This is a genomic window from Paenibacillus sp. PL91 (assembly GCF_012935325.2).
Lineage (GTDB): Bacteria > Bacillota > Bacilli > Paenibacillales > Paenibacillaceae > Pristimantibacillus.
In genome coordinates, this window is sequence record NZ_JABBYG020000031.1 from 1 (window position 1) to 44,928 (window position 44,928).

44 protein-coding genes and 14 tRNA genes are annotated in these 44,928 nt (G+C 48.6%); 48 read left to right on the plus strand and 10 right to left on the minus strand.

What is annotated here, in order from left to right:
* The first annotated feature begins 2 nt into the window (after window positions 1-2).
* From HI950_RS33270 to HI950_RS33420, 31 genes are all read left to right on the plus strand, one after another.
* Window positions 3-77: transfer RNA gene (locus HI950_RS33270), tRNA-Glu, on the plus strand.
* 67 nt (window positions 78-144) lie between these two features.
* Window positions 145-220: transfer RNA gene (locus tag HI950_RS33275), tRNA-Val, on the plus strand.
* Window positions 221-235: 15 nt separating this feature from the next.
* Window positions 236-312: transfer RNA gene (locus HI950_RS33280), tRNA-Met, on the plus strand.
* A gap of 40 nt (window positions 313-352) precedes the next feature.
* Window positions 353-429 (plus strand) — tRNA-Asp (locus HI950_RS33285).
* 14 nt (window positions 430-443) lie between these two features.
* Window positions 444-519: transfer RNA gene (locus HI950_RS33290), tRNA-Phe, on the plus strand.
* A 29-nt stretch (window positions 520-548) separates the two neighbouring features.
* Window positions 549-624: transfer RNA gene (locus HI950_RS33295), tRNA-Thr, on the plus strand.
* Between the two features lie 3 nt (window positions 625-627).
* Window positions 628-712, plus strand: a tRNA-Tyr gene (locus HI950_RS33300).
* A gap of 9 nt (window positions 713-721) precedes the next feature.
* Window positions 722-795, plus strand: a tRNA-Trp gene (locus HI950_RS33305).
* A gap of 20 nt (window positions 796-815) precedes the next feature.
* A tRNA-His gene (locus HI950_RS33310) sits at window positions 816-891 on the plus strand.
* Between the two features lie 31 nt (window positions 892-922).
* Window positions 923-997, plus strand: a tRNA-Gln gene (locus HI950_RS33315).
* Window positions 998-1,004: 7 nt separating this feature from the next.
* Window positions 1,005-1,079 (plus strand) — tRNA-Gly (locus tag HI950_RS33320).
* 7 nt (window positions 1,080-1,086) lie between these two features.
* A tRNA-Cys gene (locus HI950_RS33325) sits at window positions 1,087-1,160 on the plus strand.
* 29 nt (window positions 1,161-1,189) lie between these two features.
* Window positions 1,190-1,266, plus strand: a tRNA-Arg gene (locus HI950_RS33330).
* Between the two features lie 13 nt (window positions 1,267-1,279).
* Window positions 1,280-1,361 (plus strand) — tRNA-Leu (locus HI950_RS33335).
* Between the two features lie 148 nt (window positions 1,362-1,509).
* A complete protein-coding gene (locus HI950_RS33340; RefSeq protein WP_169091228.1) occupies window positions 1,510-2,463 on the plus strand; it encodes an ABC transporter ATP-binding protein in 954 nt (317 codons plus the stop codon).
* Window positions 2,456-3,211 carry an ABC transporter permease gene (locus HI950_RS33345; protein ID WP_169091226.1) on the plus strand — a complete coding sequence of 252 codons (756 nt, stop codon included), beginning with the start codon at window positions 2,456-2,458 and terminating at the stop codon, window positions 3,209-3,211. The genes HI950_RS33340 and HI950_RS33345 overlap by 8 nt, the downstream gene beginning before the upstream one ends.
* A gap of 46 nt (window positions 3,212-3,257) precedes the next feature.
* Window positions 3,258-3,632: a GntR family transcriptional regulator gene (locus HI950_RS33350; protein ID WP_169091224.1), complete on the plus strand. Its 375-nt coding sequence runs from the start codon at window positions 3,258-3,260 to the stop codon at window positions 3,630-3,632.
* A 13-nt stretch (window positions 3,633-3,645) separates the two neighbouring features.
* A complete protein-coding gene (locus HI950_RS33355) occupies window positions 3,646-4,344 on the plus strand; it encodes an ABC transporter ATP-binding protein (protein ID WP_169091222.1) in 699 nt (232 codons plus the stop codon).
* Complete coding sequence (locus HI950_RS33360) at window positions 4,341-5,093, plus strand: hypothetical protein (protein WP_169091220.1); 753 nt, start codon at window positions 4,341-4,343, stop codon at window positions 5,091-5,093. The genes HI950_RS33355 and HI950_RS33360 overlap by 4 nt, the downstream gene beginning before the upstream one ends.
* A gap of 199 nt (window positions 5,094-5,292) precedes the next feature.
* Window positions 5,293-7,044, plus strand: a complete 1,752-nt coding sequence (locus HI950_RS33365; RefSeq protein ID WP_169091218.1) for a sensor histidine kinase — start codon at window positions 5,293-5,295, stop codon at window positions 7,042-7,044.
* Window positions 7,037-8,650 carry a helix-turn-helix domain-containing protein gene (locus tag HI950_RS33370; protein WP_169091216.1) on the plus strand — a complete coding sequence of 538 codons (1,614 nt, stop codon included), beginning with the start codon at window positions 7,037-7,039 and terminating at the stop codon, window positions 8,648-8,650. Before HI950_RS33365 ends, HI950_RS33370 begins: the two co-directional genes overlap by 8 nt.
* A gap of 118 nt (window positions 8,651-8,768) precedes the next feature.
* Window positions 8,769-9,746: an ABC transporter permease gene (locus tag HI950_RS33375; protein WP_169091215.1), complete on the plus strand. Its 978-nt coding sequence runs from the start codon at window positions 8,769-8,771 to the stop codon at window positions 9,744-9,746.
* Between the two features lie 50 nt (window positions 9,747-9,796).
* Entirely contained in the window at window positions 9,797-10,729 is a 933-nt protein-coding gene (locus tag HI950_RS33380) for a carbohydrate ABC transporter permease (RefSeq protein ID WP_169091213.1), read from the plus strand.
* Between the two features lie 78 nt (window positions 10,730-10,807).
* Window positions 10,808-12,361 carry an ABC transporter substrate-binding protein gene (locus HI950_RS33385; RefSeq protein ID WP_169091211.1) on the plus strand — a complete coding sequence of 518 codons (1,554 nt, stop codon included), beginning with the start codon at window positions 10,808-10,810 and terminating at the stop codon, window positions 12,359-12,361.
* A 143-nt stretch (window positions 12,362-12,504) separates the two neighbouring features.
* Window positions 12,505-14,055 carry an ABC transporter substrate-binding protein gene (locus HI950_RS33390; RefSeq protein WP_169091209.1) on the plus strand — a complete coding sequence of 517 codons (1,551 nt, stop codon included), beginning with the start codon at window positions 12,505-12,507 and terminating at the stop codon, window positions 14,053-14,055.
* Between the two features lie 308 nt (window positions 14,056-14,363).
* Window positions 14,364-14,660, plus strand: a complete 297-nt coding sequence (locus HI950_RS33395) for a LiaF transmembrane domain-containing protein (RefSeq protein WP_169091207.1) — start codon at window positions 14,364-14,366, stop codon at window positions 14,658-14,660.
* A gap of 75 nt (window positions 14,661-14,735) precedes the next feature.
* Window positions 14,736-15,422, plus strand: coding sequence for a PspA/IM30 family protein (locus HI950_RS33400; RefSeq protein WP_169091205.1), 687 nt, complete (start codon window positions 14,736-14,738; stop codon window positions 15,420-15,422).
* Window positions 15,419-15,880 (plus strand): PspC domain-containing protein, encoded by a 462-nt coding sequence (locus HI950_RS33405; RefSeq protein WP_169091203.1) that lies wholly within the window; start codon window positions 15,419-15,421, stop codon window positions 15,878-15,880. The genes HI950_RS33400 and HI950_RS33405 overlap by 4 nt, the downstream gene beginning before the upstream one ends.
* Window position 15,881: 1 nt before the next feature.
* Complete coding sequence (locus HI950_RS33410; protein ID WP_169091201.1) at window positions 15,882-16,589, plus strand: PspA/IM30 family protein; 708 nt, start codon at window positions 15,882-15,884, stop codon at window positions 16,587-16,589.
* Window positions 16,590-16,707: 118 nt separating this feature from the next.
* A complete protein-coding gene (locus HI950_RS33415) occupies window positions 16,708-17,709 on the plus strand; it encodes a sensor histidine kinase (RefSeq protein WP_169091199.1) in 1,002 nt (333 codons plus the stop codon).
* A 66-nt stretch (window positions 17,710-17,775) separates the two neighbouring features.
* A complete protein-coding gene (locus HI950_RS33420; RefSeq protein WP_169091197.1) occupies window positions 17,776-18,426 on the plus strand; it encodes a response regulator transcription factor in 651 nt (216 codons plus the stop codon).
* A gap of 19 nt (window positions 18,427-18,445) precedes the next feature.
* Here HI950_RS33420 and mobB read toward each other — a convergent pair whose 3' ends face one another.
* Window positions 18,446-18,964, minus strand: coding sequence for a molybdopterin-guanine dinucleotide biosynthesis protein B (gene mobB / locus HI950_RS33425; RefSeq protein WP_169091195.1), 519 nt, complete (start codon window positions 18,962-18,964; stop codon window positions 18,446-18,448).
* 122 nt (window positions 18,965-19,086) lie between these two features.
* Between mobB and HI950_RS33430 the strand changes: the two genes are divergently transcribed.
* On the plus strand, window positions 19,087-20,679 hold the full coding sequence (locus HI950_RS33430) for a molybdopterin molybdotransferase MoeA (RefSeq protein WP_223285661.1): 1,593 nt from the start codon (window positions 19,087-19,089) through the stop codon (window positions 20,677-20,679).
* 147 nt (window positions 20,680-20,826) lie between these two features.
* Here the strand turns inward: HI950_RS33430 and HI950_RS33435 are convergent, their stop codons facing one another.
* Window positions 20,827-21,504, minus strand: coding sequence for a hypothetical protein (locus tag HI950_RS33435; RefSeq protein ID WP_169091193.1), 678 nt, complete (start codon window positions 21,502-21,504; stop codon window positions 20,827-20,829).
* Between HI950_RS33435 and HI950_RS33440 the strand changes: the two genes are divergently transcribed.
* Window positions 21,497-21,634, plus strand: coding sequence for a hypothetical protein (locus HI950_RS33440; RefSeq protein ID WP_169091190.1), 138 nt, complete (start codon window positions 21,497-21,499; stop codon window positions 21,632-21,634). The two genes, HI950_RS33435 and HI950_RS33440, sit on opposite strands and share 8 nt — an antisense overlap.
* A gap of 14 nt (window positions 21,635-21,648) precedes the next feature.
* On the opposite strand, the gene HI950_RS33445 is transcribed toward HI950_RS33440, so the two are convergent.
* Window positions 21,649-22,020, minus strand: coding sequence for a hypothetical protein (locus HI950_RS33445; RefSeq protein ID WP_169091188.1), 372 nt, complete (start codon window positions 22,018-22,020; stop codon window positions 21,649-21,651).
* Window positions 22,021-22,135: 115 nt separating this feature from the next.
* On the opposite strand from HI950_RS33445, the gene HI950_RS33450 reads away from it, so the two are divergent.
* The 8 genes from HI950_RS33450 to HI950_RS33485 all read left to right on the plus strand — a co-directional run bounded on the left by HI950_RS33450 (window position 22,136) and on the right by HI950_RS33485 (window position 31,948).
* Window positions 22,136-22,969, plus strand: coding sequence for a YwmB family TATA-box binding protein (locus tag HI950_RS33450; protein WP_169091186.1), 834 nt, complete (start codon window positions 22,136-22,138; stop codon window positions 22,967-22,969).
* Between the two features lie 139 nt (window positions 22,970-23,108).
* Entirely contained in the window at window positions 23,109-24,665 is a 1,557-nt protein-coding gene (gene zwf / locus HI950_RS33455) for a glucose-6-phosphate dehydrogenase (protein WP_169091184.1), read from the plus strand.
* Between the two features lie 39 nt (window positions 24,666-24,704).
* Entirely contained in the window at window positions 24,705-26,291 is a 1,587-nt protein-coding gene (locus tag HI950_RS33460) for a peptide chain release factor 3 (RefSeq protein ID WP_169091182.1), read from the plus strand.
* A gap of 158 nt (window positions 26,292-26,449) precedes the next feature.
* Window positions 26,450-27,517: an undecaprenyldiphospho-muramoylpentapeptide beta-N-acetylglucosaminyltransferase gene (locus HI950_RS33465; protein WP_169091180.1), complete on the plus strand. Its 1,068-nt coding sequence runs from the start codon at window positions 26,450-26,452 to the stop codon at window positions 27,515-27,517.
* Between the two features lie 209 nt (window positions 27,518-27,726).
* On the plus strand, window positions 27,727-28,761 hold the full coding sequence (locus HI950_RS33470) for a LacI family DNA-binding transcriptional regulator (RefSeq protein ID WP_169091234.1): 1,035 nt from the start codon (window positions 27,727-27,729) through the stop codon (window positions 28,759-28,761).
* Between the two features lie 100 nt (window positions 28,762-28,861).
* The gene (locus tag HI950_RS33475; RefSeq protein ID WP_169091178.1) at window positions 28,862-30,025 is read left to right on the plus strand and encodes a Gfo/Idh/MocA family protein; all 1,164 of its coding nucleotides are present in this window, start codon (window positions 28,862-28,864) and stop codon (window positions 30,023-30,025) included.
* A 52-nt stretch (window positions 30,026-30,077) separates the two neighbouring features.
* Entirely contained in the window at window positions 30,078-30,800 is a 723-nt protein-coding gene (locus HI950_RS33480) for a ThuA domain-containing protein (RefSeq protein WP_169091176.1), read from the plus strand.
* Between the two features lie 47 nt (window positions 30,801-30,847).
* Entirely contained in the window at window positions 30,848-31,948 is a 1,101-nt protein-coding gene (locus HI950_RS33485; protein ID WP_169091175.1) for a Gfo/Idh/MocA family protein, read from the plus strand.
* A gap of 442 nt (window positions 31,949-32,390) precedes the next feature.
* On the opposite strand, the gene HI950_RS36255 is transcribed toward HI950_RS33485, so the two are convergent.
* From HI950_RS36255 to HI950_RS33495, 3 genes are all read right to left on the minus strand, one after another.
* Window positions 32,391-33,260 (minus strand): glycine betaine ABC transporter substrate-binding protein, encoded by an 870-nt coding sequence (locus HI950_RS36255; RefSeq protein ID WP_317618498.1) that lies wholly within the window; start codon window positions 33,258-33,260, stop codon window positions 32,391-32,393.
* A gap of 87 nt (window positions 33,261-33,347) precedes the next feature.
* Window positions 33,348-34,184 (minus strand): ABC transporter permease, encoded by an 837-nt coding sequence (locus HI950_RS36260; protein ID WP_169091173.1) that lies wholly within the window; start codon window positions 34,182-34,184, stop codon window positions 33,348-33,350.
* Complete coding sequence (locus HI950_RS33495; protein WP_169091171.1) at window positions 34,171-35,379, minus strand: quaternary amine ABC transporter ATP-binding protein; 1,209 nt, start codon at window positions 35,377-35,379, stop codon at window positions 34,171-34,173. The genes HI950_RS36260 and HI950_RS33495 overlap by 14 nt, the downstream gene beginning before the upstream one ends.
* A gap of 240 nt (window positions 35,380-35,619) precedes the next feature.
* On the opposite strand from HI950_RS33495, the gene HI950_RS33500 reads away from it, so the two are divergent.
* The 3 genes from HI950_RS33500 (at window position 35,620) to HI950_RS33510 (ending at window position 38,761) form a co-directional block, all read left to right on the plus strand.
* On the plus strand, window positions 35,620-36,177 hold the full coding sequence (locus HI950_RS33500; protein ID WP_169091169.1) for a GbsR/MarR family transcriptional regulator: 558 nt from the start codon (window positions 35,620-35,622) through the stop codon (window positions 36,175-36,177).
* A gap of 315 nt (window positions 36,178-36,492) precedes the next feature.
* Window positions 36,493-37,491 (plus strand): phosphotransferase enzyme family protein, encoded by a 999-nt coding sequence (locus HI950_RS33505; RefSeq protein ID WP_169091167.1) that lies wholly within the window; start codon window positions 36,493-36,495, stop codon window positions 37,489-37,491.
* A 64-nt stretch (window positions 37,492-37,555) separates the two neighbouring features.
* Complete coding sequence (locus tag HI950_RS33510) at window positions 37,556-38,761, plus strand: alpha-D-ribose 1-methylphosphonate 5-triphosphate diphosphatase (RefSeq protein WP_169091165.1); 1,206 nt, start codon at window positions 37,556-37,558, stop codon at window positions 38,759-38,761.
* On the opposite strand, the gene sspI is transcribed toward HI950_RS33510, so the two are convergent.
* Window positions 38,755-38,988: a small acid-soluble spore protein SspI gene (gene sspI / locus HI950_RS33515; protein ID WP_169091163.1), complete on the minus strand. Its 234-nt coding sequence runs from the start codon at window positions 38,986-38,988 to the stop codon at window positions 38,755-38,757. The genes HI950_RS33510 and sspI overlap by 7 nt on opposite strands.
* Before the next feature lie 91 nt (window positions 38,989-39,079).
* Here sspI and HI950_RS33520 point away from each other — a divergent pair, with 91 nt between their 5' ends.
* Both HI950_RS33520 and HI950_RS33525 read left to right on the plus strand, forming a co-directional pair.
* A complete protein-coding gene (locus HI950_RS33520) occupies window positions 39,080-39,790 on the plus strand; it encodes a potassium channel family protein (RefSeq protein WP_262985754.1) in 711 nt (236 codons plus the stop codon).
* 8 nt (window positions 39,791-39,798) lie between these two features.
* Window positions 39,799-40,620, plus strand: a complete 822-nt coding sequence (locus HI950_RS33525; protein ID WP_169091159.1) for a TrmH family RNA methyltransferase — start codon at window positions 39,799-39,801, stop codon at window positions 40,618-40,620.
* A gap of 379 nt (window positions 40,621-40,999) precedes the next feature.
* On the opposite strand, the gene HI950_RS33530 is transcribed toward HI950_RS33525, so the two are convergent.
* From HI950_RS33530 to HI950_RS33540, 3 genes are all read right to left on the minus strand, one after another.
* Window positions 41,000-41,458 (minus strand): permease, encoded by a 459-nt coding sequence (locus tag HI950_RS33530; RefSeq protein ID WP_169091230.1) that lies wholly within the window; start codon window positions 41,456-41,458, stop codon window positions 41,000-41,002.
* A gap of 198 nt (window positions 41,459-41,656) precedes the next feature.
* Window positions 41,657-42,166, minus strand: coding sequence for a dihydrofolate reductase family protein (locus HI950_RS33535; protein WP_169091157.1), 510 nt, complete (start codon window positions 42,164-42,166; stop codon window positions 41,657-41,659).
* 75 nt (window positions 42,167-42,241) lie between these two features.
* Window positions 42,242-43,138: an alpha/beta fold hydrolase gene (locus HI950_RS33540; protein ID WP_169091155.1), complete on the minus strand. Its 897-nt coding sequence runs from the start codon at window positions 43,136-43,138 to the stop codon at window positions 42,242-42,244.
* A gap of 257 nt (window positions 43,139-43,395) precedes the next feature.
* On the opposite strand from HI950_RS33540, the gene HI950_RS33545 reads away from it, so the two are divergent.
* Together HI950_RS33545 and HI950_RS33550 are read left to right on the plus strand one after the other, a co-directional pair.
* On the plus strand, window positions 43,396-43,737 hold the full coding sequence (locus HI950_RS33545; protein ID WP_169091153.1) for a winged helix-turn-helix transcriptional regulator: 342 nt from the start codon (window positions 43,396-43,398) through the stop codon (window positions 43,735-43,737).
* A 322-nt stretch (window positions 43,738-44,059) separates the two neighbouring features.
* The coding region (locus tag HI950_RS33550) for an OmpL47-type beta-barrel domain-containing protein (protein ID WP_411268186.1) at window positions 44,060-44,928 on the plus strand (869 nt) is incomplete at its 3' end.

Genomic DNA, 44,928 nt, shown 5'->3' on the forward strand with positions numbered 1-44,928 from the left:
AAGGCCCGTTGGTCAAGTGGTTAAGACACCTCCCTTTCACGGAGGTAACAGGGGTTCGAGTCCCCTACGGGTCACCAACAAATCTTCAAAAAAAGATTGACACAGAATAATGGCCTATGATAAGATATAAAGGTCGCTCAACATGGAGGCTTAGCTCAGCTGGGAGAGCATCTGCCTTACAAGCAGAGGGTCGGCGGTTCGATCCCGTCAGCCTCCACCATATAATTAATAACGACGCGGGGTGGAGCAGCCCGGTAGCTCGTCGGGCTCATAACCCGAAGGCCGCAGGTTCAAATCCTGCCCCCGCAACCAAACCAAGGTTTCACCTTCGGATTTATCCGAGCTTACATATGGAGCTGTGGTGTAGTGGCCCAACATGCCTGCCTGTCACGCAGGAGACCGCGGGTTCGAATCCCGTCAGCTCCGCCACTTAAACAACATCAGGCTCGGTAGCTCAGTCGGTAGAGCAGAGGACTGAAAATCCTCGTGTCGGCGGTTCGATTCCGTCCCGAGCCACCATTAGATGTACATGCTTGACAAGTGAATATGCCGTTGTAGCTCAACTGGTAGAGCAACTGACTTGTAATCAGTAGGTTGGGGGTTCAAGTCCTCTCGACGGCACCACATGGAGGATTAGTGAAGTGGCTAAACACGGCAGACTGTAAATCTGCTCTCTCTGAGTTCGGTGGTTCGAATCCATCATCCTCCACCAGTTTACCTTAGGGGCATAGTTTAAAGGTAGAACAAAGGTCTCCAAAACCTTTGGTGTGGGTTCAATTCCTGCTGCCCCTGCCAATTGAATATTTTTGAACGTGGCGGTCGTGGCGAAGTGGTTAACGCATCGGTTTGTGGATCCGACATTCGGGGGTTCAATTCCCCTCGATCGCCCCATTAATTCAAAAATAAGTAATGCATATTTTGTTGGGGATTAGCCAAGCGGTAAGGCAACGGACTTTGACTCCGTCATTCTCAGGTTCGATCCCTGAATCCCCAGCCATTTATATGCGGAAGTGGCTCAGCGGTAGAGCATCGCCTTGCCAAGGCGAGGGTCGCGGGTTCGATTCCCGTCTTCCGCTCCAATTATTTGGCGCCATAGCCAAGTGGTAAGGCAGAGCTCTGCAAAAGCTCTACCCCCAGTTCGAGTCTGGGTGGCGCCTCCACAGATTTTTCAAAGAAAGAAACAAAATATGTGCCCTTAGCTCAGCTGGATAGAGCGTTTGACTACGAATCAAAAGGTCAGGAGTTCGAATCTCTTAGGGCACGCCATATTTACCTAAATGCCGATGTGGCGGAATGGCAGACGCGCGCGACTCAAAATCGTGAGGGAAACCGTGGAGGTTCGAGTCCTCTCATCGGCACCATAATTACTTACATAAACTCTTGAGATCCAATGGATCTTAAGAGTTTTTTTTGTATTTTCCTCTTTTAATTTATTTTCAAACGCCTCTTTACAATCGCTTTTTCCTAGTGTACTATTTAACTAATACACAAGGACACTGGAGGCAAACGATGAAAGCATCTAATAAGTTAAATGAAGCATCGGCCGTTCTCTCGTTAAAGAATGTAACTAAGCGAATCGCAGGCAAAACAATCGTAGACCGGATGTCATTTGATATTCATAAAGGCGAGATTGTTGGTTTGCTTGGCCCGAATGGAGCAGGGAAAACAACGACGATCCGAATGATTGTTGGTCTTATTCAAATGTCGGAGGGGGATGTGATCATCCAGGGACATAGTGTCCGCAACGACTTCACAAAAGCAATCCGCCATATCGGTGCAATTATTGAAAATCCGGAGTTCTATCCGTATATGACCGGCTACGATAATCTCAAGCAGTATCAGCGGATGTCAGACGGTATTACAGATGAGCGGATAAAGGATGTCGTCGAGCTTGTTGGTTTGGAGGCTGCCATGAATAAGAAGGTGAAGGCATATTCTCTTGGCATGAGACAACGACTGGGTATTGCGCAAGCGCTTCTTGATCGTCCTTCACTACTCATTCTGGATGAACCGACGAACGGTCTTGATCCAGCCGGTATTCGAGAGATGAGACAGTATTTGAAGCAAATTGCTGACAAAGAAGGGATATCCATTCTTGTTTCCAGCCATCTGCTATCGGAGATGGAGCTGACTTGCAGCCGTGTGGTCGTTATCCAGGAAGGGAAGTATGTGACTCATCGTTCCTTAAACGATACAGCTGAGGCAGCGCAGCAAGTCACGGTTGCTATCCGAGTGGATGATCTGGAACGCGCTCGAAAGCTTGCAGCGGCGGTTAAAGGGGTCGAGGTCGCGCCACATTCGCCAGATGGGAATGAGCTTCTGCTCGTTTTAGATAACGAGCTTATTCCCGATGTAGTAGCCAAACTAGGAAGTGAGCAAATAAAGATTTATAGAATTACCGAAACGAAGCTCTCGCTAGAGGATGAGTTTTTGAAATGGACGGGAGGTAGTCGCATTGCTTAAATTCAACAAACTAGTACTGAACGAGTGGTTGAAAATGTCAAAGAAGCGCAGCTTCTTTATCGCCTACGCGGTTATGCTGATTACAATTGCCGGCTTCACGTATTTAATCAAGGAATTATCCAATGAGCAATTGCCTTCAATGCTTGAATTTGCAGCATCGATTATGTCAACGAATGGAGTCGGACAGATCGTAACGTTTGTAGCGATCATATTTACAGCTGGAATCGTTGCGAAGGAGCATCAATTAGGAACGGTCAAATTTCTGCTAATCAGAGCGCATAGGAGAAGCACCATTTTAGCCTCAAAATATGTGGCTGCCATCCTGTTCGTTTTCTCTCTCATTATTTTTACAATAGCAGCAGCTCTTGCAGCAAGCGGAATAGCGTTTGGCTTTGATGCAGCAGCAGGTGAAGTGACATGGCTGGACGTTGCTAAGTCGATGCTCTTCCAAACTATTTATACGGTGATTTATGTTACTTTAACATTTATGTTCGGCATCTTAACGCGTTCCTCAGGTGCAACTATTGGAATCGGGATGACAGCTGTTTTACTGGAGGGCTTGCTCAGAATGCTGTTATCAAGCTATGACTTCTCTAAGTATCTCCTGTTTATGAACGCGGATTTGTCACTCTTTAAAGGAAGTGAATCTTCGGGAGGAATAGCGTTTCCTAGTATCGTTTGTGCTGCGTATGTAGCTTTGTTTCTAGCGGTAAGCTTTATAACTTTCAAAAAACGGGATATTGCCTAACAATCGATTTTTTTGTTAAGTGCAGCAGAAGGGAGAAGGACAAATTGTGAGCATTGAATTCGACAATAATTTGCCGATCTACTTGCAAATCATGAATTACATCAAAAAAGAAATTGTCATCGGGAAGCTTAAGGCAGGGGATAAAATACCGGCTGTACGGGAGCTAGCGTTAGAGCTGCAAATTAATCCGAATACGATTCAACGAACCTTTCAGGAGCTTGAACGCGAACAAATCGTAGAAACGAAGCGCGGGCTTGGGCGATATGTGACGAGCGAGGAGACGAAGATTATGGAGATCAAAAAAGAGATGGCTGGCGATTTGCTCGGTCGTTTCATACAGGGGATGCAGGAGCTTGGTTTTGCAAGCAATGATATTGTGACGATCGTTGCACAAGCAGTAGAAGAAAAGGAAACTGAATAGGAGTGAAGAAACTGTGGAAAGCGTATTGCAATTAACGGATGTGTCGAAATCTTATGCTGGAAAAAATGCTTTAAATCATGTTTCGCTTACAGTTGCACCCGGCAAAATCATTGGTTTGCTAGGCAGCAACGGCAGCGGTAAGAGCACACTGATGAAAATTGCGGCTGGTCTTGTTCATCCTGCTTCAGGAACTGTACATGTGGGCGGGCAGCTAGTCGGCAAGGAGACAAGGGCGTATACCTCTTTTATGCCGGATCAGCCGCTTACGGAAAGTTGGATGCGTGTGGAGCATGCGATCGACTTTTATAAAGATTTTTATGCCGACTTTGATCTGGCGAAAGCAAATGAAATGCTAGCTTTTATGAAGCTAAACAAAAAGGATCGCGTCAGCGCCCTATCCAAGGGAATGAATGAACGGCTGCAGCTGACCCTTACGTTATCCCGAAAAGCGAAGCTATATTTGCTTGATGAGCCTATTGGCGGGGTAGATCCTGTTGCAAGAGCTAAGATTTTGGATGCAATCGTTAACTACTATAACGAGGAGAGCAGTCTGCTCGTATCGACCCATCTAGTTCGCGATATTGAACGGATTTTCGATGAAGTTATTTTTATACGCGAGGGGAAGATAGTGCTGCAGGACGAAGTGGAAAATATTCGGCTCGCGCACGGGAAAAGTGTGGATGAGATGTTCAAGGAGGTGTTCGGAGAATGATCAAGCTGTTGAAATATGATTGGAAGCGGAACAGCGATGGAATTCTCAGTACGCTTGCCATATTGGCTGTCCTTGAAGCTGCGCTAACGATTACTGGATTAACGCAAAATTGGAATGAATCGGTGGTTATACCGTTCAGCATATTCGGCTACGTGCTTGCCCTGTCGCTGTTGTTCATTCACTGCTGCCGAACGTTTGATCAAAATTTAAAGTCATACAGCCGCAGGCTCCTGCCTATTCATCCGATTAACGGGGTAGGCTCAACCATTTTGCTAAGCTGGATTTGCGTGATTTTGATCGCTGTAATTGCTGCTATTCATATTCCGATTTATTTCGCTTTTTCGGATATAGATACCAGCTTTATAAAAGAGAATGTTCAATTTGAAAAAGGATCGATACTTTGGATTATTTTAGGCTCCGCATGGACGTTTACATCTTTGCTTATTTCTATTCTTGCTTCCATTACGGTTGCACGCAGCTTTAGGTTCAAGCGATCTGCTTGGATTGGAATTCTGTTTTTCTTCGGGGCGCAAAGCATTATCGCTTGGATTTCAGATGTAATATTTAATTATGGCCAGGATTCCTTGGGCTTTGTCGAAATTAATAGTACGCAAACGGGGAATGCGATGTCCTTCCAATCCTCATTTAATCTAAACACATTTACAGGACCGTTTCTGTTAGAGCTGGTATTTACGGCTGGTTTCTTATATTTGATGTTATATTTATTAAACAAAAAAGTTGAGATTTAATGCTGCAAACAGAAAAGGCGCGTGAGGGTACATATTACCCTCAAGCGTCTTTTTTGCCGTGTTAGGGTTTGCCGCGCAATTTAAGGATGGCCCTCAACGCTTCTGCACAGATGAATAGCTCGATTTATATGATTTTAAGAAAGCGCTTTAAATGATAGTATTAGAGAGGATACATTTTATGATAGGGGGAAAGCGGAGCGTGAGGTTCGGTAAATCGATAAGAACTCGTCTTATTATCGGATTTATGGCAGTGATGCTGCCGGTTGTCATTTACATGCTAATCAACAACAGCTATTCGCGCGATATCGTTCGAGAGAAGGTATCGGAAACCTATCGAAACACGCTTGATATTTATGTCGGTCAGACGGATCATAACCTCGAGCAAATCAACGACTATCTTTATAAAATGTCCGTGCTTGATTCGGATGTTGGACTGCTCATGTCCTTCCCGATGGACAGCGACGGCTACACCTTAACGAAAATACGGATCGATTCCAAGCTGAACCGTGACGTCGGCGTCTATAATCTGATCGATGCCGTGTTTCTATATCACAAAAACGATATCATTTTTGGAACCGACAGCGTATATAACGACACGAAAAAAATAATCAAATCACACATGGATACGATGACAACGGAAGAAAATTTGCTTCAAAATGATCAGCAAACGTGGGAGGTTAGAGCCGACGAGCGGATGCCGGGCAAATTTTTTCTAATTAACTTCATTAAAGTATCAGAGGGGCTGTATGTCGGCGCCATGATCAAAGTACAGGACATTAACAAAATGCTGTCCATACAATGGAGCGACGGGGATATCGGACATAACGGCATTTACTTGCGGAATGGGGATCGCCTTGTACAATCGTTAACGGAGAACACCGCGCCCTTTGAGCTGAGCTCTAAAATATCGAACAAGCCTTACGAGTCGCTGACGGATCGGGGAACAGGCGCAGCCTACCTCGTGATGAATCGGATGAGCGATATGGTCAATATTGCTTACCGGGTCGTTATTCCAGAGGAAACACTGCTTCGCAACCTGTTGTTTTTCAGAAATGCAACGCTGTTTGCCCCGATCGGATTTTTGGCCATCCTGCTTATTTACTTATTTTTTATGCGCAACATGCTGTTTAAACCGCTGCATGAGCTCATTTTGGCGATGAAGAAAATATCGCTAGGCATGCTGGACGTAAGGCTGCGAAAAAACAAGACGCTAGAATTTGAATTTCTCGGCAACACATTCAACGTCATGGCAGAGCAAATTAAGACGCTGAAAATCGATGTGTACGAGGAGCAGCTTCGGGTGAAGCAGGGGGAGCTGAAGCAGCTTCAAGCGCAAATCAACCCGCATTTTTATATGAATAGCTTGAATATCATTTATAACTTGGCTGCCCTGAACGATACGGAATCGGTCAAAAAGATGTCGCTGCATCTTGCGGATTACTTCCGCTTTATTATGAAAGCTAATCGGGATACCATTACGCTCAAAGAAGAGCTGATGCATATCGAGAACTACATGACGATTCAAAAAATCCGTTTCCCCGACAAGTTGCAATGTACGTTCGAGGGGATGGATGACATCATGAATTATCCGATAGCAGCATTGACTGTACAGCCGTTTGTCGAAAATTCGATCATTCATGGATTCAAAAACAGGAGACAGCAGTTCCAAATTAAAATTGCGGCGGAAATAGAAGATGACAATGGATTCACGCTTACGATCAGTGACAATGGCGTCGGCTTTAGCTCTGAGGTGCTGGAGAAGCTGCATAATAAGGAGCCGCTGCAGCAGGAAGAAACGAGCAGCCTAGGCATTATGAACGTTATTCATCGTCTGCAGCTGCTTTATGGTGAGCGGACGTCGATTACATTTTGCAATCAAGCGGAGGGCTCAGGCGCGATAGTTGTTATCGTATTTCCTAAGCGAGTGGAAGGGGTAAAGGCGGTTGTATAATTTATTAGTCGTTGATGATGAAGAAATTGCGATTCGCGGCATCGTAGAAGGAATTGATTGGTCGACCCTGCCTATTGCCAACATCTATACAGCCATTGATGCAGAGGAAGCGCAGTCCTTGCTGACTGCACATACGATCCATATTATGCTGTCAGACATCGATATGCCGAATCAAAGCGGCATTGACCTGCTGGAGTGGACGAATGAGCATTCGCCTTCCACTGTGACAATCTTCCTTACCGGGCATGCTGATTTTAAGTATGCGCAGCAGGCGGTACAGCTTGATTGCTTCGATTATTTGCTTAAGCCTATCGACCACAACGCATTGAAAGCATGCGTGAAGGAGGCGCTGGACAAGGCTCGCGATCTGGAGCAGCTTGCAAATATTCGCGGGACTTACAGCTTGTTTTATGAGCAGTGGAGTAAGCAGCGTCCGATTCTAATCGAGCGCTTCTGGCAGGATATCATCCATTATAGGCTTTCTGCTGCGCCGCAGCAGCTTGATTCCGCGCTGCAAAACTATGCTTTGCCGCTTCAAGCGGGCAGCATAATTCGCGTCGTCCTCATAAGCATCGAGCAGTGGCGAGAGGAATGGTCGGCCCGCGACGAAGAGATTATGACCTATGGCGTTAAAAACGCGGCCGAGGAGCTTGTGCTTCAGAGCGATCCGGGGCTTATTGTTCAGGATGGAAGCGGTATATTATATGCGCTATTGTATAACTCGCCTGATGGAGATGAGCCATCCATTGCCGTACTTAACGAGCGCTGCAAAACGTTTATTAATCAGTGCAAAAGCATGCTTCATTGCCATCTTTCCTGCTATATCGGAGAGAACGTCGAGGTAAAGCAGCTCCGCGCCTCCGTGCAGACGCTGCTATCCCTGGAGCGCAGCAACGTTAGCAGTACATGCGCCATCATTATGGAGCGAGACATTAAGCAGAAGCAAGCACACAGCATCCCGCAGCAAGCTCCCTTCTCCGATTGGGCGCTGCTGCTCGAATCAGGCAAGCGGACGGAATTAGCGCTGCGGATCGATGAGTGCTTCGACCAGATGCAGCAAAGCAGTGTTGATTACACGCATATGGCTTCGTTTTATTACGGCTTTATGAATATGCTGATCCAATGGTTAAATAAAAAATCAGTGCAATTGACCGATGTTTTCTCGAATAGGGAATGGGAGGTTGGCGAGAATGTCCTGAAATCGTTAGCCCGAATGCGGATTTGGGCACAGCAATTATGCGCTCAGGTAACGGAATACGCCAATCAGAACGGAAAGGACGTATCGCAGGTTGTAGATAAGGTTCAGCGCTATATGGAGGAGCATCTTGGCGAAGAATTCAGCCGCGAGCAGGCTGCTGAGTCGGTTTATTTGAATCCTGCTTATCTATCTCGACTGTTCCGCAGGGAAACCGGCAGTTCGTTAACGGATTACTTGGTAAGATTAAGAATAGCGAAGGCGCGCAGCTTGCTGGAGCAGACGAATAACCGGGTCAGCGACGTCGCACTTCATGTAGGCTATGCTAATTTCTCGCATTTCTCCAAGCTATTTAAGAAGATGACCGGCATGACGCCGCAGGAGTATCGCAAAAAGTACCAGGATGTATGAGTAAGAAGTCACTGCACCGTTAATATGGTCACGGCGCCGACAGATGTCGGCGTCTTTTTTTTATACAATTTAATCAAGAGAAATGACTCAAAGCCTTAGAAAGAGGAGGAGGAAGACGATGGCGGATCAGACGTCGAAAGCTGCGGCAACGGCCTATATTCCACAAATCAAAGCTAGGAAGACATCGCATTTACTCATATTCCGCAAATACTGGATGTTTTATGTGATGATGCTCCCGGCCATCGTTCTGCTTGTATTCAACAACTATATTCCGATGTTCGGCATCATTATCGCGTTTAAAAGCATTAACTACGCGGATGGCATACTCGGAAGCGCCTGGAGCGGGTTAACGAACTTCGAGTATTTGTTCAAGACCTCCGATGCGTGGATTATTACGCGAAACACACTGCTGTACAACTCCGGTTTCATTATACTCAATCTGATCATTCCGCTGGCGTTTGCGCTAATGCTTAATGAGATTCGCAATCGCTTCGTCGCCAAGCTCCATCAAACGGTTATGTTTCTTCCTTATTTTCTATCCATGGTCGTAATCAGCTATCTCGTCTTCGGCTTCATGAGCGATGAGCACGGCTACTTGAACAGCTCGCTGCTACCGGCACTAGGGCTTGAGAAGGTGAGCTGGTATTTTACCCAGGAGGTATGGCCTTACGTCCTGCCGATCGTGAATACGTGGAAGAGCATGGGTTACTTTACCGTCATTTATATGGCTGCCATCATCGGCATTGACGATGAGTATTACGAGGCTGCAACGATCGACGGGGCGAGCAAGTGGAAGCAAATGACCCGCATTACGATCCCGCTCATTATGCCGGTCATTACGATTATGACGCTGCTTCAGATCGGCAAAATATTTAATGCGGATTTTGGCCTGTTCTTCCAAGTGCCGAGAGAATCGGGCGTGCTGTTCCCCGTTACGAACGTAATCGATACTTACGTCTATCGAACGTTTCTGACTGTAGGCGACATTGGCTTATCATCCGCAGCGGGTCTGCTTCAGTCAGTTGTCGGCTTTACGCTGGTTTTTCTGTCGAACTGGGTTGTGCGCCGCATCAACAAGGATAACGCACTGTTTTAGCAGATGTTTCATTAAGCTTTTTTCTATGAAAATATTATGGAGGTGAACCTATGGAAGCAGTCGAGAAAATGTCGTCCGGGTCCAATCCAAAAAACCAATTGTCGATTCCGGCTTCTCTAGGCATCAATGTTTTCTTCATTGTTTATTCGCTGCTCTGCATCATACCGCTCGTGCTGATCGTGATGGTCTCGATTTCGGATGAGGCGACGGTCGTTCGGGAGGGCTATCAATTCATCCCTTCTAAGCTTGATCTTGCGGCCTATCAGTTTTTGTTCAAGGATGCGACCCAAATTATTCGGTCCTACAGCATCTCGATCCTCGTCACCATCGTTGGCACAACGCTCAGTTTAATTATTATGGCGCTGTATGCGTATCCGATCTCAAGAGGGGACTTCCCGCATGCCAAGTTTTTTACCTTCTTCGTTTTCTTTACGATGCTGTTCTCAGGCGGACTCGTGCCATGGTACTTGGTGTATGTACGCGTTCTTGATTTAAAGGATACGCTGCTTGCCCTCATTATGCCGCTTCTCGTCGCAGCCTTCTTCGTGCTCATCATTCGGACGTTCTTTCAGACGACGATTCCGGCAGCTGTGCTGGAGTCCGCTAAGATTGACGGTGCGGGAGAGCTCACTATTTTCGCCAAAATCGTCCTTCCCTTATCGCTTCCGGTGCTGGCGACGGTCGCACTCTTCCAGACGCTCACCTATTGGAATGACTGGTTTCTCAGCTTGGTGTTCATTACGAAGGATGGGAATATTACTGTGCAATATTTGATGTATAAGACGATGCTGAACATTCAATTTCTTGCGAATAACAGCACGGCGGCAGCGGCTATTACGGCAGCGGGCGGAACGTTCAAATTTCCGAGCGAGACGGTCCGTATGGCGATGGTTGTCGTCGGCATCGGCCCTATTATTTTCGCTTACCCGTTCTTTCAAAAGTATTTTGTCAAAGGTCTAACCGTAGGCGCTGTGAAGGGATGATTGTCCGTTGCCAAAATGGCTGTAGCCGGCATTGCCGGTTTAGCATACAACTTAATTCTTAAGGGAGGTCCACCCGCTATGAAGCAAGTTAAACAAAAAACATCGATGCTTCTCCTGATGATGCTGACCATCGTACTCGTCGTGTCGGCATGCTCAGGAAACAACAGTAAAACCAATAACAACGCAGAGCCTACGAAGGATACCGCTGCCGAGACGGACAAACCAGCGAGTACAGAAGAGGAGCCGCCTGCATCCGAACTGAAGCCTTACAAAATATCGCTCGTCTATCCAGGCACCCCTCAGACGGATGAGAAAAAGGTGGAAGAGGCGCTTAATAAGCTGCTGACCGAAAAAATTAACGCAACAATCGATCTAATGCCAATAGACTGGGGCGCATGGGATGATAAAATCAATCTCATGATTGCTTCCCGCGAAGAAGTTGACATTATATTTACCGCACAGTGGAACGGCCATGCCAACAACGTTTCCAAGGGCGCATTCCTCGAGCTTGGCGACTTGATCGACCAATATGGCAAGGGCATCGTCGAATCCCTTGACCCTGCTTTCCTCGAAGGCGCTAAGATCAATGGCAAAAACTACGGCGTTCCAACGAATAAGGAGCTTGCAGCCGCAGGAGGCATCGTATATCGCAAAGACGTTACCGACGAGCTTGGCATCGATATGAGCAATGTGAAAACACCTCAGGATCTAGATGCGGTCTACGCCGCCGTAAAAGCAAAAAGACCGGATTTGACACCGCTTTACACAACGGCAGGAGCCTTTAACTCACATTTCTTCGCCAATTATGACTTTCTCGGCGATTCGACGATTCCGGGAGCTATCCTGAAAGATCAGGACGGCACGACCGTGACGCCAATGGAGAAAATCGACCGCTACAAGGAATATTTGAACCTCACTCGCGATTATTTCAAAAAAGGCTACATCAACGCAGATGCCGCGACAACGCAGGTCGCTTCCGCAGATGCTTGGAAGGCAGGCACCGTATTCTCCACAGTCGAGCCGATGAAGCCGGGCAAGGACGCAGAAATTGCAAGCGCTGCAGGGCTGACAGGCAAGCTTGCCCAAATAATAATGACGGAAAAAACGGTCGCGACGTCTGAAACGGCTGGTTCAATGCTCGGCATCTCTTCTACCTCAAAGGACCCTGCCCGCGCTATGATGCTGATCAATCTGCTGCATACAGATAAAGAAATCAACAATTTGCTGAACTTCGGCATCGAAGGCGACCACTACACACGCAGCGGTGAAATCATTACCGCAACAGGTAACACAGCGAACTATAACCCTGGCTCCGCTTGGATGTTCGGCAGCCAATTCCTTAACTATGTTTGGGATACGGAGGACCCAGATAAGTGGGCCAAATTCAAAGAATTCAACCAAAACGCAAAAGTTTCTCCTGCGCTTGGCTTCGTATTTAACAGCGAGCCAGTGAAGGCTGAAGTAGGAGCGCTCGCAAACGTTATTCGTCAGTATCAAAGAGCGCTTGAAACCGGCTCCGTCGACGTTGATAAAATTTTAGCCGAGTATGAGGCAAAGCTGAAGGATGCTGGCGTTGACAAGGTCGTAGCCGAAAAGCAAAAGCAATTCGACGAATTTCTGGCAAGCAAATAAGCGTTTAGCGAAGCATAGTGGCAAATAATGAAAACCCGCGTCCAGCAAAGGCGCGGGTTTTTCTTGCTTGCATTTTTGGGACTAATATTTACAATTAAACTATTGAACGTAATTTAATCATCCCATTAGGGGGCAATTCGACAATGACCCGAACGACGAGCCTTTTGATTCGTGCAAGGATGCTCCTATGGGCTAGCTTATTTCTAATAAGCGCCTGCTCTAATCAGATTGGCGAGAATAGCCCGCTCAGCAGCGACAATGAAAGCGCTTCATCCGAAGTAATGAAAAGCAGCGGATCACAGCAGAACCGAACATTGGAGCCATACACATTAAAATTTGTATATATTGGATCGCCGCAGAAGGATGAGGAAGAAGTCGAGGCGGCGATGAATACGTATTTAATAGATAAAATCAACGCAAAAATTGATCTCATGCCGATTGATTGGGGGCCTTGGGACGACAAAATCAACCTGATGGTCGCATCGCGCGAGAAGATTGATCTATTATTTACAGCTCAGTGGAACAAGCATGCGGTAAATGTGTCTAAAGGGGCATTTTTAGAAATCGATGAGCTGCTGGAGCAGTATGGACAAGGCATTTTGCAATCGCTAGACCCGATATTTCTAGCCGGTGCCAAAATCGATGGGAAAAACTATGCGGTTCCGACGAACAAGGAGTTAGCTGCGCAAGGCGGGATCGTCTACCGCTCGGATATTGCCGAGGAGCTAGGCATTGACATGTCCAAGATGAAAAAAATGGAGGATTTGGACGCGGTGTATCAAATTATTCTTGATAAAAAGCCGGGTATGACGCCTCTCTATATGAAGATGGGCGAGACATTTAACTCGCACTACGTCGGTAATTTTGATGCGCTTGGCGATACTTCGATTCCCGGCATTATCCTTAAGGATGGGGAAAGCACAAAGGTCGTGCCGGCCTACGAGGTTGACCGCTATGTGGATACGCTGCGCATTACGCGGCAGTTTTTTCAAAAGGGATACATTAATAAAGATGCGGCAACAAATCAGACGATGAACAACGACGCTTTAAAATCTGGAGACGTCTTCTCCATTACTTCCGCATTGAAGCCCGGAAAGGATGAGGAGCTGGCTATTCAGACTGGCCTTATCGGCAAGCTGGCCCAGCTGCCATTAAATGAAAAGACGATTGCAACGTCTGAGACGGCAGGCTCTATGCTGGCGATCTCCTCTACCTCACAGGACCCTGCGCGCGCCATGATGTTTATCAATTTGCTCCATACGGACTCATACTTGAACAATCTGCTGAATTACGGCATAGAAGGCAAGCATTATACGAAGGTTAACGAAAATATGATCATGCCGACCGAGCATACACAGCTTTATAATCCAGGGTCCAATTGGATGTTCGGCAATCAGTTTCTGAACTATGTATGGGACTCTGAAGATCCTGACAAATGGAATCATTTCAAAGAATTCAATCAAAACGCAAAGCTCTCTCCTGGTCTTGGCTTCGTATTTGACGGTGATGCGGTTAGAGCTGAGGTGGCTGCTGTCGTCAATGTAAACAGGCAATATCAAACCGCTCTGGAAACCGGATCTGTCGATATCGATAAAGTGTTGCCGGAGTACACAGAGAGGCTTCGAGCGGCCGGCATCGAGAAGATTGTTGCAGAGAAGCAAGCGCAATTCGATCAATTCCTGGCTAACAAATAAAAGTATGGTTTATATAAAGTGCCGGGCAATCGATAGCTGCGATGCCGGTACTTTTGGTTCGGTGAGCGAGATAGATCATTTTGGCTTGATACATGGAAAAGTGCGGATTTGGCAGCGATATAGAGCCAAAAGCCGAATTTTTCCCCTGAAGGCGGGCGGCTGACTCGACCTAAGTCCAGTTCGAAAACCGCCGAAGGTCCGTTTTATAAAGGCGTAAATTGCTCTAAACTAAGTACATAAGCAAGAGCAACACACACACGGCAATAAACGAACTGAAAAAAAGAAAAGTTGAAAGGAGATGAAACGGGATGAATGGAAAAAGCGCGTTAGGCGTACTGCTCGTGATCGTCGGGGTTATCGCGGTACTTAATTTTGTGGGTATCCACTTCGGTGCCATATTCGGATTCTTGCTCCCGTTCATACTAATCGGACTGGGTATCGTCGGTTGGATGAACAGCAAGAAATGGATTGGCGGCATACTTATCGTAATCGGCGGTATGATGGTTCTCGGCAAGCTCGGCGGCGTCGTTTTGCTGCTTCTGGCAATCGGCTTGATCGTAGCTGGTGTGAGCCTCTTCAAGAAAGATAAACGCAGAGCTTACTAAGCGCTGCGAGAGATAAAAGAAAGCAAGGTTTAACGAAGCAGAGTATGCATCGCAAAACGTTAAGGAGGACATGGAATGAGTATTATGAAGCGAGTGCGCGACATTACGGTTGCTACACTTAATGAACGTCTTGAGAAATCAGAAGATCCGGTTCGGATGATTGATCAGTTTCTCTGGTCTACCAGAGAAGATATTATTCAAGCAGAGAAGCTGTACCAGCAATATGCGGGTCATAGCAATCACTTAAAGGCACAATGGCTGCAAGCTGAGGAGCAGAAGGAACGGCGCGAGAATCAAGCGTTGACGGCTCTAAAGGCTGGCGAGGAGCAGCTCGCAAGAATCGCCCTTCACGAGAAAGCAAGCTGTGAAGAACGCTCTGTTCAATACCGTGAGCTATTCGAGCAAAGCAGGCAAAATACGCTGGACCTAGAAGAACAGCTTCGCGAGATGCGCAGCGAGTATCAATCGGTATACGATAAACGCGAATATTATGCGGCTCGGATGGAATCGCTAAGACTTCAACAGCGGATGAACAGTCGCTATACCAGCGGTTTTGGCGAGCAAGGCATTCAGTCCGGCTCTGTATTCAGAAGGCTGGAGGATCGCATTAGCGGCATGGAGCACGAAGCGAAAAGCTTGCGCGACATTCGCAGAATGGGACAAGAATTCGTAACGGAAGCGGGCAACACCGTACAATCCGTTATAGAACGTGAGCTTGAGCAGTTGAAGCGAAAGCTTGAGAAAGAGGGCTGGTCGTCTTGAAGAAACTTTATCGTTCCTCACGCGACAAAAAAATATTAGGTCTTTGCGGCGGATTAGCGGAGATGTTGAACGTTGATGCAACACTGCTGCGGATCTTGTTAATAATTGTAACCATCATTACAGGTGGAGGAGTAATCCTGATTTATCTTTTGGCTGGCTTGGTTGTGCCGAAAGAACCGCCGATCTACTCGAACTTTGGTCCAAATGCCGGGTTCGGCAACGGTTATGGCGGCGGCTATAATCCAGGATTTGGCCAACAAGCGAATTCGCAATTTGGCGGTCCATACAAAAATCCGCCACAAGCACCAGGCTCTTGGAATACGCAAGGACCGGCACCACAGCCAGCGGCATCGACACAGTTCGATAGCATGATGGATGATTTGGAGAAAAAAGCACTTCGTCGTGAAATTGAAGAATTGAAAGCCAAAATTGCTAAATACGAGAAGGGAGATTTTTAATATGGGAATTTTCAAACGCATGAAGGATATGACTAAGGCATCGGTAAATGAGGCATTGGACAAAATTGAAGATCCAATTATTATGTTGAATCAATACCTGCGTGACATGGAGTCCGAAATTCATCAAGCTGAGGTTACAGTAGCTAAACAAATGGCAAACGAGCGCCGCATGAAGCAGCGCCTTGAGGAAACTGTACGCAGCGCGGCTGATCGTGAATCGAAAGCAGAAGCGGCTCTAAGAGCCGGCCAAGAGGAGCTTGCTCGCAAGCTGCTGGAAGAAAAGCTTTATTTTGACCAAAAAGTGACCGAGTACGTTGATCTGCATGCACAGTCGAAGGCACAAGCAGAGGAATTGCTGCAGCAATTGCACACGATGAAGGATGAGTTCTACCAACTGCGCAACAAGCGCAATGAGCTTGCTTCCCGTGCACAAGTAGCTAAAGCTCAAAAACAAATGGCGCAATTGACTGCGAACCACACGATCGACAGCGGTTCTGCATCACGCGGCTTCTACCGTATGGAAGAGAAAATTATGCAGCTGGAAGCTGAAGCGGACGTTCTACGCACGCCTTACTCATACAGCGGTGCAACAAACAGCTTTAATGCAGCAGATGCTGAGAAACAACTTAAAGTGGATGAGCAGCTGCAAGCGCTCAAGAACAAGCTTAATCCGACTGCTTCTTTAACAAAAGCACCTTCTGAAGAATAGGATCAAGGCACCCGAAAGAAGCGGACCGTATAACGGTCTGCTCTTTCATGCGTTTGCATGAATAATGACATAAGCAGGCATTAAGAGTTAAAATAGTACATAGAAGGAAGTGAGCCGTATGGAACAAGGCAATAAGGGCGACCAGCCGAATCATGCGGCCCGCAGGCGCAATGCTACGGAAACGATATTGTGGCTGCTTATAATTATCAGCTTGGTTGTTATTGTGCTGCAGGGGATCGGTTACGTGGAGCTGTTCACGCTTCAAGGCAAATGGGCGGTAATAGGTCTAACCATCGTGGGAGCAGGCTTGGCAGCTGCCGCATTGAACGGGTATTTGCAAAACTCGAGGCTGAAGGAATCGTTAAAACGGCTGACTGAGCAGCAGGTGAAACGTAGATTTACCGTTACGCTAAGCAACGGCGAGAAGACGGAAAATGAAATTTCCGAGCAGGAGCAGGTCGACCCGAATTGGACCGAAAAGGTCAAATTTACGGCCGTGATCGAAGAGCGCCAGCGCCTTGCGCGCGAGCTGCATGACGCAGTGAGCCAGCAGCTGTTCGCGATCTCCATGACGGCAACGGCCGTCAGTCGGACAATTGAGCGAGACTGGGAGCGGGCACGGCGCCAAGTACAGCTCATAGAAGAAATGGCTGCCGTTGCGCAATCGGAAATGCGCGCACTGCTGCTTCATCTTCGGCCCGTCCACTTGGACGGAAAAAGCTTGGGACAGGCACTTACTGTTCTAGTGGATGAGCTGAAGCAGAAAGTACCGATGACGATATCGCTTGAAGTGGATGAGACGATTGTGCTTCCGCCAAATGCCGAGGACCATTTGTTCCGAATCGCGCAGGAGGCTTTATCGAATACGCTAAGGCATTCCAAAGCGGACAGAATGGAAATCAAGCTGATTCGCTCGGGCAATCAAGTGCATATGAGTCTTCTTGACAGCGGCATCGGGTTTGATCTTGAGTCGAAAAAGCAGACGTCTTATGGGCTGCTTACGATGGAGGAGCGGGTGCTTGAGCTAGGCGGATCGCTGCAGATGATCTCGAAGCCAGGTGAAGGAACCGTGATTCATATTTGGGTTCCGGCAGATGGACAGCGAGACACGAAGTCATAAGCATGAAGTTTGAAATCAATTAAGGATAAAAGAGGGACGGTGTTAGGTGTGGAGGCAATTGAGCAATTGAGTCAGCCGATAAAGGTGCTGCTTGTCGATGATCACGAGATGGTGAGGATCGGGCTTGCGGCAGTGCTGGATACCGAGGATGGAATCGAGGTTGTCGGTGAAGCCAGCAACGGCATGGACGGCATTCGATTAGCACAGGCGTACAGACCTGACGTTGTATTGATGGATTTGGTGATGGATGGCATGGATGGCGTAGAAACGACAGCCAAACTGCTTGAGCTGTACCCGGAATGTAAAGTTATCGTATTAACGAGCTATTTGGATGACAGCAAGCTGTATCCGGTCATTGAAGCGGGAGCGTTCAGCTATTTGCTGAAAACATCGCGTGCTACGGAAATCGCCGATGCGATACGAGCCGCAGCGCGAGGACAATCCGTGCTTGAATCACAAGTCGCGGCTAAAATGATGAACCGCTTCCGCCAGCCGAAGCAGCAGGAGCAAGCTCCGCTGCATGATGATCTGACCGATCGCGAGATGGATGTGCTCAAGCGAGTAGCGCAGGGGCTGTCCAATCAGGAAATCGCAGATGAGCTGTTCATAGGCGTAAAAACGGTAAAATTCCATATTACGAACATTTTTAACAAGTTGGATGTCGATGACCGTACTCAAGCAGCTATTTATGCACATAAGCAAGGAATTGCAGAATAAAGGATATCTATCATAACGACTAGCTTTGATGCTGCTTGAAGAATACCATTATGAATTGGAAAAGCTCATCGATCTGATCAATAGCGATTGTTTGGACGGAAGAAGAGGCAAGGGAGCTTGCTTCAGGCCAAAGTGCGGCAGCAATCGGATTTTTTGTTGATAGTAAGAGCTCATGATCTGCTTCCGTACGGATCATAACGACTTTTGGATAGGCTGCATCCTTGAAGCCTTCAATGAGTATGGCATCCGCTTCGGGCATTTGCGCAATGAGCTGCTCAAGCGATTCAGAGTAAGCCTTCATGATCGCTGTGCGCTGTGAGGATGTAATAGCTGTTATATCTGCTCCGGCTGCTTGGTGCTTCCATGTATCGGTGCCGGGCTTATCGATTTGAAAATCATGCGCATCGCGCTTAATGGTTCCAACTTTATAGCCCGCTTGTTTAAAGCGTTCCGTTAGCCGGCAGACCAATGTGGTTTTGCCGGTGTTTTTGTATCCAACGACTTGGATAATAACCGGTTTGTTTGCTGATGATGGCATGATGGCGTCTCCTTTGCGGCGTTCATTGACGTTGATTGCCAATAGTTTAACATACATTGTAAAATGGATGCTGAATAAGCTGCTGGATGAAAAACCTAGCGGCGATAGGAGCGGGTGATGGGATGGAGAAGGGCAGCGGTGTCGGGAAGACGGGCGAAAACAGACTGGACGCTGACAGGGGAGCGGAAGGGACGGAGAAGGACGACCGAACCGGACGGAATGAAGGCGGGATCGGGAGCGGAGCAGAAGGGACGGAGAAGGACGACCGAATCGGACGGAATGAAGGCGTGATCGGAAGCGGTGCGGAAGGGACGAAGAAGGACGACCGAATCGGACGGAATGAAGGCGGGATCGGGAGCGGAGCGGAAGTGCTGGAGCGGGACGGCCGATTTAATCGGAAGGCCGTGAAGGTTGGAGAAGCGCAGCAGCGTGTCCTTGCTGCTGCGGAGAGGCTACAGCTCGGCAGCGAGCTTGTGCCGCTGCGGGCTAGCGGCGGCCGCAGGCTTGCGCAGACGATAGTGGCGTCAAGCGATTGGCCGCCCTTCGCGCGCTCGGGCCTAGACGGCTATGCCGTGCGCGCAGCAGATATCGCGTCAGCGTCGCCGGAGCAGCCGGCGACGCTGCGCATCGTTGACTCGGTCGCGGCGGGCGGGCTCGCCCTGGCGGCCGTGCAGCAGGGCACTGCCGTGCGCATCATGACAGGCGCGGCTGTGCCCGAAGGGGCAGACGCGGTCGTGATGCTCGAGCAGACCGCGGAAGCCATGCTGGCCGATGGCTCGCCGGCGGTGCTGATCAAGCACGCCGGCTTGGCCGGCCAGCACATCGCGCCCCGGGGCGAGGAATTCCGCCGCGGGAGCGTGCTTGCAGAGCCCGGCACGCTTGTGCGGCCGGGCCATGTTGCGCTGCTCGGCACCTTCGGCTATGCCGAGGTGGCGGTGCAAAGGCGGCCGCGGGTAGCGGTGTTCGCGACGGGCAGCGAATTGCTGCCCGTGGAGGCGTCGCTTGCGCCCGGACGAATCCGCGACAGCAACAGCTTTATGGTTGCGGCTATGTTGGAGCAGAGCGGCGCAGAGCCGATTCTGTGCGGCTCGCTGCCCGATAAGCTTCACGCGGTTGAAGCCGCTCTCGCAAGCGTATGTGAACGCGCAGATCTGATCGTCACGACCGGCGGCGTCTCGGTAGGAGACTTTGATGTGATGTCAGAGCTTTTCCGAGCTCTGAAAAATGACCGTTTGGCAGGCGAAAGACATAAACCTGCAAGTGAACTCTTCGACTCGACGGCTTCCCTATCAAACGACACGCCAAATGAAATCCTTTTTGACCGAGTAGCGATGAGACCGGGCAGCCCAACATCCGCTGCTGTCGTAGGTGGAATGCTTCTGTTCGCTTTATCAGGCAATCCGGGAGCTTGTTTTGTTGGCTTTGAATTATTCGTGCGGCCAGCGATGCTGCGAATGCAAGGCGTAGAAGCGGCACTGCCTAGACGAGTGAGAGCACAACTGCTAACGGCGGTAGACAAGCCTAGTCCGCATGATCGCTTTGTCCGCACTCGTCTGATCAATCATTCGGATGGTCGATTGCTTGCAGACCCGCTTGCCTTCACCAAATCGAGCATGATGGCCTCCATTGCAGATGCTGAAGGATTAGCTGTCATTCCCTCTGGCTCAAAGGGTGCTGAAGCGGGAGAGATGATTGACGTTATCCTCATTCCCTAACACGAGATTTGCAATTGCTAGTTGGGAAATATGATTTTATTTGGCAGGATATACATGCGATTGGGCCGAATATAACACTAACGCAGCATTCACTCAACTTGAAAAGCAACGACTGTTGCTACTCCAAAGCTTTTTATTAACTTGAAATTATAAATAACGATTTAAAATCAATCCGACGTAAGGAAGCGGCCAGTAGGATTGCGTAGACCCGTAATAAGCGGCATATGGCAGGGTGGCGCCAAATTGCGGCTGAAGAAGATCGATGGGCTTCTGCTGCTCAGCGTATGTGAGTGCATGCTTCAAGTCACTCAGCATCCCGCCTGAACCGAGCAATAGCCGTTTCATTCGCTTGGCCTCATCGGAAGCTAGTGTCTTCTGCCAACCGAAATAAGCTTCATCGGCCTGTCGTGTGCTTTCCCGCAGACCAAGCTCCCTAGCTGCGGGAGTGCGCAAGGCCATTTCGATGCTATCCCAAACCTCGGGCTTTAAATCGTTGGCATGCTGCTTGTAATGCGATTCCAAATGTTGGACTATTTTCGCGAGGCTGTTTAGGCTATCGGCAATGGGGCTGCCGTTATTTAACTGGCGGCTAAGCTGCCATGTTAGTTGATCGATGCTGTTTTGGGCTTGCTTAGTCATGCGCAACCAGTCTGATGCGCTGTTTGCAGCTCGCTGGTAGATGCGTTGCCATTCATTTTCCTGCTCGAGAGGCTGCTGTGGCTCGCCATCGCGATAGGGGTAATAAGCATATGGACTTAAGGCTTGTACCGGCGTGAACGCATTTATTCGTTCAATGCTCCGAGTAGAGCGTATGTATGTGACCAAAATAAATCTCCTTTCCGGCTTTGAGGATGAGTACAGCGAGAGCATACTACATGGTGGTCAAAAAGACTGGCGAAAGCTGTCAGCGATCGCATCAAATAATCAAAACAAGCGGCTGCCTGCGCTCAGCTAGCCGCTTCGCTCGAATTACAGCAGCAGAAATAGGAATGCGATTAGCGCTAAATCAAGAGCCAACGCTCCGCCCCAAGGATAATAAGGCTGCGGTCCATAGTAATAGGGATCATAAGGATAGGATTGCGTCTGCGCGGCGGACTGTCCAGATGATTTATGAGCGCCTTCTGTTTTACCTTTAACACCTTTTTTCTTTTTTGAAACCTGTGGCAGTGCTTGTGTCACGCTCGCTTCTGTGCCTCCTGCACCTGCGTTAAGCTGCACTTTACCGCCCCCACAGGAGCTAAGTATGCCTACATGACGAGTGCCGTCATTCATAACCACGCAAACCGGATATCCGCAAAACTGATTAACGACTTCCTCATTCAGCGGAAAAATACGTTCCATTCGCTTGAAACACCTCCAGAAAAGTACGAAGATCAATCCTGCAACCAGTGTATTCACCTACAGGCAAACGTGTATGGATGTTTACCCAATCGGAAGATGACAGGAGCGAAAAATCATGTACATTCCGGCAAAACCGACCCCCAAAAAGCATCGGCTGTCTGCAAAACAGCGTGCGAAGCAAACGAAGGCTGGCATCATGCTTGCCCTGCTCGTCCTATTGGTAAGCGCGTCATGGGCGATGTGGCAAGCGGACCGGGCACCAAGGGAGAAAACCTCTGCGGAACAAATTCTTCAGCATGATTTGCAGTCGCTTTGGGAGTGGAGCGACGGTCAGCTTAGAAGCGGCTCAGAAGGAGCGGTCTGGAGCATCAGATGGAATGTGACGGGTAAAGCAGGCTCGATGAAGGAGCTTGTACAGAAGCTTTTTGTAGATGAGAAAGGGAATGCGAGCAGTAGAGTTGAGCATAATGAAGGAAAAACGGTCACGGGCGCCTTTTCAGCATTCGGAGGCAATCTATCTATTAGTCTCGTCAAGGCTGACAGCCGCAGCGAGGAGCTTATGGTTTTGCTTGATACAAGCGGTTCACAACCGATGGAACAACAATTGCTGCTTCAAGCGACGGCTGACATTTCGGAGCGGCTTGCGCTTCTCTCTCCCGCATTTACAAGCAGTATGAAGGTTCAAGGACATGCGCTGCATGAGCAGACGATCCCGCGGATAACGAGGCTAACAGACGCAAGGTCGGTGGACCGTTATGAGGATGGTGGAACGATCAGCGAAACCTTTTATACCCGTATGCTTCGCTCTGCAATTGCTGTCGAAAACGGGAAATCTGCGAATTTTCAAGTCGCTTTGCATAAGGATACAAATTCCAATAATACCGAATTAACGATCGGAATACCTGTCATTACAGGAGAATACAGCGTTTTCAAGGCGGAAAGCCCATAGGGATGCGATCCGAATTAGAATAAGTAACGTATCTTATCAGTATTTTTTATGACATGTTGAATAGCGAATTAAAGAACTATATGCTAAACTACATATCATGTGAAACTGTATAAAAATACATATGGAAAGAATGAGGCAAATGACATATACGAATAATCTAGATTCCGTCTCCGCAGAAGGCGCAGTTTATTATCTGTTCGGAGCAACGGGCGATTTGGCTCGGCGCAAGCTGTTCCCAGCCCTGTTCAGTTTATATAAAGAAGGTAAGCTATCCGAAAACTTTGCCGTGGTGGGTCTAGCGAGACGCCCGCGGACAAATGAGCAATTCCGTGCGGACTTGTATGAATCCATCGTAGAATTTTGTCGTTACAAAGCGGACGATGCCGAGCTTTGGAATCGTTTTGCAGAGCATTTCGTCTACATGTCGCTTGATATCAACGATGTGGAAGGCTTCCGCGAGCTTAGCAAATTGTCCGCGCAGCTGGATGTGAAGTTTAACATCCCAGGCAATCGCCTATTCTATTTGGCCCTTGCGCCATCGCTTTTTGGCCCGGTTTCCTTCAACCTTCGCGACGGCGGCTTGCTGGAGTCAAGCGGCTGGCACCGCGTCGTAATCGAGAAGCCTTTCGGTTACGATCTGCCATCTGCACAGAAGCTGAATGAGCAAATTAATCAAGTTTTCAGAGAAGAAGAGATTTATCGCATCGACCATTACCTTGGCAAAGAAATGGTTCAAAATATTCAAGTTATTCGTTTTGCTAATGCATTTTTTGAGCCATTGTGGAATAATAACCATATTGCGAACGTTCAAATTACGCTATCCGAAACCGTTGGCGTAGAGGATCGCGGTGGCTATTATGACAAATCGGGAGCGCTTCGCGACATGGGCCAAAACCACATGCTGCAAATGCTTACGATGATTGCCATGGAGCCGCCTAGCCGCCTGCACGGCGAAGATATTCGCGATGAGAAGGTTAAGGTGCTTCGCTCGCTGCGCAACTATCGCTCGAGTGAAGAAGTGCGCTCGAACGTTGTCCGCGGTCAATATAGCGAAGGCAGCCATCACGGCAAGGAGCTTCCCGGCTATCGCCAAGAGGATTCAGTTGGCGAGGATTCCACAACGGAAACCTATTTTGCTGCTAAAGTATTTGTCGATAATTTCCGCTGGGCAGGCGTGCCTTTCTATATTAGAACAGGCAAGCGTCTTCCGGTAAAAACGACTGAAATCGTAATCGAATTCAAATCGATGCCGCAAAATGTATTGTTCGCTCAGCGTCATGATTTGGCGCCGAATCTGCTCGTCATTCGCGTAAACCCGCTTGAGGGCATATATATTAAAGTAAACGCAAAAACGCCGGGCGAGAACAATTCGGTACAACCGGTAGCGATGGAGTTTTGCCAAAGCTGCCAAATTGGCTTGAATACGCCGGAAGCGTACGAGCGTCTCATTCATGATGCAGCACGCGGCGATTCAACATACTTTACGCGTTGGGACGAGGTTTCTCAAGCCTGGGCTTTCGTGGATCGCATCGCGCAGGCTTGGCGCGAAGAGAAAAGTGATTTGAAGCTATATCCAGCTGGATCTTGGGGTCCAGACGCAGCGAATCAGCTGCTTGGAGAAGATGGCTTTCATTGGTGGCCGGTTAACGGCCAAGAGGAAGATAACGTCATTTGGGTGTCGAACAGCGGAAAATAACCGCTGCCGTATACCTTACGTAATGAAGGGAAGGCAAGCATGAGCCAATCGTTAAGCGAAGAAATTAGACAGGAAGTAGATAAACGCCGCACGTTCGCGATTATATCTCACCCTGATGCAGGGAAAACAACCCTCACTGAGAAGCTCCTCCTATTCGGAGGAGCCATTCGGCTTGCAGGGTCAGTCAAGGCGCGCAAAGCGAGCCGTCACGCCACATCCGACTGGATGGAAATTGAGAAGCAGCGGGGAATCTCGGTAACGTCCAGCGTTATGCAGTTCGATTATTTGGGTCACCGCGTCAACATTCTCGATACGCCTGGTCACCAAGATTTCAGTGAGGACACTTACCGTACGCTTACCGCAGCCGACAGCGCCGTCATGCTTATCGACGTCGCCAAAGGTGTGGAGGCACAGACGATCAAGCTGTTCCAGGTTTGCCGCAAGCGCGGCATTCCTATCTTTACATTCATCAACAAGCTGGACCGCGAAGGGCAAAGCCCATTCGAATTAATGGAGGAGCTGGAGCGGGTGCTTGGCATTCGCGCAGTGCCTATGAACTGGCCGATCGGCATGGGGCGCGAGCTTTGCGGCGTTTATGACCGGATGAAAACGCAGGTTGAGCTGTTCCAAGGCAATGACCATTCAACGATTGAAGTTCGTCCCGTGAGCGACTATAACGATCCGGTGATCCGTGAGATGGCAGGCGATTATTTGACCGATCAGCTTATCGGAGATCTGGAGCTGCTTGACGTCGCAGGCGACCAATTCGACTTCGAGAAGGTGCAAGCCGGCGAGCTGACGCCTCTCTTCTTCGGAAGCGCGGTGAACAACTTCGGCGTGCAGACGTTTCTTGAGAACTTCCTGCAGCTGGCTCCTAAGCCGACTCCGCGCAATAGCACGACGGGCCAAGTTGAACCGACGAATGAGAAATTCACCGGTTATGTGTTCAAAATTCAAGCCAATATGAATCCGGCGCATCGCGACCGTATTGCTTTCCTCCGTATTTGCTCCGGCAAATTCGAGAGAGGCATGAGCGTTCGTCATGTTCGTAACGGCAAAGATATCAAGCTGGCGCAGCCGCAGCAATTTCTAGCGCAGGACCGCGACATTGTGGATACGGCTTATCCAGGGGACATTATCGGATTGTTTGATCCAGGCATTTTCCGAATCGGCGATTCCTTGTCCCAGGGCGGAGAAGTCGTGTTCGATGAGCTGCCAACGTTCTCGCCGGAAATTTTCGCTAAAGTGACCGTCAAAAACGCACTGAAGCATAAGCAATACCAGAAGGGCATCGATCAGCTTACAGAGGAAGGCACCATTCAGGTGTTTCATTCCACGGGCAACTTCGACGAGACGATTCTCGGCGTTGTCGGTCATTTGCAATTCGAGGTATTCGAGCATCGGATGAAGGCGGAGTACGGCGTAGATATTCAGCTGCATCGCATGCAGTTCCAATTTGCGCGTTGGATCGTGGACGATAACATCGACCCAAGCAAATTCCGTATCAACACAACGCTCGTGAAAGACAAGAAGGGCAATTACGTCGTCTTGTTTGAGAACGAATATGCGATGCGTACGGCAATTGACAAAAACCCGACATCTAAGTTTCTGGAAACCGCGCCTTAAGGATAAGGATATAGGAAAGAAGAACGCATCCTCAGCCAATGGCGCAGCAGCGCTTGCAGCTGGGGATGCTTTTGTTTCCAATGGCATGATTTACAGTGCTAAAACAAATCTTTACCCGTATAATAAATGGATAAAAAATGATAGGTGGCTAGTCATTCATGAAAACAATCATGTTCACCGGGGGAGGCTCAGCCGGACACGTTACCGTTAATTTGGCCTTGATCCCGCGATTTTTGGAAGAGGGCTGGTCAGTCCAATATATAGGATCGGAAAACGGTATCGAGCGGCAGCTTATCGCTACGATTCCGCAGGTCAAATATTTTCCGATATCGACCGGCAAGCTGAGAAGGTACATGGACATTCAGAACGTCAAGGACCCTTTTAAGGTGGTAAAAGGTCTTTATCAGGCTTATCGAATCATTAAGAGAAATAAACCGAATGTCATTTTCTCCAAAGGCGGCTTTGTATCGGTTCCGGTCGTAATCGGCGCGTGGTTAAATAAGGTTCCGCTGCTTATTCATGAATCGGATTTAACGCCAGGGCTCGCCAATCGGCTGTCGATTCCGTTTGCTACCGGCGTGTGCACAACCTTTCCCGAGACGGGAAGCATGCTAAAGGCTGACAAGAGCCGGCATGTAGGAGCGGTCATACGCGAGGAAGTGAAGCAGGGCAATGCCGATCGCGGCAGAGCTTTCTGCGGATTTACGAGGAGCAAGCCGGTTATTCTGATCATGGGCGGAAGTTTGGGCGCGCGTAAAATCAACCAGGCCGTAAGGCAATCGTTAACCGCGCTTACAAAGCAATTCCAAGTCGTACACCTATGCGGCAAAAATCAAGTTGATCCCGCTATCGATATGCCTGGCTACAAGCAATTCGAATATGTGAATGAGCAATTGCCGGATGTAATTGCGATGACGGATCTTGTCATTTCCCGTGCAGGCTCTAACTCCATTTTTGAGTTTCTGTCCCTGAGGAAGCCGATGCTGCTCATTCCTCTTACGAAGGAGCAGAGCAGGGGCGACCAAATTTTAAATGCGCAATCTTTTGAAAAATCAGGTTATGCCGACGTTTTGTATGAAGAGAAGCTGACAGCGACCACGTTGACGGAGAATGTTGAACGTCTGTACGACAATCGCAAGGCGTTTATCGATAGAATGAACATGAGTGAGGAAGCGAATGCTTTAGCAGCCGTTTTCGAGTGGATTAATGAGATTGCCAAGCGGTAATCTAACTTATAAGCGAATAGAATGCCATAATAAGGCGATCCCGAGCGCGGCTTCAAGCGTTCTGGATCGTTTTTTTATTTGCTTACATGTTTCTGGAAAAAACGATCAATAAGTTTATTGACGATGAAACGTTTTCATGACATAATGTACGCGTGTACATTAATTGAATTTCAACTTAGCATACGAACTAGCCACTCGGGAGGAAAACGATTATTAGCAGGAAAGAAGTAGCGAAGCTGGCAGGCGTCTCGGAGGCGACTGTATCCAGAGTGTTGAACAATGTTGGCCCTATGAAAGAGGATACGCGCGAGCGGGTGCTGCAGGCTGCTGCTGAGCTCGGGTACGTCCCGAATGCGCTCGCGCAGCAATTTGCCAGGAGGAAGAGCGGGAATATCGGCGTTGTGCTTCCGTTCGTGCCGAAGGTTCACTTATTTTCCACTTACTATTTCTCGGAAATTTTAAGCGGAATCGGCGAGACGGCAAAGCAATGCGGCTATGACCTGCTGCTAATCTTCCGGGAGCCGGATGGGGCGAGGGATTACGCAAAGCTTTTTCGGACGCAAAAGATCGATGCTTGTATCGTGTTGGGCTCCCAAGACGTACCCGAAGAACGAGCAGCGCTGGCGGAGCTGAAGGCAGGATGCTTTCCCTTCTGTCTTGTGAACCAGCGGTATGACGAGGAGCCGTACAGAACCGTTGATGCCGATCATGTAGCGGGCAGTAAAGCAGCTGTGAAGCATTTGATCGAGCAAGGCAGCCGCAGCATTGCGTTCGTAAACGGCCCGAAGCAGTATTCTAATAGTGCCGATAGGCTGGAAGGCTATAAGGAAGCACTGGAGGAGGCAGCTATTGCGTATGTGCCGGAGCGTGTCTATGTTGGCAACTACAGCCGCAAGAGCGGCTATGAGCTTGCGGGGCAGCTGGCGGAGCAGATTCGATCCGGCAGCATCGATGCGGTATTTGGCGCCAATGATCGGATGGCTATCGGGCTAATGCAGGGCTTGCGGGAGCATGAGCTAGAGGCAGGCCGGCATTACGCACTAGTCGGGTATGACGATTCAGACGGCTCGCGTATCATTAGTCCGCGTCTGTCGACGGTGTCCGTTCCTTTTTATGAAATGGGCAAGCTTGCAGCCGCAAGGCTGCTTGATCCGAAGCAAAGCAGCGAAGAAGCGGAAGCGGGATGTGATGTGCTTCCTGTCAGCTTGATTCAAAGGGAAACCTCTCACATCAAAAATAATTAAACAATAATTCGCATTGCAGAATGATAATCCTAACGCGAAACGCTAGCTTAAAGCCAGCTTGTGGCGCTAGCCGTTTACGCATACCGAGAGGCGGGTTTCAATGGATAAAGTAAGAGTTGGTATGGTCGGCTATAAATTTATGGGCAAAGCGCACAGCAATGCTTATCGCGCGCTTCCGATGTTTTTTCCAAATTCGATAAAACCGGAGATGACGGCAATTTGCGGCCGTGATCCAGAAGGACTTGAGCAAGCACGGACGCAGTTCGGCTGGGAGAGCTCGGAAACCGATTGGAAGGAGCTCGTTAAGCGCGATGACATCGACTTGATCGATATTAATGCGCCAAGCGACGCACATAAGGCAATTGCGCTCGCCGCGGCAGCTGCAGGAAAGCATCTGTTCTGTGAGAAGCCGCTGGCGCTGACGCTTGAGGATTCGCGCGAAATGCTTGAAGCGGCGGAGAAGGCTGGCGTGAAGCATATGGTTGGCTTTAACTACCGCTTCGCACCTGCCATTCAGCTAGCGAAGAACCTGGTTTCGGATGGACGTATCGGTGAAATATATCATTTCCGCGCCGTTTTCCTTCAAGATTGGATCATTGATCCGAGCTTCCCGCTCGTGTGGCGCCTTCAGAAGGAAATTGCAGGCTCAGGCTCCCATGGCGACTTAGGGGCACATTTGATTGATATGGCACGCTTCCTTGTTGGTGAATTTGACGAAGTTATTGGTATGAACGAGACGTTCATTAAGGAGCGGCCGATCGCTTCTGCCATGACAGGCCTAAGCGCCAAAGGGAGCGAAGACGGTCCTCGCGGCCCGGTTACAGTTGATGATGCGACATTGTTCATGACTCGTTTTGCGAATGGGGCGCTCGGCAGCTTCGAGGCTACTCGCTTCGCGGCTGGCCATCGCTGCACGAACGCTTTTGAAATTAACGGCAGCAAGGGGAGCATCAAGTTTGATTTTGAGCGGATGAATGAGCTTCAGGTTTATTTTGCCGATGATGCCGAGGATGTTCAGGGCTTCCGCCGCGTGCTTGCTACTGATCCAGCGCATGCTTACATGGATGCCTGGTGGCCTGCGGGACATACAATCGGCTACGAGCATACGTTCACGCACGAGGTGCATGAGCTGATGCAAGCGTTCGCCGAGGATCGCCAGCCGGTGCCAAACTTTGTAGACGGCGTGAAATGCCAAGAGGTGCTCGAGGCGGTTGATCGCTCCATTGCGGAGCGCCGCTGGGTTGCTATAAGCGAATTATCATAAGTTAAGTAAAAGTAATGAATCGAGATGAGCATGGGAGAGGCAGGGAGCGTTAATGAAAAAAGCTTTGATCGTATGGGGCGGCTGGGATGGGCATCAGCCTAAGGAAGTAGCTGAAATATTCCGCGAGGTGCTCGCTGCGGATGACTTTGAAGTTGAGGTGTCTGATACGCTTGAGGCGTTTGCGGACGCGGAGAAGCTGCTAGGTCTCGATCTAATCGTTCCGGTATGGACGATGGCTCGTATCGAGCAGCAGCTCGTTAATAACGTATCAGCGGCTGTTCAAAGCGGTGTAGGCCTCGCTGGCTGCCACGGCGGCATGTGCGATGCGTTTCGCGAGAACGTGGACTGGCAGTTTATGACCGGAGGCCAATGGGTTGCGCATCCGGGCAATGACGGCGTTGAATATACGGTAAATATAAATAATTCATCAAGTCCGCTTACGGAGGGCATCGACGATTTTGTCGTTAGCTCCGAGCAATATTATTTGCATGTGGACCCTGCAGTCGAAGTGCTCGCCACTACTCGTTTTCCGCTAACGCCGGGCCCTCACTCGCTCAATAAGGCGGTGGATATGCCGGTCGTATGGACGAAGCGCTGGGGAGTAGGACGTGTTTATTATAACTCGCTTGGGCATCAAGCGAATATTATGGATATTCCAACCGTTAAGGAGCTTATGAGACGCGGTTTTCTATGGTGCGCGGAAGGCAAGGCTAAAGCATTGGCGGCGGGTACTGGAGCTTCGACATATAGCGGAATGGCAGATAATCAGCTTTAATAGGCAATGATAAAATTTATAAGATATGGGACGAGGGATGGGCGAAAATGGACAAAATTAAAGCAGGCATTATTGGAACGGGTAATATTAGCGGCATTTATTTTGAAAATGGCAATCGCTTCGATGCGCTTCAGGTAGTCGCTTGCGCGGATTTGGACGTTGAACGGGCGAGAGCGAAGGGCGAGGAGTTTGGCGTTCGCGGCTGTTCGGTGGAGGAGCTTCTGGCTGATCCGGATATTCAAATGATTATTAATCTGACCATTCCTCAGGCGCATGCATCGGTTTGCTTGCAGGCACTAGAGGCAGGCAAGCATGTATATGTAGAGAAGCCCTTTGCCGTAACCCGTGAAGAAGCGCAGCAAGTACTCGAGCTTGCAGCTAGAAAAGGGCTTTATGTCGGAAGCGCGCCGGATACGTTCCTTGGCGGCGGCATTCAGACGAGCATCAAGCTGCTGGAGGATGGCTGGATTGGCACTCCTATCGGCGCAACAGCGTTCATGGTTGGCGGCGGACACGAATCCTGGCATCCGGCTCCCGAATTCTATTACCAAAAGGGCGGCGGCCCGATGTTTGATATGGGCCCTTATTATTTAACCGCGCTAGTTGCGCTGCTTGGGCCAATTACCCGCGTAACCGGCTCGGCACGCATCTCCTATCCGGAGAGAACGATAACAAGCAAGCCGAAATACGGACAGCAAGTAAAGGTAGAAGTGCCGACTCATATCGCAGGCGTAATGGATTTTGCATCCGGCCCGATCGGAACGCTGCTGACAAGCTTTGACGTGAAGGGCGGCTCTACGCTGCCACGTATCGAAGTATACGGCAGTGCAGGCACGCTGCTCGTTCCAGACCCGAACGGCTTCGGCGGCCAAATCAAAATTTGGCGGGCAGGCTCGAACGAATGGTCGGATATTCCGCTTGCTTATGGCTTTACAGAAAATGCTCGCGGCGTTGGCGCTGCCGATATGGCCAAAGCGATTCAAACCGGACGCAAGCACCGCGCGAACGGCGAGCTTGCCTATCATGTGCTTGAAGCGATGCATGGCTTCCATGACGCTTCGGAGCAAGGCGTACATTATGTGATGAAGAGCACCTGTGAGCGTCCGGCGCCGCTGCCGCTTGGCTTGCAGCCGTATTGTTTAGATTAAAGGATTTTGTGGGGCTGGCTTGGAAGGTCTATAATGGCCATTCGAGTCAGCCTCATCTTTTTATGGTCGTAAGAGTAGAACATAGATCTAGCAAGTAGATCTATTTTTATCGAATGAACCCGATATACGGAATAAGTCTAGAAAATAGACGTAAGGAAGTTCATTCCTCCCCGAAGTGGCATCGTAAGGAGCATCCCGGCAAAAATAGATCTACAAAATAGATCTATTTTCCTCAAATCAGAACAATTCGTAGAAATAAGTCTAGAAAGTAGACCTAAGCTAATTCATCCTCTGTATCATATCTCCGTAAAAGACAGAATGCCCTCCACTACTAAAAAGAAAGCATTTTCGAATAAGGCTTCAGTTGATAAAAACAGTATGGTAACATGCGGCTGCAAAAAAAAAGCAGAGCGGGGTCCGCTCCGCTCTGCTTTCATTTACATTATGCTTTAATCCAAGCCTCTACTTTATCTGCATTTTGCTCAACCCATGCTTTGGCTGCTGCTTCAGGCGATTCGCCTTCTTGAATTTTAATCATGACAGCTGCCATATCGTCTGGCGTCCAGTTGAACTGATCAAGGAAGGTGAATGCTTCCGGCTGATCTTCCTTAAGGCCTTTACGCGCAATCGTGTGAATTTGCTCGTCTCCGCCGTATACATTTTTAGGATCCGCCAAATATTTGAGATCCATCTTGGCGAACATCCAGTGCGGGGTCCAGCCTGTAACCACAATCGGCTCCTTGTTCGCATAAGCCTTCTCAAGCTGCTGCGTCATCGCTGCGGAGGAGCTTTCGAGCAGCTTCCATTTATCACGCAGCTTATATTCATCCATTACTTTCTCTGTCGACATCATAAGACCAGCACCCGGCTCAATGCCGATAATCGTATGGTCTACCGTTTCGCCAACCACATCGGTCAGCTCCTCAATGCTGTTAACGTCCATATATTGCGGAACGACCAGACCGATTTTGGTTCCTTCTAGGTTTGGTCCAAGATCCTCATATTTGCCGTTATATTTCGAAACGTAAGATGCATGCGTCGTTGGCAGCCAAGCTGCTACCATAGCATCCGCGCTGCCATCGGAAATACCGGCCCACATTGGACCCGCATCTACCTGCATCAGCTCAACGTCGTAGTTAAGCTTTTGCTCAAGCACTTCTTTAACGACATAGGTGCTTGCAATTTCGGAATCCCAAGCGACATAGGCAAGCGTCACTTTTTTGTTGCTGTTTCCGCTTGAAGCGGAACACCCTGCTACCAGTGCAAATGCCATAACAGCTGCTGCAATAATACTCATTTTTTTGAATTTCAAAAAATCACTCCTTAAAGTTTGCGCAGCAAGCGAGCTGTGAATCCGTAAACTCACACTGTTGCTGCGTGTTTTATTTATTAAAACAATTTAGGTCGTTTTGCTTTTGCGAATGACCTGCTGCGTCAAGCGATCCAAAATGATCGCTAATATGACGATGGCAAGGCCCGCCTCAAAGCCTACACCGGTATTACCCTGCGTAACCGCGCGATAGACGTAAGCACCCACGCCTTGTGCTCCGATCATGGAGGCGATTACGACCATCGAGAGTGAAAGCATGATCGTCTGATTGATCCCAGCCATAATGGTCGGCATAGCGATGGGAAGCTGAAGCTTAAACAGCTTCTGCGTTGGCGTTGAGCCAAAGGCATCGGCAGCTTCCACTAATTCTTCCGGCACTTGGCGTATGCCGAGATTCGTTAAACGAATCGTTGGCGGAATCGCGAAAATGATCGATGAGATGACGCCTGGAACGACCCCAAGTGAGAAGAAGGTTACAGCTGGCAGCAAGTAAACGAAGGCTGGCATCGTCTGCATGAAATCGAGCACCGGCGTAACGATTTTTTGAATGGTGGCGTTGCGAGCGCACAGTATGCCTACTGGAACGCCGATCAACACCGATATGAAGGCGGCTGTCAAAACGAGCGCAAGCGTCTGCATCGTTTGGCTCCATAAGCCGAGATTTTCGATAATGAGCAGCCCAACAAGTGTAAATAATGCCATTTTCCACTTGCCAATATACCAAGCTACAAGAGTGAATATAATAATAAGGACTAGTGCTGGAAACCAGTTGAGCGCAGTATCCAGCCCGTTTACGGTTTCCCCAACTACGGTACGGATTAGTTGAAAAAATGGATCCAAGTGAGCTTCAAGCCATGACTCGAACCATTCGATCCAATCGGCTAGCGGAATTTTAGGCAGATTCATTGCGATCACCAGCCTCTAATACGGAATTTCCGGCTAATGCGGCCAGAACTGCACCTTTGATGACGATGCCCTTCAGGCGTCCTTTATCATCAATAATGGATACGGGAAATTTCGAATTGCTCATTAATTCAAACAATTCATTAAGCAGCGTGTCCGGGTGGGCGGAAGGTGCTTCGCGCTCCATTGCTTCCTCAAGCCTCAAGCCGTTTTTAATTGCGTTTGCTGCGTCCTCAGCCGTAATAACGCCTAGCAGCTGCATGCCTTTATCAACGACGTAGAGACTCGATACGCCGCGGTCTCTCATAAATTGCAAAGCTACGCGCGGGCCCTTCTCGATCGTGATCGTCTCGGGTTTAACCATAACATGCGATGCTGTAAATACTTTGGAGAGATCGACATCCTCGACGAAGCGCTCCACATATTTGTTGGCGGGCTGCATCAGTATTTCCTCTGGCGACCCGATTTGAACGATGCTGCCGTCCTTCATTAAAGCGATTTGATCGCCGATTCGGAGCGCCTCGTTCAAGTCATGCGTAATGAATACGATCGTTTTTTTCATTTTGGATTGGAGCTCGAGCAGTTCGTCCTGCATATCCTTCCGAATAAGCGGATCGAGCGCGCTGAACGCTTCGTCCATGAGCAGAACGTCGGGATCGTTGGCAAGCCCTCTTGCAAGCCCGACACGCTGCTGCATGCCGCCGCTTAATTGGTCAGGATAGCTGTTCTCCCAGCCCTTCAAGCCAACAAGCTCCAGCGAATTCATCGCCATTTCTCTGCGTTTCTTCTTGTCGATGCCCTGCACCTCTAGCCCGTATTCAATATTTTGAATGACGGTACGATGCGGAAACAGCGCGAATTTTTGGAAAACCATGCCTACATTTTTTCTTCTAAACTGCCTCAGCTGCTCTGGAGACATGCGAAGCACATCCGTTCCATTAAACAGCACTTGGCCGAGTGTAGGCTCGATTAATCGGTTTAGCAGACGCACAAGTGTTGACTTGCCGCTGCCGGACAAGCCCATAATAACAAAAATTTGTCCTGCTTCAATCGAGAAACTAGCTTGGTTGACCCCAACCGTAAGCTTCGTTTCTGCAAAAATCTTATCTTTAGACCATCCTTTATCCAGCAGCGGGATCGCCTTTTTCGGATCGGCTCCGAAAATTTTGGTTAGCCTCTTGGCTTCTATAATCGCCATGTTGTGCCCCCTTGTGGAATATTTCGACTTCCATAAGTTTAGTTGGTTATCATTGTAAAGGTCAAAAGGCGTGAGTCTCCGTATACTTTGTACAGTTATAACTTTACGTACTTTACATACGGTATACTCCTGATAACTCCCTTTTTCAACCCAAAAGCTTTCTTTACATATGGACAACCATTTGATTACAATAATTGATGTAGGAATGATAGGGGGAAGACACTCCTCGGGAGGAACGACATGAAAGAACTTGCAGCATTATCAGAAGAGCAGCTCACAAAGCTGCAAAATACGCGTCGCCGTGTGATTGAATCAATTGGAGAAAACATGGATTTGTACGGCATCACGTTATCGATTGGTCATTTATACGGGAATATGTACTTTAATCGTGAGCCGGTTACGCTGGATGAGATGAGTCAGACGATGGGCATGAGCAAGACGTCGATGAGTACGGGTATGCGTACGCTGCATGATTTGAAGATGATAAATAAAGTATGGGGCAAGGGCTCTAGAAAAGATTTGTATGAGGTCGAACCGAACTGGCATCAAAATTTCACCGATTTCTTCTCTATTAAATGGAGGAAGGCTGCCGAGCAGAACATGAGCGCGTTAAAACGTTCCATGAAGGAAATCGATGCTTTGAAGCAGCAGTATGAAGGCGATCAAGCTTTTCTTGAGGTGCTCGAAAATGATACGCAGAAGATTGACGAGGCATTAAAGTACTATAGATGGCTGGATCGTTTAATCGATTCCTTTGAGAGCGGGGAAATCTATAACTTTATCCCGCAAGAAGAATAAACAATAGGGAACTATTTACAATTGTTTGCTTCGTAGGCTATACTGTGACTATCAAATACCGAAGGGAGTGAGCAAAATACGATGATGAACGTCAACCGGAATACAGTCGTTAAACATTCATTTCGTTGCCCCTCACTCCTAAGGTCGGAAATCCGATGACAGCGGGATAAAATGAGGTTTAGGCGCAATGTGCCTAGACCTTTATTTTGTTTTGCTGCAAAGCCGCGGGAGCGCTCTTTCCTGCGGCTTTTTTTGCTGTTCTGAGCAAAGTGCAGGGGCAACCGTTTTAGCCAAAAAAAACGGAGGTTTTGCCTAATGATGAAGTTGAGCACAATGAGAACCGTATTGGATACGGTAGACAGCGGCTGGAGATGCCCGCTTGCGGATCGGATTTTGGAGCGCTGGGGATATGATGAGGGAACGGTGTTTTTCTGGCGGGCCAGCGCTAATTTTGTATTTATTTTTCGGCGGGAGGGCCGTCAATTTTACCTTCGCTTTAATGAGACCTCGGAAAGGCAGCTGAACTTGATTCAATCGGAGCTTGAAGTGGTTCGCTATCTAGGCAAGAAGCCGCTCAGGACGGCGCAGCCGATCATGTCGCTGAATGGGCAATATATCGAGACGGTTGAAAGTGAGCTAGGAACCTATCATGCCGTCGTATTCGAAGCGATGCCCGGCGAGCATCTTGAGCTTGAGGAGCTGGATGAGAAGCAGTTCTATGATTGGGGAAGCGCATTAGGACGGCTGCATGGGCACATGAAGGAGGCACCTGAGATGCTGACAGCCTGCCGTCCAAGCTGGAATGAGCTGTTAGAGCAGGCTCGGAATGAACTGCCTGAACAGGAGAGAGCGGCTAAGCTGGAGCTGGAGCGCTGCACATTGCTCGCCGAGCGGCTGCCTAAGGATAAGAGCAATTATGGACTGATCCATTATGATTTTGAGCTGGACAATCATCGGTGGAAGGATGGAGAAATCGGAATCCTTGATTTTGACGACAGCTGTGTGCATTGGTATGCGGCTGATATCGCATACGCGCTTGGGGATCTAGCGGAGGATGGAATTGATTTGAACGATAGTCGCGTGGCGGCATTCATTAACGGATACAAGCAGGAGACAGAGCTGGATGAGGTGCTGCTGGAAGAGCTGAGGCTTTTTGAGCGGATCGACGAGCTTATCGGTTTTGTAAAGCTGCTGCGCTCGGTCGGAGAGCTTTCGCCTTCCGATGTGGGGGAGAGGCTGGATAGCTTAAGGACGAAGCTGATCGGTATGATTGATGCAAGCAGACAGGCGTTTGAGGCAAGTGCGGGAGGATGATTTTGAGGAGCGGATTATGGTAAGCTTACTACTATAACTAAAGGGTAAGGGGACGACATAATCGATGAATGATCGTTTGAGTGCTGGCTTGAAGCCCATAATCGTTACGAATGGAAAGGTCGTATTGCCGGATCAAATGGTGGAGGCTGCAGTAGCGGTAGTTGATGGACGAGTTGATGCCATTCTTACAAGCGAAGCGGCTGTTCATCATTGGATTCAACAGCATGCTGACTATATATTAATTGATGCGGACCAGAATTACGTGCTGCCAGGTCTAATCGACATTCATTGCGATGCGATCGAGAAGGAAATACAGCCTAGGCCGAATACGCTATTTCCGCTAGATATGGCATTGCTGGAGTTCGAGCGGAAGCTGCCGTTGCACGGTATTACAACGATGTATCACTCCTTATCGCTTGGCGTTGGGTTAAGCTTGCGCGGCGATCATCTGCTCACCGGAATGGTTGAGCATATCAACAGCTATCGAAGCAAGCGATCCATTATTCGCAACCGGATTCATCTTCGATTCGAGGTATCGCATTTGGCTGGCATGCCCATCGTCGAGCGTTACTTAAATGAAAATGCGATTGACTACTTGTCCTTTATGGACCATTCGCCAGGGCAGGGACAATACCGCGAGCCTGGCTCATTCGAGCGTTACGTGATGAAAAACCAAGGTGTAGGCGTGGAAGAGGTTCGAGCCATAGTTGAGGATTTGGTTAAGCGAAGGCAGCTTGTTAATGGCGAGCATTTGCTGGAGCTCAGCAAGCTAGCCGCACAGCGCGGCATTGCGATTGCGTCGCATGATGACGATTCGATTCAGAAGGTTGAAGAGTCGGCTGGCTACGGCGTTTCCGTTTGTGAATTTCCGATTAATTTGGAGACCGCTAAGCATGCTGCAGAGCGTGGTCTAAGGGTTTGCGTAGGAGCGCCGAATGTCGTCAGAGGAGCTTCGCATGATAAAAACCTGCGGGCAGTCGATGCGATTAGCGTGGGCGCTGCCGACATTTTATGCTCGGATTATCATCCTTCCTCGATGCTGGCGGCCGTATTTAAGCTAGCTGATGAAGGGATTGCTGCTTTGCCGGACGCGGTACGGATGGCATCGCTGCATCCAGCGCAGGCGTTAGGCGCTGGCAGCGAGCTGGGTTCCATTGAGCTCGGCAAAGCAGCTGATCTTATTATTGTGGATCGTTATGATGGCCTTCCTTGGGTAACGAATACAATCGTCGGAGGCCAAGTCGTTTATACATCTGCTGTTCGTTATTGAGACGGATTGGCGTTTTCAGCATGATGAAGATGCTTGTACAGGGAGTCAACCATTTGATTGTGCTCCTGCTCTGAGGATTGCTGCCAAATCATCTCGAACAGAACACCAAGCCCAGGCAATGTACGCTCATCGGCGCCAATGGAATCTTCAATGACTTCGGAGAGCTCCTGTGCTGAATTGTCCTGGACACGTCTTACGATCGCTTGACGCAAATCAATAACTTCCATGCTAAATAACCTCCTGCGGCATTCGGATTTACTTATTTACTATGTCCATCGCTTGCTGCTTTCATCCGAATGTGCAAGCTATGGTATACTGATGAGACGACTACAGCAATCATCCTGTAAGGAGGATTTTGTAAAGATGGCGAAGAAACAATACGCGGTAATTGGAATGGGGCGTTTTGGCTCCAGCGTTGCAAAAGCATTGACCGAGATGGGCTTTGAGGTGCTCGCAATCGACTCAAACGAGCAGCGCATCCAAGAGGTTGTCAATACGGTTACACATGCAGTCTCTGCGGATTCCACAGATGAGGATGCGCTTCGGGCGCTTGGCATACGAAATTTTGACGTCGTTGTCGTAGCGATCGGACAAGACATTCAATCCAGCATTTTGACGACGCTCATTCTGAAGGATTTAGGCGTCAAGACGCTGATCGTCAAAGCGCAAAACGAGCTGCATGGCAAGGTTGTACACAAAATCGGTGCCGATAAGGTGATTTTCCCTGAGCGGGATATGGGCTTGCGCGTCGCGCATCATCTTGTATCGCCCAACATTCTAGACTACATCGAGATTTCGGACGACTACAGTATCATTGAAATTAAAGCGCCCAGTCGCATGATCGGACAAAGCTTGAAGCAGCTTGATATAAGAGCAAAGCATAAATGCAACGTTATGGCTATCAAAACGGGTTCTACGATGAACATTGCTCCTTATGCGGATGATTTAATCGGCAAGGATGATATCCTTGTTATCGTGGGCAAAAACTCAGATTTGTCAAATTTAGAAATCGCTTATTCGGAAGGTTAAATCTAACTATGAATGAACATTTTGATCCACTGGTTTCTTCCCTGCAAAATGAAAAGGTTAAGCAGTGGGCGTCGCTGCTCGACAAAAAATACCGTGATCGAAGCGGCCAATTTCTAATCGAAGGCGTTCATCTTGTGCTGGAAGCATTGAAGGGAAATGCTAAAGTGACAACGATCGTCTACGATACAGAACGCGGCATTCCAGCGGAGTTGATGAAGGAGCGGGAAACAAACGATTCGTCCGCAACGCTCGGATTGGAATGGATACAAGGGTCACGGGCGGTTATGTCAAAATGCACGGGGACGGACACGCCTCCTCCCGTTTTTGCCATTTTGTCGAAACCTTCACCAGATAAAGCAGCTTTATTTCATAAAAATAGCCTCGTCGTCGTACTGGACGGCGTACGCGATCCAGGCAATGCAGGCACGATCATTCGCAGCGCCGATGCCGTTGGAGCGGATGCCGTTATATTAGGCAAAGGCTGCGTCGATCTCTACAATCCGAAGACTGTTAGGTCGACGATGGGCTCCTTGTTTCATTTGCCGATCATTGAAGCGGATTTAAAGGTGCTGCTCCCCGAGGCAAAAGCAAAAGGCATTAAGCTGATCGGAACGAGCCTGCAGGCAAAGCATACTTGCTACGGCTACGACTGGACGCACTCGACTTGGCTGCTTATGGGCAATGAATCCGAAGGATTGTCGCCAGCGGTAAGCGAGCTCGTTGACGAGTCAGTCATCATTCCGATGGTCGGTCAAGCGGAGTCGCTTAATGTAGCGATGGCGGCGACGGTGCTGCTATATGAGTGCTTGAGGCAGAGGGATTTTAACTAATTACGAATGCTTGTTTGTTATGTAGTTATAATTTATTTTGGCACATTAAAGTCAGTCCTGGTAGTCAAGAAAACCTTGATTTATCGGGACTTTTTTGTCCTTACTATTGTGAGAATGTTATTAGGCAGTCTAATCGATATTGAATCTGGGAAAAGCAAACCTTCAATTGAAACAGTTATTTCCATACAGAAGGTGTTTGTTGGGTTTTCTGAAAATTTGAAAGAAATAAGGGAGATACTAAATATAGGTTAAGCTTAGAACAAGTCCACAAAGAAGTGGGCTTGTTTCTTTTCAGTACGCTAAGTTTGATTATTCTAGTAAAAGTGGACAAAACTGAAAGCCGATAGATTGCTATCGGCTCTTCTCAGATTTACAACCATTACAGCAGGCTTACTGCAGGAAGCGTGATCAGCAATGCGGCTGCAGGTCCTGAGTTTACTCCAAGGGAAAGAAAAGATTGTATGATCGGAATCTCGGCTGCTGTCGGAATAACGACAAGCGTCCCGATGATTGCAAAAAGAATGATGGCGATGATGCCTGCATTCATCCAAGTAGGGAACATATTGTTTTGTAAGGCTCCAAGAATGAAAACGGAAATGACGTATGCCGGAATGACTTGAAGAAGCATTTTCACAAAACTATTTATCCACCGTACCCATATAGAATGATGTTCTTTTGAAGGGGAATTCGGTGGAGATGAAACCAAATCGTTTACTCTGCTCGGCTTTGCAAATCGATTTGCTACGAGGCTAATTCCGAATGTAACAAGGAGACAGAAAACGACGCGTAAAACGGTAAATTTCCATGATAGTAAAACACTGGCAGCAGAAAAACAGATGAACTAGTTGCTTCCATTGTAACGGCAACAAATACGGATGATGCAATGATCAAGATTAAACAGATTGTAAATGAAATTTTGAATTCTGAGACTATTCCCAAGTAGAGCATGGGAGCTGCCGCGGCAGCTCCTTTTTTACATCTTCACAATATAACGGATTTAATACAGTTGTTTGGTGTGATCTATCTGGCTGCCGTTTTAATGACCAATCGCATAGTGCAATTGAACAACTCCGCTGCCGAGTGATTTGAAGTTCAACAATTCCACTTCCTTGTACTGGTACTTCTCCGTGTCAATCAATAGATTGAGTCCCTTCCCTTCTAGTACCGGTGCGACATTGAATATGAGCTCGTCAACAAGACCTTGACCTAGAAAAGCATTATGAAGGTCCGCGCCCCCCGAGATGAGAGCGGTTTGATGGCCTTTATTCTGCAGGTATCTCAAGGCTTCGAGCGGAGAGGCGGCAACCGTCACGCCTGGGATTTCTTTCACGCTTGCCGAAACGACGACGATATCCATGCTGGCAAAAGCACCTCCGCCGCCGCTTGCCTGCATCCCTTCAAACGTACGTCTTCCGACAATGAAATTACCAGCTACGTGAGCATGTGCCGCAAAATCGTCTAGCGCTTCCTTTTTTGGGGGGTGATTCGGGCTTGATTGCGCGTAATTTCCATTACCTGTTAGTGTTGCCCATAGAATTGTTTTCATTGGATAGCCTCCTAGTAGTGGATGGAGATTGGTTTAATAATTTAATGAATTGCCAAAACAACCGGTGATTATAGTTCAGCCTAGCTTCTTTGATTGCAATGATGTCCGTTCAAGGACTCTGCGGACGGATGCGATCACCCGGTCCGGCCGATCTTCCTGCACGTAGTGGGAGGCATCATCTAACGACTCTGTTTCGTTCAATTTCAAATAACCCTGCCATTTAACGATCTCTTCGGGTGGAAAGCCCGCGCTATCCTTCATCCCCCACAGAATCTGTGCTGGCACATTAGATAGAACCGGCAGTTTCGCCTCGATTTCCGCGAGCCACGGACGCGCCTTTCGGATCTGCCTTGGGAATACCCATGTTGGTTTACGAGATTTTGGGGTAGGGAATGGATCGGTGTAGGCTTTTCTCAAGATATCCGTGATTTTCTCGGATTGGTAGATCCCATGCGGGACAATTTTCTTGGCGAAGAAGTTTCGCCTTGTCTGCAGCCAATATCCGAAGGGCCATCCGCCCATGGCAAACGAAAATAGCTTCATCGCAGGGAGAGTAGTAGGCCATGCCCAGGTATTCATCACGACAATTCCGCGCAGGTTCTGACGGTGACTGACGGCGTAGTTGAATCCGATCGGACCTCCCCAATCTTGGACTACCAGTACGAAGTCCTTGAGATCCAGTCGCCGAATGAATTCGGTGACAGCCTCAGAATGCTCCTTCGGCGTATAGCTATAATCGGTAGGAGCTTGTGACATTCCGAGTCCCGGGTAATCCAATGCAATCAGACGGCATTCGCCGCTCAATTCTTTAATGACGTTCCGGTAAAGATACGACCAGGTGGGGTTTCCGTGCAGGAGAAGAATGACAGGCCCCTGCCCCTCGTCAACGTAATGAATCATGCCATCGCGATAAGGCATCCAGTGGTCCTTGAACGGATACTCCGATGCATCTACATCAAAGGGTCTTTGCATTTATGCCTCCAATCTGCTACTTGTTTCAAGCTTAAATCGTAAATGGTAATCTGAATACTCAGATTATTGATGTGATTCTAAGTCCTGTTAATTTCGATGAGCGTCTCGGTTGCACGTGCCACTCAGGGGTTGATATCGATATGAAGTGGAATTTTGTGTTCCGGCTCTTCAATAAGACTACAATACTGTGGTATATTTGAAAAGTAGTTACAATAAAGTGCAATAGTTTCATAAAATGAACTATGGAGGAAACGCCATTGTTGGATCGCTCTTGTATCGAAGCCATTGATCCTTTGCTGGAAATCTTGGATGGTAAGTGGACCCTTCCTCTTCTGTTAGAGTTGTTTGTCGGCACCAAGCGATTTGGAGATCTGCGGCGAAGTTTACACCCGATTAGCCCGAAGACGTTAACGGATCGACTGAGGGTTCTGGAGGAAAAGGGGATTATAACGCGCACGCAGTACCCCGGTGTGCCCCTGCACGTCGAATATGAGCTAACTGAGCGAGGGTGGAATCTGCAGCCTATTTTTGCGGCTATGTGGGCATGGGTTCAGGAAAATGGCTTAAGTTCCGAGCGTGGGGCGGAAGAGATGGCATAGACGTGAATGTAACAGAAGCACGGGAGCGCATGCGGTTGGGAGCGGAACTAATGATTGGCACAATTAGATACTTAAGAAAGTTGCATATGCTCACTCAAGTTTTTTGCTAAATAACGCAATAAAAGGCCACCTTCTTGTGAAGGTGGCCTTTTAATTAACACTTGATGAATTAACTATCCTAACGTACACGTAAAACCCCACTTTGTCCATTCGTGACGCGAGTGCCATTCGCCGAATGAGGCTAAGGATACCGATAGTTTAAACTCCTCAGTACCATTCAGTTTTCTTACGAATACTCGCTTATTCGCAGGGTTTCGCCCAGTTGGTAAGGAACGTTGCGGATGTAGGTGCATGGGGATTTGGTGACGCCAACGGCATTAAGAAGGTCATTTTTGCCAATCGGACCATGAACCCTGCCAAGGTTTCCATACCGGGGTGGGATCTCAAAACAAATTGGGTATATGGGGGCTCTGATCCTTTGCCCGCGTTTCTAACGAACCCGAATGCGAGTTGGTTGGACGCGCCACAAGTTAATCCATTACCTGAGACACCTGCTTCCGTTTTCTCTGGAGAGATCCAATTAAAGCCTTACTCGATGACGATTGTGGACATTACAAATGTTGCTGCACCAGTCACGACCGCTACCATGTCTCCGGCACAACCAGATGGGCAAAACGGTTGGTACGTAAATCCGGTAACGGTAACATTGACCGCCAATGATCATGTATTGAGTATGGAGAAGACGGAGTATAGTCTGGATAACGGGACTAGGTGGCATCCTTATACGGCACCCGTGACGTTTGATCAGAGCGGCAATTATGACATTAAGTATCGATCGACCGATAAAGCGGGGAATGTTGAACCTGACAACCTTGTTAGTTTTAAAATAAATATGGCAGCCGCAGTCGTTAAGCTGCAAGACAGCAGGGGGAATCCGATAAGCGGTGGAATCGTTAAATACTACGATGGCGGATGGAAGGATTTTGGGGTAACCGACGCTTTTGGATTGATTAGCAAGGACTTGCCTGATAAAGTATACACATTTAGCATGACATACGAAGGAACATACTTGGAAATAACACAGAATCCAGGGGCTAGTCCTACCGTTATGTTTCAGACGGTGAACACGACGGTACAGCTGAAGGACAGCTCGGGGAACCCGCTCGACGGAGGAACGGTGAAATATTACGC

Excerpts from the sequence above, each read along its gene's own strand:
- HI950_RS33410 (WP_169091201.1), top strand. The coding sequence starts at position 15,882 with ATGGGAATTTTCAAACGCATGAAGGATATGACTAAGGCATCGGTAAAT.
- HI950_RS33395 (WP_169091207.1), top strand. The coding sequence starts at position 14,364 with ATGAATGGAAAAAGCGCGTTAGGCGTACTGCTCGTGATCGTCGGGGTT.
- HI950_RS33415 (WP_169091199.1), top strand. The coding sequence starts at position 16,708 with ATGGAACAAGGCAATAAGGGCGACCAGCCGAATCATGCGGCCCGCAGG.
- HI950_RS33540 (WP_169091155.1), bottom strand. The coding sequence starts at position 43,138 with ATGCAAAGACCCTTTGATGTAGATGCATCGGAGTATCCGTTCAAGGAC.
- HI950_RS33485 (WP_169091175.1), top strand. The coding sequence starts at position 30,848 with ATGGACAAAATTAAAGCAGGCATTATTGGAACGGGTAATATTAGCGGC.
- HI950_RS33390 (WP_169091209.1), top strand. The coding sequence starts at position 12,505 with ATGACCCGAACGACGAGCCTTTTGATTCGTGCAAGGATGCTCCTATGG.
- HI950_RS33510 (WP_169091165.1), top strand. The coding sequence starts at position 37,556 with ATGAATGATCGTTTGAGTGCTGGCTTGAAGCCCATAATCGTTACGAAT.
- HI950_RS33520 (WP_262985754.1), top strand. The coding sequence starts at position 39,080 with ATGAGACGACTACAGCAATCATCCTGTAAGGAGGATTTTGTAAAGATG.
- HI950_RS33430 (WP_223285661.1), top strand. The coding sequence starts at position 19,087 with ATGGAGAAGGGCAGCGGTGTCGGGAAGACGGGCGAAAACAGACTGGAC.
- HI950_RS33380 (WP_169091213.1), top strand. The coding sequence starts at position 9,797 with ATGGAAGCAGTCGAGAAAATGTCGTCCGGGTCCAATCCAAAAAACCAA.
- sspI (WP_169091163.1), bottom strand. The coding sequence starts at position 38,988 with ATGGAAGTTATTGATTTGCGTCAAGCGATCGTAAGACGTGTCCAGGAC.
- HI950_RS36260 (WP_169091173.1), bottom strand. The coding sequence starts at position 34,184 with ATGAATCTGCCTAAAATTCCGCTAGCCGATTGGATCGAATGGTTCGAG.
- HI950_RS33385 (WP_169091211.1), top strand. The coding sequence starts at position 10,808 with ATGAAGCAAGTTAAACAAAAAACATCGATGCTTCTCCTGATGATGCTG.
- HI950_RS33400 (WP_169091205.1), top strand. The coding sequence starts at position 14,736 with ATGAGTATTATGAAGCGAGTGCGCGACATTACGGTTGCTACACTTAAT.
- HI950_RS33480 (WP_169091176.1), top strand. The coding sequence starts at position 30,078 with ATGAAAAAAGCTTTGATCGTATGGGGCGGCTGGGATGGGCATCAGCCT.
- HI950_RS33445 (WP_169091188.1), bottom strand. The coding sequence starts at position 22,020 with ATGGAACGTATTTTTCCGCTGAATGAGGAAGTCGTTAATCAGTTTTGC.
- HI950_RS33535 (WP_169091157.1), bottom strand. The coding sequence starts at position 42,166 with ATGAAAACAATTCTATGGGCAACACTAACAGGTAATGGAAATTACGCG.
- HI950_RS33340 (WP_169091228.1), top strand. The coding sequence starts at position 1,510 with ATGAAAGCATCTAATAAGTTAAATGAAGCATCGGCCGTTCTCTCGTTA.
- HI950_RS33460 (WP_169091182.1), top strand. The coding sequence starts at position 24,705 with ATGAGCCAATCGTTAAGCGAAGAAATTAGACAGGAAGTAGATAAACGC.
- mobB (WP_169091195.1), bottom strand. The coding sequence starts at position 18,964 with ATGCCATCATCAGCAAACAAACCGGTTATTATCCAAGTCGTTGGATAC.
- HI950_RS33505 (WP_169091167.1), top strand. The coding sequence starts at position 36,493 with ATGATGAAGTTGAGCACAATGAGAACCGTATTGGATACGGTAGACAGC.
- HI950_RS33450 (WP_169091186.1), top strand. The coding sequence starts at position 22,136 with ATGTACATTCCGGCAAAACCGACCCCCAAAAAGCATCGGCTGTCTGCA.
- zwf (WP_169091184.1), top strand. The coding sequence starts at position 23,109 with ATGACATATACGAATAATCTAGATTCCGTCTCCGCAGAAGGCGCAGTT.
- HI950_RS33525 (WP_169091159.1), top strand. The coding sequence starts at position 39,799 with ATGAATGAACATTTTGATCCACTGGTTTCTTCCCTGCAAAATGAAAAG.
- HI950_RS33360 (WP_169091220.1), top strand. The coding sequence starts at position 4,341 with ATGATCAAGCTGTTGAAATATGATTGGAAGCGGAACAGCGATGGAATT.
- HI950_RS33495 (WP_169091171.1), bottom strand. The coding sequence starts at position 35,379 with ATGGCGATTATAGAAGCCAAGAGGCTAACCAAAATTTTCGGAGCCGAT.
- HI950_RS33475 (WP_169091178.1), top strand. The coding sequence starts at position 28,862 with ATGGATAAAGTAAGAGTTGGTATGGTCGGCTATAAATTTATGGGCAAA.
- HI950_RS33465 (WP_169091180.1), top strand. The coding sequence starts at position 26,450 with ATGAAAACAATCATGTTCACCGGGGGAGGCTCAGCCGGACACGTTACC.
- HI950_RS33375 (WP_169091215.1), top strand. The coding sequence starts at position 8,769 with ATGGCGGATCAGACGTCGAAAGCTGCGGCAACGGCCTATATTCCACAA.
- HI950_RS33500 (WP_169091169.1), top strand. The coding sequence starts at position 35,620 with ATGAAAGAACTTGCAGCATTATCAGAAGAGCAGCTCACAAAGCTGCAA.